Origin of the sequence: Actinoplanes sp. NPDC048988 (assembly GCF_043197815.1) — a bacterium.
Lineage (GTDB): Bacteria > Actinomycetota > Actinomycetes > Mycobacteriales > Micromonosporaceae > Actinoplanes.
Window position 1 is genome coordinate 1 of sequence record NZ_JBICTW010000031.1, and the last position, 51,271, is coordinate 51,271.

A 51,271-nucleotide genomic window follows, 5' to 3' on the forward strand; every position below is an offset into this window, starting at 1 on the left:
CCGGTTGACCCCTATCGACTACGAGACCATCATGACCCCACCGGCCAGTCAGGCCGCGTGACTTGATCTGTCACCTGCCGGTGCAGCAGACCCCATCCTCGTAGGCGAAGCCGTACACGTGCTCCATGCCCATGAGCGTCTTCGTCACCGATTCGCGGGTGGCGGTTATCAGCTGCCTGACGGCAGGGCCGATGGCTTGAGGCAGCGTGAAGTCGCAAAGCTCCTCCACGACGGCGACCGTGGTTCGGCCACGGGCGTTAAGCGTCGCGCGCACGACGACATGGTCGTACTCTAAGTCTAGTGGAACATCTCGGCTGCTCAGAAAGTCGGCCGCCGATGGGTCAATGAGCGCCAGCTTCTGCACTATCCCGGGAGCGTGCTCGAGAAACGCCTGCCGAGCTCCCGTGTTGCCCAGGTCTGCCATCGCGGCGTCGGTGAGCAGCCGCGTTACAGCATTGCCGCCGGTGTGTTCGCGTACTCGGCGCTCCACAACGGATGCCAGTCGCCGGGCCTCTACCAGCTGAAGGGCGAACCGGGGAGAGTCAAGCACGTCGTCTCGGTTGCTCTTCTCGGTATTGCACGCCCCGCAAATGGGTGCCAGATTCGAGAGGGCGTTCAGGTCAAAGTCGGCGGCGAGACCGTGTAGCTCGATTAGCTGCTGGAGGCGCGCAGGGGAGATCGTCCGCGGGATGATGTGGTCGATCTCCACATCGCGGTACTCCTGCGGCCGACGGCAGCAATAGCAGCGCAGTCCCCATGCCTGCAACAGCTTTAGCCGCAGTACGGCATCGTCACGACCGGTATAGCGGACCTCTGACGGTGAGTCGGCAGCCGTCATCGGTCGCTGTCCAGATGGCCGGTCGCTGGGTGAACTGACTCAGTCATGCGGGCTGCCGTCGTCTCCTCGGTTTCGGCCACGGTGCGATTGAGCGCGCAGCGGGCAAGCAGCGCGCCTCGCGGAGGCGGCTGGACGAGGCCTCGGCCAAACAGAAGTGGGCCCGCCAACCGTAAAGGCAGTTGGGATCCAGCACGGCGTCGGCACCGACCAGGCGCACTGATTGACGCAAACGCAGCCGGCGGTCTTCCTCCTCCTCGAGGAATGCCAACGAAAAGAACCGTCTCAGGTCGAGCCAGACATTATCGGCGTCCGCGACCACACTCACCGAGCCGGTGAAACGATCCCCGGCAACGAACACCAACCGGCGGACGTCCATATTCGCCATCGTAGTCGACATCACTGGGCCCCCACGCGGCGAAGGCGCATCACACGCAACCACATACCTCGGGTGCGAGACCGCCACCCACGAAGATCGAACCTCCGCTCCTCGGCCCAAGCGCACAGCCCGCGCCCAGGCCGACGCCTACCCGACGTGACGGACCTCGACAGTCCGCCGCGCGGTCGGCGCCAGATCCGGATACCGAACCGCACCGCGAATGCCGCACGGAAGGCGGCTCCGGCCCTTTGCTCGTCGGCGGCATTTACCCACGGTGTCTCGGTAGCGGAAGCCGCTATCCGCGACGTGCGCCCGCACCTGGCAACAATCGAGCGGCGCGGTACCCTTGATAACCGGAACTCCATTTCCCCGCTCAAGAAGTGCGTCGCAGGAAGAGCCGGGGGCCCACCCCATGCGTGGGAGGAGAGGGCGACAGCTGTTGAACGCTGCCCTCTTCAAGGAGAGCCTCCATGCGAATTGGTCTCGGCCTACCCATCAGCAACCCGCGTCTGCTCACCGACTGGGCGCGGCGCGGCGAGTCCTCCGGATTCGACACCCTCGCCCTGCTTGACAGGCTCGCCTACCACAACCCGGAACCGCTCACAGCACTGTCCGTGCTGGCAGGCGCGACGTCACGAGTCCGGCTGCAAACCGAAGTGCTGCTCGGCCCGCTGCGCTCCACCGCCCTGTTGGCTAAACAGATCGCTACTCTCGACCTCATGTCCGGCGGACGATTCACCCTCGGCATCGGCATCGGCGGCCGCGAGGATGACCACGCCGCCGCCGGAACGCCCATTAACGCCCGAGGCAGCCTCCTGGAAACCCAACTCACCGAGTTACGTCGCATTTGGCTCGGCCAGCCCTACCCGGACGCGGTCATCGGCCCGCTACCCGCCACCCCGGGCGGGCCTCAAATCCTCATCGGCGCGTTCGCGCCCGCCGCCCTACGACGAGTCGCCCGCCACGGTGACGGCTTCCTATGCGCAGCCCCGCTCGCCTGGGCCGACAAACTGGTAAGCATCGTCCACCGCGAATGGACCGCCGCCGAACGCAGCGGACAGCCCCGGCTGGTCTGTCAAGTCAACGTCGCCCTCGGCTCGGCCTTCGCACCAGCTCGTTCAGCTATTGCCGCCTATTACGGCCGCGATGACTGGGGTGTACCGATCGCTGACCCGGCTGAACTCGTCGACACCGTCGCCGCGTACCGCGCCTTCGGCGCCGACGAACTTGTCCTGTATTGCTACGCCGATGACCCAACCCAAGTGGACCACCTCGCCCAGGTACTGGGCCTCACCTAGCCTGACGACGGCGCCGGCGCGAGGCGGGGACGACCGCTTGGCGCCGGCGCCAAGCAGAACAACGTGATCAGATGCGCGCTCATCGGCAGAGTCGCTCGCTCTGGTCCGTCGCTCGATATTAGGTACCGGAGGCCATGTAGGCGGCGAGGATGTAGTTGGGGTGCCGGTCAAGGTTCTTGCGAGCCCGGTCGTAGCGCACGGGGGTCTTGGGATCGGCATGACGGGCGGCAATCTGCACGTCACGGAGGTTGACGCCGGCGTCGAGCATGGTGGTCACCAACGTGTGGCGCAGCATGTGCGGGTGCATCCTCGGCATTCGGATGCCGGCGGTGGCGGCGAGGTGCTTGAGCCTGCGGGTCGCGGCGTGCCGGTCCATGCCGGCGCCGATGGTGTTCGCAGGATCGGCCCGCTGAGGCGTTCCTCAACGGCCCCACCGCGGGTGGCAGCGGGACGAGTACGACCTTGCCGCCTTTGCCGTGCACGCGCAGCACGCGGTGGTTATCAGGGCCTCGAACTGCAGGTGTCCCAGGCCAAGGGTCGGTGGGGCGGCGGACGTAGTCGGCTGGGGAGTGTTCGAGGATGGCGTCGATGACGCAGACTCGGTAGAAGCCGACCACGACCGACAGTCGCCGGGAGACCGTCGAGGGCTGGTATTGGCGTACCTCTTGCAGCCAGCGCACATACCGCTCGACGTCGACCCGGCGGGCGGTCAGCGGGTTGAGGTCCTGGTTGGTTCACCAGCGGAGGAAGACGTGCAGGTCGGAGTCGGTGTGCACGCGGGTCTGGCCGCCGTAGCGGCCCAGGAAGGCGGACGCTGCGGCCCGCACGACGAGTTGATCGGAAGAGCAACATCGGGCGCGGAGGCGGGAAAGGCAGCCATACATCACCGTGCGTCATCACCAGCGATGAACGCCAGGACGCCCGGAGCGGCAGATCCGTGCGCTCGGCGAAGCGCGGACGGGCTCGCCAGTTTGGCCTGGAATCTGGTGGTCGTGCCGTGGGGCGGCTGCGATCATGACGCGGTGAGTCAGTACTTCGACGATGCGACGACCGGGCAGACTCTGTGGAATCCGGCTACGAGGGTGGCCCAGCTGTTCTTCCGGATGACCGAGGCGCTGGCGCCGACGGTTGAGTTGCCGTGCGGAGTCGTGGATCTGGGGGTCGACGAGTACGCGGTCGATCCGGCGGCATTTTCCCGTTTCGTGGACGCCCTGGTACGGCAATATCTGTCGTCGAACCACGCGATCTTCAAGGAGATGCTGGCCGGATATCTGCCGCCGGCGGTGGTGATGGTCGAGCGCAGCGGACGAACGGTTGCGGCGTTGACCACGCCGGTCGAGCGTTCGGCTGTGGCGATCTCGCTCAACGTCGATGCCTTCGACCCGGCTGCCGATCGGCGCGAGCTCATCCAGTTGGCAACTGCGGCATCGCGATCGATGCCAACAGCCTGAGGTCGTCGGCATCGGGCGCTCGTCCACGCGACCGCGCGGAACATCGACGTACGCAACTCGGCAAGAGCTGGCATCGGGCCGATACCGGCCGGTGTCACACCGCGTGACGGCTCACTGCCGGCCAGCGCGTGCGCTCGGCGGCAGGTGAGTGCACTCGATCTTGGATCCGAAAAGAGAACCGTCAGATCTCGAGGGCTGCAGGGAACGCTTGCCGAGCGATCATCCGTCCTCGGCGGGCGCGTTGCCGGTGCGCGCGTTACCCGCGGCAGATCCGGACGCTGAGGCGTTCGGATCGTCACGGACTGAAGTACTGCTCGGCCATATCACGGATAACCAGTGACCCCCACACCCGATCCACGGCTCCAACATGTTGCTCGTTGAACAGAACCGGAACCAAGCCGTCCAGATCAAGCGGCCTCACGCCCAGCACTTGGCCGCCCGTGGATGAGATCGCTTCGAAGCGGGACTTCGCCTGCTCGAGGATTCCGTGCCCGGCGATGGATTCGTACGTAGGCGGCACGTCGGCTGTCCAGTCCATCAGGCCGACCACCACTCCCACACGATCCTTGGCTCCGAAGGCAGGCACGGCCATGACGCGCCCGCACGCGAAGCCCCCATCGGACAGCGGCAGTGCCCAGAACTGGCCGGCCGCGAGGAACCGGTTCGACCGCGGAACGAACGGATAGCCCATCGCGCCATGCATCAGCCAATGCTGGCAAAGTCCTCGAGGCGTCGTCACCTCGACCCATGATCGAGTGCGCTCGCTCGCGCGCGACGCCTACCCAGCATGACGGCGCTCCCGGCTCCGCGCTCGGATGGCGGCTAGATGAGCGCACACGTGCAGTGCTTGGGCCTGAGCCTTTGAACTCAAACAGTATGCTGGAATCATGCTTGGGCCGCCTCCCGGCGAAAGGCGATCATGGCAACGACTGATGCCGATCAAGAAAGAAGTAGAACAGCCGTCGACTGGTCGATGTTCGTCAGCCTTGCCGGCGGAGTTACGACGGTCCTATCGTCGGTCACCAACGGCCCACCTCTACTGACGACCTTGAGTCTGGGCGGCGCCCTATTTTCGGCTCCCTTTTTGGTTTTCCGGCTTGCCGAAAAAGCAAGGGGGCGACACGCTTCACCGAGTCGGCTACCAATCTTGGTGACTGTATTCCTCTACACCGGCGTTCTTACCTTGCTCCTCGTGCCAACTACGCAAAGTTACGTCTTCTACGATATTTTGGGATTCAGCGGAGGGCCTCGGGTAGTCGGTGCAGATGTCGTCATCCCGCCAGGGCAGAGCTCCGATCGCGGAGATGATCCCAAACAGAGAATTCGTATTACGATTCAGAACCCGGACAAAAATGCGCAATACGCTAGCTTGCTGGAGCTGTCCGCGAATTGGTTGGAGGGGCCCGAATCCTGCAAGGCTCCCGGTAGGGACATAAACGTTAGGTACACGGTGCAAAGTGTGATCAATGAAACAGGAGGAGCATCAAATCGGATCTCCTTCAAGGGGGTGGCGGCAGAGAGTGTGGAGGCGGCGTCGGGAACCCCTTCCGCCCGCGGCCCCGACGTGCCTGTCGCGGGGACATTGAGCGCGTTCGGGAACCGATGCGACGACGGAATTCGTCGCACCCTAACGCTTCAACTCGGCATTCAGATCCCCTTAGCGGCCAACAGTTTTGCTGAAGTCGATCTAGATTTCCCGGCTACGTTGTCCGGGGCGACCATGAAGTTCCCTCTAGACTTCAGGGGTGCGGAGCTGGAAGTCTCGATAAAGCTTTCGTCCGGCCGGGAAAGAGTGATCCACAATTGAAGTAGCCTGTCGCCTCGATCATGGAACCACTGGCCATGGGGCACGTGTTCACATCGGCAGATCCCTCAGGTTGCGGACGTCGGTGATCGAGCAGGCACCGACGTTACTGAGCGGAACCGTCGAGCAGCCACCGGGTGATGGTAAGGCGCAGGAGCACGAGTGGGCCGGAGTAGGACTCGGTCGTGATGTCGAAGCCCCCGTACTTGCGGGCGAAGTTCGCGACAACTCGTGGATGATCAGGCACCTCGTCGAGGATGTCGGCGCTGGCCAACGCGACCAACGGCTCCCCACCGGATCCGTCGATGGCGAGGGAGACCTGGTCGTTCAGTCGCACGTTCGCGACCTTGCGGCTCGATGGGGAGCTGGCTACCCAGAGGTCGGCCTCGTCGTGCACGAACCAGACGGGGACCGTGTGCGGCGAACGGTCGAGCCGCACGGACGTGAACCATGCCGTCTGCGCGAGCGCAAGCCGCTGTCCTATTTCCCTATCGATCATGACAGCATCCTTCTTTCAAGGGATCGCCTGGGCTCGGGACGACGAGGTAGTCGTCCCTGGCCCAGGCGATCATGGCGTGAAGACTCCGCGCGGGTTGTTAGGCACGTGATCGTCACCGCGTGAATCGCGCGCCCTCACACACGTCTGAGCACCGGAAGGTGCCCCATGGAGGAGATCATTGACGAAGGTCGGATAAGTACGCGCCGGCCTCCGCTCTACCGTAAGGAACCCTTGACCAGGGCTAGGCACGCCGTAGGTGTGCGTGTGGCCGCTGCACAGCGGTGCCGGAGGGTGTCCGGTCAGAGGGTGGCCGCGTCGATCACGAACCGGTAGCGGACGTCGGACTTGAGGACGCGCTCGTAGGCGGTGTTGATCTCGGCTGCCGTGATGAGTTCGATCTCGGGTGCGATGGCGTGTTTCGCGCAGAAGTTCAGCGTTTCCTGGGTCTCGGCGATGCTGCCGATCGAGGACGCGGCGAAGGAGCGGCGGTTGCCCATGAGGGCGAACACCGAGACAGGCAGCGGCTGGGCGGGTGCGCCGAGGTTGACCAGGGTGCCGTCGAGGGCGAGCAGCGACAGGTACGCCTGCACGTCGATCGGTGCGCTGATGGTGTTGACGATGAGGTCGAAGTGGTTCGCCAGTGTCGGGAAGGTGCTCGCGTCGCTGGTGGCGTAGTAGTGGTCGGCGCCGAGGCGGATGCCGTCGTCCTTCTTGCCCAGCGTCTGCGACAGCACGGTTACCTCGGCGCCCATCGCGTGGGCGAACTTGACCGCCAGGTGGCCGAGGCCGCCCAGGCCGACGACGGCGACCTTCGTGCCGGAGCGGACGTACCAGTGGGCCAGGGGCGAGTAGGCGGTGACGCCGGCGCAGAGCAGCGGGGCCGCGGCCGCGAAGGGGATGCTCTCGGGAACGCTGAGCACGAAGTCCTCGACGACCACGATTTGGGTGGCGTAGCCGCCCTGCGTGGCGGTGCCGTCGCGGTCGATGCTGTTGTAGGTGAAGGTGGCGCCGTTCAGGCAGTAGTTCTCCAGACCGGCGAGGCAGTTGACGCACTCGCGGCAGGAGTTCACCATGCAGCCGACGCCGACCCGGTCGCCGACCTTGTGGCGGGAGACCTGGGAGCCGACCTGCGCGACGGTGCCGACGATTTCGTGGCCGGGACCAGCGGGTAGGAGGCCGGGCCCCAGTCGCCGCGGACGGTGCTGATGTCCGAGTGGCAGGTGCCCGAATAGGCGATGTTGATCAACACATCGTGCGGTCCGACCGGACGGCGTTCGATGGTGGTGGGGACGAAGGGGCCGGTGGGGGAAGTGGCGGCGTAAGCCCGTGCGGTGGTCATGACCCCAGAGAACAGCAGGACCGTCCGTGCTGGCAGAGCCGCTTGATGGGGGGCACTCGCAGTGGCCCCCTCAGCGGCGGGGACGCGCCTACAGTCGAAATCATGGACACCAGGAACGAGTTGCGCGAGTTCCTCGCCTCCCGCCGCGCGAGAATCCGCCCGCAGGACGCCGGGCTCCCCGCCGGCAGCGGCCGCGGGTTCCCGGGTTGCGCCGCGAAGAGCTGGCCGCCTTGGCCGGCGTGAGCGTCAGCTGGTACATCCGGCTCGAGCGCGGTGACGCGGTCGGCGCCTCCGACGCCGTGCTGAACGCGATCGCCAACACGCTCCAGCTGGACGAACTGGAACGCCAACATCTGTTCCACCTCACCCGCGGCAGCCGGCGCAGTGCGACCAAGACCCCGGCCCGGCGCCCTGCGACACCGGCGATCCGCGCGACGCTGCAGCTGGTCCTCGACCAGATGACCGATCTGTCGGCCATCGTGCAGAACGACCGGTCCGACATCGTGGCGATGAACCCGCTCGCGCGAGCCCTCTACTCGGGACTGCTGTCCGGCTCCGCCGGACCGTGGAACCACGCTCGCTACATTCATCTCGACCCGGGCGCGCCGGGACGAAACGGATCCACCACGAACTCGTCGGTGACATGGAACTGGTCTACGAGACCCTCGCCCTGCCGGGAGACCCCGGCCTCACCCTGTACATCAACGCGGCCGAACCCGCGACCCCCTCAGCGGACGCCCTGCGCCTACTCGCGGCATGGTCCACGCCGATGCAGGAACCCACTCCGCACCAGCAGAAAGAACACCAAGACTGATCATCCCGGGCACACCGCAGGCGGCTGACGGGAATTGCGTAAAACTGATGCGCGCTGAACGTATTTGTCGCCGCCGTAAAGCGGTGTCGGTTGTTGAGGTATGGCCACTTCCAGCGACAGGCCAACGCCCTCACATCGGCATGACAGGATGTCGGTCAGCCACTGTCGTTCACTGGCGTGACGGCGGGTCGGCCGAGGGCGGACAGCGGCACGCGAGCGCGCCGGTCGGAAGATGCGCTGTCGCTCGGACCGCGACCCTCTGTCAGCCGACGTCGGGCCTGCCTCCGGTGGGCCCCACACCGTCATCGGCAAACTGCCACCCACCAACCGGAGTTCTTCCAGGGCAGGAAGGCGACACCGCCGATCAGAATCGTGGCGAGTACGGCCAGCGCCGTCTTGACCGAGGTGGCCGCGGCCAGGGCCCCGGCCGCCGCGATGACGACCGGCTGCACGACCTTGTTCGCCACCGACCAGGACATCACCACCCGCGACATGTAGCCGTCGCCGGTGGCGTTCATCCGGTAGGTCGCGAAGGTCGGGCTGAACATGCCCGCGAAGAACACCATCAACGTCTCCGACGCCATCACCAGGAGCAGCCCGGCCCGCGACGCGGTGGCCAGCGGCATCAGGCCCATCCACAGGTTGCGGCCGACCCCGGCCGCCAGCAGCACCCGGTGCTCGCCGATCCGCCGCCGCAGCGGCTTCACCACCAGCGACCCGAGGACCCCGGCCACGCTCGCCACCCCGGCGATCAGCCCGTACTGCCAGGCCGGGAACCCCAGGTCCCGCAGGACCAGAACGGCCAGCAGGGGTACGGAGGCCAGCACGCATCCGCCGAAGATCATCGAGTTCCAGAACAGCGCCGCCAGGCCGCGATGCCCGAAGATGTGACGCCAGCCGCCGGCCAGATCCGGGAAACCCTTCTCCCGTACGGGCGGTGGCGGCTCCGGCACGCGCATCCCGCGCAGCAGCACCGCCGAGACGAGGAAACTGACCGCGTCCACCACCATCGTGGCCGTGGCGCCCAGCCACGAGATCAGCACCCCGCCGGCCGCCGGGCCGGCCGCGTTGGCCGTCCACAGTGTCGTCTCGAAGCGGCCGTTGGCCTCCGCCCGGTGCTCGGCCGGCACGAGGGTCCGCAACTGGGCCACCCCGGCCGCGTCGAAGGCCAGCCGGGCGACCATCTGCACCACCGCCACCACGCACAGGTGCCAGTAGGTCAGCGCGCCGAACAGGGCCGCCGCCGGCACCGATCCGACCGCCACCACCCGGACCAGATCGGCCGTGACCATCACCGGCAGCTTGCGCCGATGCTCGATCCAGGGTCCCAGCGGCAGGGCCGCCACGGCGCTGACCACACCGGCCAGGACGGTCAGCAGCGACACCTGGAAGTCCGACGCTCCCAGCACCAGCACCGCCACGACCGGCAGGGCCGTATATCCGAACGCGCTGCCGAACTCGCTCGCCCCGAAGGCCGCCCACCGCCGCCGGAAGTCCTGTCGCCACACTCTTTGCGATATTACGGTTCGTCGATATGGTCGGTCGCGTGAGACTCCGCATAGTCGCTGCCCTCGCGTCCCTGCTCGTCGTTCTCGCCCCGGCCGGGGTGGCCCGCGCGGCCGACGACCCCCTCCTCGACCAGCTCACGGCGATCCCCGGGCTGACCGTGGTGTCGCAGACACAGGGCACGGGCTACCGGTTCTTCGTGCTGACGTACCGCCAGCCGGCCGACCACCGCCACCCGAAGCAGGGCGGCTACGAGCAGCGGCTCACGCTGCTGCACCGCTCGGCCGACCGCCCGGTGGTGCTCTCCACCAGCGGGTACGGGCTGGCCGCCACCCCGCGGCCGTCGCAGACCGAGCCGACGGCGCTGCTGAACGCCAACCAGATCTCGGTCGAGCACCGCTTCTTCACGCCGTCGCGGCCGGCCCCGGCCGACTGGTCCGACCTGACCATCTGGCAGGAGGCGAGCGACGAGCACCGCATCGTGACCGCCTTCAAGAGCGTCTACGCCACCAAGTGGATCCAGACCGGCGGCAGCAAGGGCGGCATGACGTCGGTCTACCACCGGCGGTTCTACCCGCGGGACGTCGACGGCGTCGTCGCGTACGTGGCCCCGAACGACGTCGTCAATCCCGCCGACACGGCGTACGACAAGTTCTTCGACACCGTCGGTACGCCGTCGTGCCGCACCGCCCTGGACGAGGTGCAGGCCGAGGCGCTGCGCCGGCGGGACCGGCTGGTGGCCCGGCTGCAGGCCGACGCGGCCGAGAACGGATGGACGTTCGCCCGGACCATCGGCACGGCCGACCGCTCGTTCGAGATGACCGTGCTGGACTCGGTGTGGGCGTTCTGGCAGTACAGCACGGAGGCCGACTGCGCGGCCGTGCCGGCGGCCGGCACCGCGACGGACGAGCAGCTGTACGACTGGATCGACGGCGTGGCCGGCTGGAGCTTCTACACCGACCAGAGCCTCGAGTACTACTCCCCGTACTACTACCAGGCGGCCAGCCAGCTCGGCTGGCCGAGCCTGCGCTTCGACCACCTGCGCGGCCTGCGCAACTACCCGGGCCTGTACACCGCGAACTCCTCGCTGCCGCCGGAGCTGCGCCGCCCGCACAACCCGCTGCCGATGATCGACGTGGATCTGTGGGTACGCACGAGCGCGCAGCGCATGCTGTTCGTCTACGGCGAGAACGACCCATGGGGAGCGGAACGCTTCACCCCGAGCCGCCGCGACTCGGCCCTGTACGTGGCTCCCGGCGCCAACCACGGCGCCAACATCGCCCGGCTGAGGCCCGAGGACGCCGCCGCGGCCACCGCGACGCTGCGGCGCTGGGCCGGCGTGCCGGACACGGCCGCCACCAAGCAGCTGTCCGCCTCCTTGCCGCTGGACGACATGCTGCCGCCTAAGCGAGGCCGGTGACCGTACGGGTGGCCGTGTCATAGCTCCGGGCCGCCACGAACCACCCGCCGGCCCGGGGCGGGTCACCGAGCGCGGCCAGCACGGCCTCGTGCTGGGCGGAGCGCACGCGTAACGCCAGGCTGAGATGCGGCACCCACTCCCCCGGTGGCGGCCACGGGTCCGGCAGCGCCGCGCAGACCCGAGCTTGCACCTCGAGCAGCGCGGCCGTGGGCCGGACCTCCCAGACCACGGCCCGCCCGAGGAACCGCACGGCCCCCAGTTCGGCCGGCACCGGCAGCCCCGCCACCGCGAGCCCCTCGACCGAGGCCGCCGTGGCCAGGGTCAGATGCGGCCGGTTGGTCGCGTGCCCGTGGGTGGCCAGGCTCGGCAGCCCGGCGGCCACGAGCCGGGACCACATTTCCCGTACGGCGGACTCGAGCCCCGCGTCGGGCAACAGCTCAACAGTGTGCACACGTACCGGCGTACCCCCGAATTAATGGGACGACCCTCCGGCGCGCCTGGGCCTATAGTGGGCCGATGCCGCAGGGGAGGCCGACGCTGGCCGATGTCGCCCGGCGGGCCGGTGTGTCGAAAGCGGCCGTCTCGCGAGTGATAAACGATGCGCCGGGTGTCGCGCCCCGGACGCGTGAACACGTCCGGCAGGTCATCGCCGACTTGGGGTTCCGGCCCGATCCGGTGGCGCGGGCCCTCGCCTCCGGGCACGGCGAGGTGATCGAGCTGGTCGTCGTGGACGAGCCGTCGATCTTCGGGACCAGCCCGTACTACGGCCGGGTCACCGCCGGGATCCTGCAGGAGCTGGCCGGCGGGAACGCGCAGCTGCGGGTGCACGTGGTCGACGAGGCCGGTGCCCGGGCCCTGCTGTCGAGGATGGCCGACACGGTCACGCTCGGCGTGCTGCTCATCAACGTGCCGCCGCGGATCGCCGGTGAGTTCTACGCCCGCTGCGACCGGGTGGTGGCGATGAGCCCGTCGGCGCCCGGCGTCCCGTACATCGGCCTGGAGAACGCCGATGGCGCCCGCGCCGCCGTCATCCACCTGTACGAGAGCGGCCGCCGCCGGATCGCGGCCCTGCACGGGCAGGACGGCAACGCGTGCGCGGAGGGTCGCCGCGAGGGCCACCGCCGAGCCGTGCTGGAGCTGGGCCTGCCCGACATCTCAGCGACCGGCAAGTTCCGGCGCGAGGACGGCTACACGCTGACGCAACGCCTGCTGGCCGAGGAGCCCGGCCTGGACGCCATCTTCGTCGGCTGCGACCTGATGGCCACCGGCGCCATGCAGGCCCTGGCCGACGCGGGCCGGCGCATCCCCGACGACGTGGCCGTGGTCGGCTTCGACGACAGCGTCATAGCGGAGTGCGCCACCCCGCCGATGTCCTCGGTGCACCAGCCGGTCGAGGCGATGGCGGCCGCGGCAACCCGCGCGATGATCGGCCGTCAACTCGCTCCCCATTGGCGCTGCGTCTTTCCCGCCGACCTCCGCATCCGCCAGAGCTCCCACGCCGGGTCGCCCCACCGCGGCTCGCTTCCGAACCACCCGGCTCCGGCAACCTGACCACAGGTCTCCGCGAGGGACCGCCGACTGATCATTGCGTCCCGGCACAGGCAGTCTCCGGTAGATCTCCTGGGCGCTCTTGTGGGCGGCACGGCACGAGGGGTGTGCGTCCGCCGCCGTCGCCGCCCTCGATGTCGCCCCGGGCGTCGTCGAGGCTGTCGGCCGTACATCGAGCGCGGCGCCCAGCGCGGAGACCGCGTCGGAACGGGACCGATCCGCGCACGCGGCGCCGGCGAAGACCCCGGACGAGCCTCCGGCGCGAACCGACAAGAGCCGCACCGCGACGGGATCCACCGGCGCCGGCATGCGACCAGTACGAGCCGTTGAGACCCGCGCCAGCCGTTGAGACCAGCACCGATCCTCAACGCCGGCCGTGGGACCGGCGCCGGGACGGGATCAGCGGCGTGGGCGGGTGGGTAGCGTCAGGAACGCCAGGCCGGCGGTGAGGACGGCCAGGCCCGCCCAGGAGAGGGCGGGCAGGCGCTCGCCGAGGAGGGCGACGCCGAGCAGGGCCGCGACGGCCGCTTCGGCCAGGGACAGGACTGTGGCCGTGGTCGCGGTGGTGTGCCGCAGGCCGTAACCGAAGAGGCGGTAGGCCGCGTACGTCGGGACGAGCGCGAGGTACACCGCGACCGTGGCCCCGCGGGCGGAGAGCAGCCAGCCCGGATCGCCGGTGAGGACCACCGGCAGGACGAGCAGGCCGGCCAGGCCGAACATCGTGCCCATCACGGTTCCCGACGGGTGGCCGCGGGCGATGAGGTTGCCGCCGGCCATGGTGTACGCGGCGTACGACAGGCCGGCGGTCAGGGCCAGCGTCACGCCGAGGACGTCCACGCCGGCGCCGGCGCCGGCGAGTTCGGGGCCCAGGACGAGTACGGCGCAGCCGGCGATCGCCGCCACGGTGCCGGTCGTCCAGCGGCGGGCCGGGCGCCGGCCCTGGATGAGCCAGGAGAGCAGGCCGGCGAACACGGGGGCGCTGCCGAGCGTGATGACGGTGGCCACGGCCACGCCGGACCGGGCCACGGCCGGGTAGAAGCTGAGCGGATAGCCGGCCACCGTGACCGCACCCAGCAGGATCAGCGGCCACTCGCGCCGGGGAAGCACCCGGGCGAAGGCGCGGGAGCGCAGGAACAGGAGCAGGCCGCCGAGGAGAAGGCCGGCGGCGCCGATGGCGGCCGCCGGGGCGGCGGACGGGGCGAACGACGCCGCGGTGCCGGTGGTGCCCCAGAGCGTGGCGGCGGCGAGGACCGGGACCGGACCGGCCAGCGGGTTGACGTGGTGGGCGGGGTCAGCGGGACGCGTGGTGACAGACAAGGTCGTGAACTTCCGTGTCGAATTCCGGGTACGGGCTGGATTCGATACGGGCGCAGGGAACAAGAACCAGGGCCGACGGGGGCCGTGGAGCGGATCGTCAGCGGGTGCGCCCGGTTAGGGGCGGACCGGCGGGGAGACGACGTGCCAGTACTTGTTCACGCCGCGATGCTACCCCGTCACTCTCGCCAGAGCAGCCAGTACGTGGTCGCGCGCTCCCACGATGTGGTCGACGATCACCCGGGCGAGCGCCGTCGCGTCGCCGCCGCGCAGGGCCTCGACCATCTGCCGGTGCTCGCGGTCGATGCGCTGCAGGTCGTGGCCGGAGCGGACCCACTGGCGGCTGTACGGCTCGACGAGCTGCAGCAACTGGTCGATGAAGCGGATGGTCAGCGGCCGCTCGGACAGCCGGTAGACACGCGAGTGGAACTGGTAGTTGAGGGCCGCGCGCGCGGCCGCGTCGCCGCCCTTGTCGTGGATCTGCTCGGCCAGGCGGTGCAGGGCGTCGACGTCGCGCGGGCGGCAGCCCCGCACGATCTCCTCGGCGAGAGCGGGCTCCAACTGCAGGCGCAGGCCGAACAACTCGTCCACCTCGTCGGGGCTGAGCTCGGCGACCACCATGCCGCGGTGGGGCTGGTTCACCAGCAGCCCCTCGGCGGCGAGCATGTGCAGCGCCTCGCGCAGCGGGATGCGGCTCACGGCGAGGTCGGCGGCGATCTTCTCCTGGACGAGGCGCGTGCCGGGCAGGAACTCGCCGCGCCGCAGGGCGGAGCGCAGCCGCTCGGCGATCTGGTCGGCACTCACCGCGGCATCGTAGCGCGCATTTACTACAGGGGCTGCGACTGTATACATTCGCGGCGTGAATGTTGACGTCGCCATCATCGGGGGCGGGCTGCTCGGCCTCGCCACGGCCCGGGCCCTGCTGCGCGAGCGGCCGGATCTCAGCGTCACGGTCCTGGAGGCCGAGGACCGCTGGGGCGCCCACCAGTCCGGCCACAACAGCAACGTCATCCATTCCGGCCTCTACTACAAGCCCGGCGGGCTCAAGGCGCGGCTGGCCCGGGCCGGCGGCGAGGCGATGATCAGCTACTGCGAGGCGAACGGCGTCGCGGTCAAGCGCACCGGCAAGATCGTCGTGGCCACCACCGAACGCCAGCTGCCGCAGCTCGACATGCTGGCCGAGCGCGGGCGGGCCAACGGCGTGACCGTCGAGCACCTCGACCGGCGGGCCATCAACGAGCGGGAACCGAACATCGCGGGCGTGGGCGGGCTCTGGGTGGCCGAGACCGCGATGACCGACTTCGGGGCCGTCGCCCGCACGCTCGCCACGGAACTGACCGGGCTCGGCGCCGGCCTGCGCCTGCGTACACCCGCAAGCGTCTTCGAAGTCCGCGGCGACCGCACGGTCGTCAACGGCGAGGTGAGCGCCCGTGTGGTCGTCAACTGCGCCGGCCTGCACAGCGACAAGGTCGCCGAGGCGCTCGGCGAGAAACCGCCGGTGCGGATCATGCCGTTCCGCGGTGAGTACGCCGAGCTGCGGCCGGGTCTGCGCGGGCTCGTCACGAACCCGGTCTACCCGGTGCCGGACCCCGATCTGCCCTTCCTCGGTGTGCACATCACGCCGATGCTGGACGGCACCGTGCACATCGGGCCCAACGCGGTGCCCGCCCTCTCCCGCCACGGCTACCGGTGGCGCACCGTCGACCCCAGGATGGTGCGCGAGCTGCTCGCCGACCCGGCGCTGCGCGGGCTGGCCAGACGCTTCTGGCGGTACGGCGTCACCGAGATCAGCCGGTCGCTCGTCTGGCCGCTGTTCGTGCGCGAGGTGCGCAAGATGGCGCCCAGCGTCCACGGCCGTGACATGCGCCGGCACGGCAGCGGCGTCCGGGCCCAGGCCGTGACCCGTGACGGCGCCCTGGTCGACGACTTCGTCATCCAGCGGACCGAACGCGCGGTGCACGTCCTCAACGCCCCCTCCCCCGCCGCCACCTCCAGCCTGCTCATCGGCTGCCGCGTCGCCGGCGACGTCTTCGACCAGCTGGGCGACGGCGACGCCGCCCGGGCCGTCCTCAAGGCCGTTCCGTGAGGACAGCGCCTCGGGACCGGACGAGGGGCAGATAGACCTCGTCGACGATCTCGCGCAGCACCTCGTCGGGCGCGGTGGGGACGCCGCGCGTGACGAACTCGTTGCGCAGCAGATCGATCGCGACCGTGGCGACGCGCGGGTGGAGCGCTTCGGGGCGGGCCTCGCCCCGGGCCACCGCGCGGCCGAGGATGAGCAGCCACGTGGCGGCGGTGGGGTCGGCTGAGCGGTCCGGCAGCTGGGCCAACAGCTCCTGGGCGGAACCGGCGGCGGCCATCAGTTCGCGCAGGATCGCGCCGAGCGGCGAGCTCCAGTGCCGGTTGGCCAGCCGCAACGTCTCGAGCGCGTCCTCGCGGAGCGCGCCCGTGTCGGGCGGCTGAAAAGACCGGGCCAGCAGGCGGTACGCCGCGATACCGAGCGCCAGCCGGTCGGGCCACCGGCGGTAGAGGGTGTTCTTGTTGGTGCCGGCGCGCCGGGCCACCCGGTCCATCGTGAGCCCGGCGTAGCCCGACTCGACGAGTTCGTCGGCCGCCGCGCGCAGCAGGGCGTCCTCCAGCTCGGCGCCGCGACGCCGGGTCGCGGGCGGTGCGGGCCGTTTCGTCATGCCTCCAGCATCGGGTTGCCCCCGCGCCGCCGTCAAAATAGGGTACTGAACGTACCTAACGAGGAGGACGCTGATGCGCGGTCGCGGCATCACCTACGACACCGGATTCGTGCGGGACGGGCGTACCTCGCGGCCGGTCTTCGATCTGCGCCAGGTGGCGCGGGAACTCAGCATCATCAGGGCCGATCTGCACTGCACGGCGGTTCGGATCACCGGCGGCGACCCGGAGCGGATCGAGGCGGCGGCGGCGATCGCGCTGCGCGAAGGGCTGGAGGTGTGGTTCTCGCCGTACCCTCTGGAACTGAGCGAGAGGGCGATGCTGGCGCTGTTCGCCGACTGCGCGCGACGGGCGGCGGGACTGCACGGCGATGTCGTCTTCGTCGCCGGGGCGGAGCTGAGCCTGATGAACCCGGGGTTCCTGCCGGGCGGTGACGTCCGGGAACGGGTCGCGTCGCTGCGCCGGCCGGACGGCGTACGGGAAACGATCGACGGTCTGAGCGTACGGCTCAACGACTTCCTCGGGCGGGCCGCGCCGGCGGTGCGCGAGCATTTCCGCGGGCCGCTCACGTACGCGTCGGTGCCGCTGGAGCGCGTGGACTGGACGCCGTTCGACTTCGTGGCCGTGGATCTGTACCGCTCGGCGCGGGTGGCGGACCAGTTCGCCGAGGGGGTACGGACCCTGGTCGCCCAGGGCAAGCCGGTGGCGATCACCGAGTTCGGCTCGGCGACCTTCCGGGGTGCGGGCGACGTCGGAGCCGAAGCGCTCGACATCGTCGAGTACGACCCGGACGGCGGCCCGGCCCGGCTGACCGGCGACCACGAGCGGGACGAGGAGGGCCAGGCCGGCTACCTGCGGGAAACCCTCGAAGTCTTCGACGCCGAGGGCGTGGACAGCGCTTTCGTCTTCATCTTCGCGCTCGGCGACCACGTGCACCGGCCGGACGGCGACCCGCGCGACGACCTCGACCTGGCCAGCTACGGCGTCGTGAAGGTCTACGAGGACCGCACGGGCGAGACGTACCCGGACCTGCCGTGGGAGCCGAAGGCCGCCTTCCACGCGGTGGCCGATTTCTACGGCTGATCGCGCGGGCGCAGGGCCGGGGCGCTCGCGGCCACGAAAACGGCCAGCAGCACCGGGATTCCGAGCGCGACGGGCAGGGTGACCACGGTGGCGGCGGCGCCGATCAGGACCGGGCCGAGCAGGAAACCCAGGTAGCCGATGCTGACCACTGTCGACAGCGCCCGGCCGGCGCGCTCGGGATCCTGGTCGCCGGCGGCGGTGAACACCTGCGGCGCGATGCAGGACAGGCCCGCGCCGAGCAGCCCGAAACCCACCACGCCGGCGAGCGGCTGATTCACCAGCAGGGCGACGCCGAGGCCCACGGCGGCGAGCAGTCCGCTGACGCGGACGAGAAGAACCGGTCCGAGCGTACGGGTCAGCCGGTCACCGAAGACCCGGCCGGCGGTCATCATGACGGCGAAGGCGGCATAGCCGTACGCCGCGACGCCCGCACTGGTTCCGAGATTGTCCCGCAGGTAGACGGCGCTCCAGTCGGCGGCCGCGCCCTCACCGACGAGCGTGCACAGCACGAGAACACCGAGAAACATCAGCCGCAGCGACCGCCGCCCACCAGCCCGCGCCGAGGAGGAAGGCCCTGGCGGAGAAGAAGACGCCGGCGGAGAGAAAGACGCCGGTGGAGAGACGGCCGCCGGCGCGGCGGAAGCTGCCGATGAGGAGGAAGCTGCCGGTGAGGAGGAAGAGTTCGGCGCGGAGACGGACGCCGGCGCGGCGGAGAAAGCGGGCCGCGAAGGGAGCAACCAGGACGCCGACCAGACGGCCAGCGCGACAACGCCGGCCCCGACGGCCAGAAGGGTGAGACCCACACCGGCCCCGGACCGGGCGAACAGGCTGCCGATCATCGCGCCGAGGAAACCGCCGACGCTGTACACGGCGTGGAACGACGACATGATGGGGCGGCCGGCCGCGCGCTGGACCTCGATCGCGTGGGCGTTCATGGCGATGTTGAGCGTGCCGTGCGTCGCGCCGAACAGGAACAGCGCCGCACACAAGGCGGTCAGCCCACCGGCGAACCCGGGCGGCACGAGCAGAACACCCTCGAGGACCATCGCCGGTACGAGCACCCGGCCGCTGCCGAACCGGTCACTGAGCCGCCCGATCACCACCATCCCCGCGATGCAGCCGGCGGCGAACGCCAGCAGCGCCACGCCGAGCCGCCCGTCCCCGAGGCCGAGGTTGCTCTTGACCGCCGGAATGCGCGCCGTCCACACTCCGAGCGCCGTCCCGAAGCCGAGGAAGGCCAGCGACGCCGCCACCCGCCCCCGCCGCACACTTCGATCGACCAACGTCAGTTCCACAGTGACCACTCAAGGTCACATCGCCCCTTGAATCAAGCCCTTCAGGGCACGGGAGTGGGCTTGTCGGCGATCACCTCGTAGACCAGGTCGGTGGTGATGGGACCGATCTGGGCCAGGTCGTCGGTGATCTCCTCCAGGTCGCGCAGGCCGGTGGCGACGATCTCCATCATGTAGCAGGACTCGCCGGTCACCCGCAGGCAGCGCACGATCTGGGGGTGGCGCTCGAGAACCGTCGCGATCCGGGTGTCGAACAAGGGGCCGTCCATCCTCATCCGCACCACCGCGCGCAGCGGGTAGCCGACCGCCTCGGGGTCGACGTGGGCCGCGTACGCCGTGATGATCCGCTGGTCCTCCAGGGCGCGCAGGCGCGCGCGGGTCGCCGAGACGCTGAGCCGGATCTCGCCGGCCAGGTCACTGAGGGTTGCGCGGCCGTCGCGCTGCACGGCCTCGAGCAGCGCATGATCTGTTTCGTCCAGCTCTTTCAGAGCGCCGCCGTTCGTCACCCGGCGATGATGCCGCAGAACCGGCGGCGCGTCGGTAAATGTTCGGCAAATGTGCGGCGCGGGTGGGGCGGATCACGACACCTGAACCCGGCCGGGCCCGCCGCGTCTTCGACGACATGAAGATCGAATCGGACTTCCCCATCACGTCCGCGACATCGGCGCCGCCGTCATCCCGGCGTACGCGGCCCGGGCCGACCGCGCCGGGTTCGCCACGCTGGCCGGTAACTTCGACGCCGCGCGCAAGGCCTGGTCAAAGGCGGGCCGTGACGGATCGCCGCGGCTGATCGCCATCAACTACTTCGCCTTCGACGACCTCGAGCAGGGCCGGGCCGGCGTGGCCGACTACTACGGCACGGCGCCCGCCGCATACCGCGACATCGTCGTCGGCAGCATCGCCGCCGGCGCCCAGGCCGCCCGCGCCGCCGTCCGGGCCTTCGCCGATCTGGGCGCCGACGAGCTGGTCTTCCAGCCGTCCACGGCCGACCCGAACGGCGTCGAGCGGCTGGCCGCGGCCGTCCGCTAAGGCCCATCTGGCGGATCGCCTGGGTCGGAGGCGAGGTCAGGGGGATGGCTGGCGTCGGCCTCGAGGCGGCCGTATACCGGGGTCGTACGGGGGTGTTCCGCAGCCGCCGTCAGGCGCCGCCTGGACCATGCCGCAGCCCGGCGTGATCCATCAGATCGGCCCTGGTTCCATGGGGTGGCGCTCCTGCTCGCGGAGCGCCAGCCACCCCATGGCCCGCAGATATTGCGGCCGGGTGATCGCGCCGGACGCCAACTGGGCGGCCAGGGCGCCCTCGAGGCTCTCGGGCGAGCGCGAGGGCGAGGGCGAGGCCAGGGCCGGGGCCGGGCCCGAGGCCGGGGACGCGAACGGCGCGGAAGGCAGCGGCGGCGCCGAGGGCAGGACCCGGAACCAGGACACCATCACGCCGATCATCAGGGCCAGCAGGATGACCAGCACCGCGACCACCATCGTCGAACACCTCCGCCCTCCAGCCTGGTCGCGGACGGCGTACGCCGACAGGGTCCTTGGTCCCGCCCTCTCGGGGCAGATCGCCCCTGCCGCCCGCCGGCCGCACGGCCGACGATCAAGGGGACGGAAGGGAGAACGGCCATGAGGAATCCGGCAGTGGTCGTCGGCACGGACGGCACCGCCTGCGGCACCGCGGCGGTCGAGTGGGCGGCGGGCGAGGCCCGGCGGCGGGGCACGACGTTGCGGATCGTGCTCGCCTACGACTGGGATCTGCACGAGATCGGCGACGAGTACCTGAACGTGGCGCGCAACCTCGCCGAGACGACAGTGGCCGCCGCACACGCCCGGGCCCGCGCCGTCGAGCCGGGCATCACGATCGAAACCGAGGTTCTTGCGGGGTACGCCGTACCCCGGCTCCGGGAAGCTTCCGCGGGAGCCGCGCTCCTGGTGGTCGGCAGCCGCGGCCACGGCGGCTTCGCCGGGATGCTGCTCGGCTCGGTCGGGCGCAAGATGGCCCTTCAGGCGCCGTGCCCGGTGGTCGTGGTCCGGGGCCGTGACGCCCCCGCCGGCCCGGTGGTGACCGGCCTCGACGACTCCGACGCGATGCTGCCCACCGCCTTCGAGGCGGCCGCGGCCCGGGGGACGGGGCTGACCGTGGTCCGCGCCGTCCGCCCGGCGGTGCCGTTGTGGCTGGGGGTGCCGGCCACCGCCGTACCCCTGCCCGAGGACGACGACGCCGAGCGCGAACAGCTCGCCGCGCAGCTCGCCCCCTGGATCGAGAAGTACCCGGGGGTGCCGGTCACGACCGTGCTGTCGCACGACAGCCCGGCCGCCGCCCTCGTCGCCGCTTCGGCCAGGGCGCAGCTCGTCGTGGTCGGCAGCCACGGGCACAGCAACGTCAGCGGGGCCCTGCTCGGGTCCACCGGCCTGCAGTTGCTGCACCACGCGCACTGCCCGGTGCTGATCGACCGCTCGGCCGCCCCGATCTAGAGCTGCTGGAGCAGGGCCTCGGCCACGGCTTCGGACGACTGCGGGTTCTGGCCGGTGACCAGGTTGCGGTCGACCTCGACGTGCGAGGACCAGGGCGCGCCGGCCTCGACCTTGACGCCGGCGGAGTTGAGACGGTCCTCGAGCAGCCAGATCGCCTTGTCGGCGTTGCCGGCCTGGGTCTCCTCGGCGTTGGTGAAGGCGGTCACCCGGTAACCGGCGAACGCGTTGCGGCCGTCGCTGTCGACGGCGGCCAGCAGCGCGGCCGGGCCGTGGCAGACCACGCCGAGCGGGGTGCCGGCGCGCAGCGCCTCGGCCAGCAGCTCACCGGAGCGGGCGTCGACGGCCAGGTCCTCCATGGGGCCGTGGCCGCCGGGCACGTAGACCGCCGCGTAGTCGGCCAGGTTCACGTCGGCCAGCGCGATCGGGTGCTTGAACTCGTCGGCGGCGTCGAGCACCTCGCGGAACTTCGCGGCGTCCCCGGCCAGGCTGCCCTGGTCGACCGGCGACACCACACCGCCCGGCGTCGCGACGACGATCTCGTGACCCGCCTTCTTGAACTCCTGGTAGGGAACCGCGGCCTCCTCGGCCCAGAAGCCGGTCGGGTGCTTCGAGCCGTCCTTGAGCGTCCACGCGTCGGCGCCGGTCATGATGAACAAGATCTTCGACATGCCTCAACGCTAGGCCGGGCACCCATCGAGCGGCCAATAGTCCAAGGAATGCGTGCGATCGGTTTCCCGATGGCTCACAAACCCGGCTGGGCCGGCATCGCGATGTCGTCGACCTTGACGTTCACACCGGTCACGGTCAGGCCGAAGCCGGAGACCGCCGTCGACACCGCCGCCTGCACGGCCTTGATGACGTCGGCCACGACGGCGCCGGCCGCGATCACCAGCACGACGGTGACCTCGACGGTCGCACCCTTGACCGACGCGTGCACGCCGCGGGTGGCGTCGCCGACCTCGTCCAGGCCGATCCGGTCGAGCACCCGGTCGAAGAAGCGGGCCACGTCGCCGCCGAGGTCGGCCACGCCGGGCACCTCGCGGGCCGCGGCCGCCGCGATCTTCTCGACCACCTCACGGGAGACGCTGTTGACACCCGTCACGCCGTCGCTCATGACACTCCCCCACCGAAACGCCCAGCCGGAAACGCGGGCAGCGTATCAACGATCATGGAATGTCGTTGCTCTGCGGGGCGACGACCGGGGTCATCGCCCGCCATCCGTCGCCGTTGATCGCCCGAGCCCGGGCGGCCAGCCGTCGCAGCGCCTGGTCGGCGGCCTCGGTGCGCTCCGAGCCGCTGTAGCCGATGAAGGCGATCAGGCCAGGTTTCGGCTCCCAGGCGATCGCCGCGTTGCCGCCGAAGACCGAGGTGAGGTCACCGGTGGCGTAGAGATGGTCCTCGTACCCGCCGGCCGCGGCCACCCCGGTGAAGGTCAGGCCGCCGCCCAGGGCCTCCCGCTCGCCCACGTCGGCCGAGCCGTACCGGACCTCGTGGATCGACGCCGGGCGGTAGGTGCCGGAGGCGACGACGGACAGTCCCGGCGGCGGGCTGACGACCGGCCGCCCGCCGGAGAGCCGGACCCGGTCCGCGATCGCCCGCAGATCGGCCGCGGGCAGGTCCCCGCGGACCCGGACGTGCGCAGCGCCGAGCGCCTTGACGACCATCTGGCGGGTGGAGGCCGCCCCGGAAACGGGATAGGTGACCACCGCGCCGTCGTGGCCGAGCGAGCCGCCCGCGCGCCGGACCAGGACCGTCCACGGGCCGCCGGCGGCCGTGGTGTCGCGGCGTTCGAGACCGGTGCCCGCGGCGCAGGCGCCGTCGATCACGATGGCGACCGGCGAGGCGCCGGTGAGCGCGGCGGGCGCGCCGCGGGCCGGTACCCCCGTACAGGAAGAAGGGGTGAGGGTGACCGGAGCCGGCTGCTCGCCTCCGTCGCGGTTGAGGAACAGGAAGGCGACGGCCAGCGCGAGTACGCCGACGACCGCGACCGCCACGGGAAAACGCCGGGGCGGCTTGTCCGGCCCGAAGCTGACGATGTCGGTCACGCGGCTAAGTATCGTTCAACTTCGAATGGTGGCGGCTGTAGAAGAAGTACACGGCCGCACCGAGCAGGAACCAGATCACGAACCGGAGCCAGGTGACCGGGTCGAGGAACGTGATGAGCCAGATCGAGAAGAGCACGCCGACCGCCGGGACGACCGGCATGCCCGGCACCTTGAACGATCGCGGCAGATCGGGACGCCGGTAGCGGAGCACGATGATCGCCACGCAGACCACCACGAAGGCCAGCAGGATGCCGATGTTGGTGAGCTCGGCCGCCTCCCGGATCGGCAGGAAGCCCGCGATGATCGCCGAGGCGGCGCCGGCGATCCAGGTCACCCGGGTCGGCACGCGCCGGCGCGGATGCAGGCCGGCGAACCAGGCCGGCAGCAGGCCGTCGCGGCTCATCGAGTACCACACGCGGGTCACGCCGAGCATGAAGGTGAACATGACGGTGAGGATGCCGATGATGGCGCCGACCGCGATCACGTCGGCCAGCCCGGAGAGGCCGACCGCGGCGAACGCCGACGAGAAGCCGCTCTCGGGGTCGATGTCCCGGTAGTTCTGCATGCCGGTGAGCACGAGGGTGGCCAGCACGTACAGCACCATGGAGATGGCCAGCGAGTAGATGATCGCGCGGGGCAGGTGGCGCCGCGCGTCCTTGCTCTCCTCGGCCGCGGTGCTCATCGCGTCGTACCCGAACACCGCGAAGAAGACGGTGGCGGCGCCGGTGACCGCACCGCTCCAGCCGAACGGGAAGAACGGCGAGTAGTTGCCGGTGTTGATGTGGAAGAACCCGACGACCACCACCAGCAGGACCACGAAGATCTTGATGCCCACCACCACCGTCTCGGCCCGGGCCGCCGCCCGGATGCCCTGATTGAGGAGGTACGCGATCAGGAGGCACAGAATCATCGCGAAGAGGTCCACCACGTGCCCGTCGCCGCTGCCCGGGGCGCCGAGCATCCAGGCCGGCAGGTCGAGGCCGAGCTCGCCGACCAGGAACGAGAAGTAGCCGGAGATGCCGATGGCCACCACGGCCACGATCGCCGTGTACTCGAGCAGCAGATCCCATCCGATGAACCAGCCGACGATCTCACCCAGGACGACATAGCCGTACGTGTACGCGGAGCCGGCCTTCGGGATCATCCCGGCGAATTCGGCGTACGACAGGGCGGCCGCCGCCGAGGCGATGCCCGCGATGAGGAACGAGATCAGGACCGCCGGGCCGGCCGTCTCGTGCGCCACGGCCCCGGCCAGCGCGAAGATGCCGGCGCCGATGATGCCACCCACCCCGATGGCGGTGAGCTGCCACAACCCGAGCGAGCGCTGCAGGTCGGTGCCGCGCTCGTCGTCCATGTCCTCGACGGGCTTGCGCCGGAAGATGCCCTCCATTCCCTCACCTTGCATCAACACACGTAAATGCGCTAGACCTTCACAGATCGGCCACCCGACCTCCGCGCCCGATCCCTAGCGTTCCCGGCATGCGCGTCACGATGATCCTGCCCGCGTTGACCGAGGCCACCAGCCCGCTGTTCCGCCCGATCAAGTATTCGCTCTTCCCGCCGCTCGGGCTGGCCACGCTCGCGGCCCACCTCTCCCCCGACGACGAAGTGCGCATCCTCGACGAACACGTGTCCACGCTCGACGTGGACGACGACACCCCCGACCTCGTGGTCATCCAGGTCTACCTCACCTCGGCCCGGGCGAGGACACGTGGCCGGAGTTCCTGGCCGACTTCCGCCGGGGGGCTTTCGCGAGCAGATACACCTCTTCCCGCCGTACGCTCGTGGGCCTCCCGCCGATCCGCCGGGACCTGATCCAGCGGCACCGCTACCTCGTACCGAACTCGATCGTGGTGACCCGGGGCTGCCCGCACCACTGCGACTTCTGCTACAAGGACGCGTTCTTCACCGGCGGCAAGTCGTTCTACACGCAGCTGGTCGACGACGCGCTGGCCGAGATCGACCGCCTGCCCGGCAAGCACCTGTACTTCCTCGACGACCACCTGTTCGGCAACAAGCGGTTCGCCACGGCCCTGTTCGACGGCATGCGCGGCATGGGCCGCGTGTGGCAGGCGGCGAGCACGGTCGACGCCGTACTCGCCCCCGGCCTGCTCGAAAAGGCGGCCGACGCCGGCCTGCGCAGCATGTTCGTCGGCCTGGAGACCATCAACGCGGCGAACCTGCCCGCCCAGCGCAAACGCCAGAACGTGGGCCGCGACTACAGCGCCGTCGTCCGCCGCCTCCACGACAGCGGCGTCATGATCAACGCCAGCTTCGTCTTCGGCATGGACGACGACACCCCCGACGTCTTCGACCGCACGGTGGCGTGGGGCGTCGACCACGGCCTGGAGACCGCGACGTTCCACATCATGACGCCGTATCCGGGCACGGCCCTGTACAAGCGCATGGAGCCCCGCCTGCTGCACCGCGACTGGGACCGCTACGACACCCGGCACGTGGTCTACGAGCCCCGGGGCATGACCGCCACCCAGCTCGAGGAGGGTCACTGGCGCGCCTACCGCGACTTCTACCGCTGGCGCTCGATCTGGCGCGGCGCCGCCGGAAAGCCACCCCGCTCCCGCCTGCGCCACCTGGCCTACGCCGGCGGCTGGAAGAAGTTCGAACCCCTCTGGGACGCCCTGATCAGATCCGGTCAGGTGCTGCGAGCCCTCCCCCTACTCGAACACGCCCTTTCCTGGCGCGGCCAGTCCCCGCCCATCCCGAAGATCCGAACTCAGGAGTCCCGTACGCATGCCCAGCATGCCAGAGCCGAACAGCTCCGCCAGCGAATCCTCCCCCGGGCCCGTTGACGACCAGCGCCGCTCAAACGAGGCCCGCTCCGCGCTCCTCAGCGAAGCGGCAGAGACGTTCTTCGCGGAACAGCTTCACAAGCTGGGCCTTTCTCACGATCAGGTAGAGGCCCAGAAGGAAGCGGAACTCAAGACGTCTCTGGCGGTAATCGATGACGCGCTACAGCATCCCGATTCCTTCGGCACGATCACCGTCGACATCACACCCCAGACCACCCGAATCGATCTGCCCGGCACCGGCATCGACACGCTGGCAAAAGGGCTCGGGGTAGTCGGAATTGCGGCCTTTGCAATATTGTTCGCGGCCTACTACCAGTTCTATTCCACCGTCGGGGTCAGGCCGGAGGACATCGGCGTGAGTTACACCTACGTCGTGACGCGGTCCTTCGGCATGGCCTTCGTGTTGATCGCCGCAGTCGCATACGCTGAATACCCCCTCGTGATGAATGCAACGATGATCCGCCGATCAGCCGCAAGGCGATCGCCGCCATCCTGCTCGGATTCGCGACGAGGCTGACCACCTATGCCCATGACCAGGGAGAAAAGTCAGAAGAGGGGAAGAGGTAAGCCCCCCAAAACCTTTTTCCCAAGTCCGGCGTCATTTGTGCGTTAGACCTCGGACGCAATGCGTCGACCGCGTACGTACTCACCACGGGACTGAATCCCGGAGATTCCGGGCGGTGGGAACTCGTCTATCTGCCGGTTCTCATGATTGCGGTCTCGGCCACATCGCAGGAGGGCTGCCGGGGGCCGCTGGTCGCCGGCCACTGGAGGGGGTAGAGGCCCGGACGGGCTGCGCGCGGTGTGGTTGGTCATGGTTTCGGCGTACCGGGCACGGGCGGGACCTATCGTTCTGCGGGTGACACTGCAACAAGGCGCCCGTTCGGGGACCGAGACGCTGGCCCGTGTGATTACCGAAGTCTTCGCCCCGGCGGTGCTGGTCACCGCCCTTCTGCTGGTGGTGGGCGGGTGGTGGGGTGTGCCGGCGGCCGTCTTCACGGCGGGCATTCCCATGGCGTACGTCTTCCGGGGCGTGCGACGCGGCGACTGGGCCGACCATCACATCCCCGAGCGCGCCCACCGCCGCGCGCCCCTGCTGTTCGGGGTGGGCTCGGTGGCCGTCGGGCTGACCGCGCTGATTCTGCTCGGGGCGCCCCGGTCGCTGCTCGCGCTGATGATCGCCGGCGTGGCCGGCCTGCTGGTCTTCGGTGCCGTCACCGCGTTCTGGAAGATGTCCATCCACGCCGGTGTCGCCGCCGGCACGGTCGCCGTCCTGGTCGTCGTGTACGGGCCGTGGGCGCTGCTCAGCGCCCTGCTGCTGCCCCTGATCGGCTGGTCCCGCGTGCGGCTCACCGCGCACACGCCGGCCCAGGTCGTCGCCGGGACGCTCACCGGCGCGCTGATTGCCGGCATCGTCTTCCCCGCGCTGCGCTGATCGACGGGGGACAATCAGGTCATGACGTATCCTCCGCCGCTGTATCACGGGGACAAGGGCGAGGTCAGCGCGACCTACCGCCCGGACGGCACCGCCCCGGAGCTCGTCTATCCGACGAACGGCACCCGCGTGCACTATCTGTCCACCGGTGCCTCGACCAACGGCCTGTTCGGCCTCTACCGCTGGGAGTGCGGTCCCGGCGTCACCGGCCCCGACCCGCATTTCCATCACACGCTGGCCGAGAGTTTCTACATTCTCAACGGCGTCATGAGCATCTACAACGGCGAACGCTGGATCGAGGCGTCGCCGGGCGACTACGTGCACGTGCCACCGGGCGGCGTGCACGCCTTCAAGAACCGTTCCGGCGCCCCGGTCTCGATGCTGCTGCACTTCTCACCGGGCGCGCCCCGGGAGGGCTACTTCGAGGGGCTGGCCCATCTGGACGAGATGAGCGACGAGGAGAAGGCAGCCTTCTATCTGGAGCACGACAACATCTGGCTGTGATCCGTCACGCGGGCCGGGGCGCGATCGCCGTCCCGGCCCGTGACCGAAATCCGCGGCGACGGCCTGACAGCCGGTCAGTCGTCGTCCCCGTCGTCGCCGTCGTCATCGTCGTCGTCCCCGTCGCCGCCGGGGCAGCCGGAGAGGGTGAGCACCGTGGCGACGCCGCCCGCCGCGAGCAGCACCCGCCCGAAGAAGGCGCGCCGGCCGATCCGTTCCTCATCGTCCATACCGGCATTCTGGCAAGCCGGGCGGCCGGCCGGAACCCACCGGCAGCGAGAAGCGCCGGTACGCTCCCGGCGTGCCATGGTCGATCTCGGTCATGCCGGGCGGGGTCAGCGCAGCAGGGACGGCATCGCCTCCTGGAGCATCGGGCGCCATTCGGGCAGCGGGGCCACGCCGGTCTCGGCCCAGCGGGCGTGGCCGAGGACGCTGTAGGACGGGCGCTTGGCCGGGCGGACGAAGCGGTCGCTCGTCGTCGGCCGTACGCGGGAAGGGTCGTGACCGGCCTCGGCGAAGACCGCCTGAGCCAGCCCGAACCAGGTGGTCGAGCCGGCCGCCGTGCCGTGGTAGACGCCGGGCGCCGCCGGCGACCGGCCCAGGGCGACCAACTGCCGGGCCAGGGCGTACGACCAGGTGGGCGGCCCGGTCTGGTCGTCCACCACGTCGACGGTGTCGCGTTCGCGGGCCAGGCGCAGCATCGTCCGCACGAAGTTGTTGCCGTGTTCGCCGTAGAGCCAGGCCGTGCGCACGACGGAGCCGCCGGCGGCCAGGACCGCCCGCTCCCCCACGGCCTTGCTCCGGCCGTAGGCGTTCACCGGGGCCGCACCGGCGTCCTCGGGGTACGGCGAGGTGGCCGTACCGTCGAAGACGTAGTCGGTCGAGACGTGGATGAGGCGCTTGCCGGCGGCCGCGGCCAGCACCGCTACCGCGTGCCCGTTGACCGCGGTGGCCGCCTCCTCGTTCGCCTCCGCGCCGTCGACGTCGGTCCAGGCGGCGGCGTTGAGGACCACGTCAGCGCCCTCGACCGCCTGGCGCACGGCCGCCTCGTCGGCGATGTCGAGCGAAGCCCGGGTCGCGGCGACGACCTCCGTCTGACCGGATTCGCGCAGAGCGAGGACCAGGTCGCGGCCGAGCATGCCGCCGGCGCCGGTGACGAGCCAGCGCATCAGAGGCCGGCCCGGGCCTTGAGCGGCTCCCACCACTCGCGGTTCGACCGGTACCACTCGACCGTCGCGGCCAGGCCGGCCTCGAGGGTGACCGCCGGCGCGTACCCCAGCTCCTCGGAGATTTTGGTGATGTCGAGCGAGTAGCGGCGGTCGTGGCCCTTGCGGTCCTCGACCGGGCGGACCATGTCCCACCCGGCGCCGCAGGCGTCCAGCAGCATCTGCGTCAGCGAACGGTTGGACAGCTCGGTGCCGCCGCCGATGTTGTAGACCTCGCCCGCGCGGCCCTTGGTCAGGGCGAGCTGGATGCCGCGGACATGGTCGGAGACGTGCAGCCAGTCCCGGACGTTGCCGCCGTCGCCGTACAGGGGAACCTGCTTGCCGTCGAGCAGATTCGTGACGAACAGCGGGATGACCTTTTCCGGGAACTGGTAGTGGCCGTAGTTGTTGGAGCAGCGGGTCACCACCACGTCCATGCCGTGCGTGCGGTGGGCGGCCAGGGCCATCAGGTCGGAGCCGGCCTTGGAGGCGGCGTACGGCGAGTTCGGCGCCAGCGGCCAGGTCTCGGTCCACGAGCCCTCGTCGATCGACCCGTACACCTCGTCGGTCGAAACGTGCAGGAACCGCCCGACTCCGGCATGCCGGGCCTCGTCGAGCAGCACCTGCGTGCCCAGCACGTTGGTGGTGACGAACGGCGTGGCGCTCTGAATCGAGCGGTCCACATGGGACTCGGCCGCGAAATGGACGATCGCGTCGTGTCCGGGCAGAAGTTCGCGAAGCAGCGCGGCGTCGCCGATATCGCCCTGGACGAAGCGGAGTCGCTCATGCGACACCGGCAGATTGGCCCGATTGCCCGAATAGGACAGGAGGTCGAGCACGGTGACGTCGGCGTATTCGTCCTGAAGGACGGCGCGGACGTACTCCGATCCGATGAAACCGGCACCACCGGTCACGAAAATGTGCACGGCTGGCGAGTGTAGACGTGCGCCGCACTCTGCGTAACCTGCGCGGGTGCGAGGAATTCTGCTCGCCGGGGGAACCGGCTCACGTCTCTGGCCCATCACCATGGCCATGTCCAAGCAGCTCATGCCGATCTTCGACAAACCCATGATCTACTACCCGCTGACCACCCTGGTGTCGGCCGGGATCCGGGAGATCATGATCATCACGACGCCCGAGGACCAGCCGCACTTCGAGCGGTTGCTCGGCGACGGCTCCCAGTTCGGCCTGTCGCTGACGTACGCGGTGCAGCCGCGCCCCGAGGGCATCGCGCAGGCCTTCCGCATCGGGGCCGACTTCGTCGGCGACGAACCGGTGGCGCTGATCCTGGGCGACAACATCTTCCACGGCGTCGGCCTCGGCCGTCAGCTCACCCGCTTCGCCGAGCCCGCGGGTGGCCGCGTCTTCGCCTATCCGGTGGCCGACCCGGAGCGCTACGGCGTCGTCGAGTTCGACGAGGCGGGCAAGGTCCTCTCGATCGAGGAGAAACCCGAGAAACCCAAGTCCACGTACGTCGTACCCGGGCTCTACTTCTACGACGCCGACGTGGTGCGCATCGCCGAGAAGCTCGAGCCCAGCGCGCGCGGCGAACTCGAGATCACCGCCGTCAACGAGGAGTACCTGCGCCAGGGCCGGCTGGACGTCACAGTGCTCGACCGGGGCACCGTCTGGCTCGACACCGGCACCTTCCAGTCGATGGTCCAGGCCTCGGAGTACGTACGGGTCATCGAGGAGCGGCAGGGCCTGAAAATCGGCTGCGTCGAGGAGGCCGCGTGGCGGCTGGGTTTCATCGGCGACACCCGGTTGCGTGAGCTGGCCCAGCCGCTTCTCAAGAGCGGCTACGGCCAGTATCTTGAACGCCTGCTGGACATGGGAGGTCCCCGGTGAAGATCCGCCCCTTGAGCATCGAGGGCGCGTGGGAGGTCACCCCCGTGCAGCACGGCGACGACCGTGGCACGTTCCTCGAGTGGTACCGCTTCGACCGCCTGGCCGAGGCCGTGGGTCACGCGCTGGATCTGAGGCAGGCCAACCTCTCCACCTCGGCGCGCGACGTCGTGCGCGGCGTCCACTTCGCCGACGTGCCACCGGGGCAGGCGAAATACCTGACGTGCGTGTCGGGCTCGGTCCTGGACGTGGTGGTCGACCTGCGGGTCGGCTCGCCCACCTTCGGCGCCTGGGAGGCCGTGCCGCTCGACGACGTCGAGCGCCGCGCGGTCTATCTGGCCGAGGGTCTGGGCCACGCGTTCTGCGCGCTGACCGACGACGCGACAGTCGCCTACCTGTGCTCGGCCACCTACCGTCCCGGCCACGAGCACGGCGTGCACCCGCTCGACGACGAGCTCGGCATCGACTGGCCGGCCGGCACGCCGCTGCTCTCGCCGAAGGACGCGGCGGCGCCGACGCTGGCCGAGGCACGGGCGGCGGGGCTGCTGCCGCGATACGACGAGTGCCGGGAATTCACCGCAACCCTGCGTCGGGTTCAAGACATTCAACCATCCCCGCCGGACGATTGACCGGGGGCCATGCGGTTGGTATGTGGCGCGCATTTCCGCGGCGGTGTGCGGCGATGCACGACGAGAACCGAAGATAGTCCGATGTGACCACTTTGGACCGCGTTTCTTCGGCACCCTCATCCGAACCGTCATCGGACTCACACGGAAAGGCGTAGCGCGAACGGCCGTCCGTTCGAAATTCTTTCTCGTGTGTGTCCGGCGGGTAACCCGCAGCGCCGCGTGTCCGGCATGTCCGATACGTCGAGGCCCGGACCATGGATAGATGAAAGTCGATGACGGAGGCACGGAGTGCAGACAGTCGATTCAGTGTCGACCCTTGACCTCAGTGACAGAGTTCCGCAGCTCAACGGCCGTCCCCGAGCGGGCCGGGCCCGCAGCGGGTGGCAGAACAAGTACGTGCTGGCCCTCTACCTCATCGACTTCGCCGTGGGACTGGCCGCCGCGAACTCGGCGTTGCTGCTGCGCTTCGGCACGCCGAACCGCGACCCCTTCGCCACCGGCTATTTTCTATTGACATTTCTCATTCCTGTGGCGTGGCTGGCCTGCCTCACGCTCAACCGGGCGTATGAGCCACGTCACCTGTTCGTCGGCACCGACGAGTACGCCCGGGTATTTCGTTCCGGATTGGCGCTGACCGCGGTCCTGGCCATTGTTTCGTTCTCCTTCGACCTGCGTTTGGCCCGCGGTTACGTCATTATCGCGATGCCCCTGGCGGTGGCCGTCAGCCTCGCCTGCCGATTCGCGCTGCGGCAGCTCCTGCACCGCACCTGGGCCCGCGGCCGGCACCTGCACCGGGTCATCCTGGTCGGCCACGAGCGGGCGGTCGCCGACATGGCCCGCCGGCTGGGCCGAGAGCGCCACCACGGCCTCGACGTCATCGGGGCCTGCCTGCCCCCCGGCCCGAGCCGCGGCGGCTTCGTGCTCGGTCTCCCACCCGTCTACGGCACCTTCGACGGCGTGGCCGCCGCGGTCGCCCGCTCCGACGCGGACACCGTGGTCGTCCTCTCCTGCCCCGAGATCGACGGCCCGGCCCTGCGGCGCCTGGCCTGGCAGCTCGAACGCGACGACGTCGACCTCATCGTGGCCAGCACCCTGGTCGACGTGGCGGGCGACCGCACGACGATCCGCCCGGTCGACGGCCTGCCGATGCTGCACGTCGAACACCCGCGGCTCAAGGGCAGCGCCCGGCTCGTCAAGGCCGCCTTCGACCGCGTCGGCGCCTTCGTGCTGCTGCTGCTCGCCTCCCCGGTGCTGGCCGTGGTGGCGGCCATGGTGGCGTTCGACCCCCGCGGGCGCGGGCCGGCCATCTTCCGCCAGGAGCGCGTCGGCAAGGACGGTCAGCTGTTCACCCTGTACAAGTTCCGCACCATGGTGGTGAACGCCGAGGCCCGCCTCATCGAGCTGCGCAACCTCAACGACACCGACGGCGAGCTCTTCAAGATGCGCAAGGACCCGCGGATCACCCCGATCGGCCGGTGGCTGCGCCGCTTCTCCATCGACGAGCTGCCCCAGCTGTTCAACGTCCTCAAGGGCGACATGTCGCTGGTCGGCCCCCGCCCGCCGCTCGCCCGTGAGGTGGCCGGCTACCCGTCCGACATGCTGCGCCGGCTCGTGGTCAAGCCCGGCCTGACCGGCCTGTGGCAGGTCTCCGGCCGCTCCGACCTGTCCTGGGAGGAGTCGATCCGGCTCGACCTCACGTACGTCGAGAACTGGTCCCTCTCCATGGACCTGGCCATCCTGGCCCGCACGGTCAGCGCCGTGGCCCGCAGCTCAGGCGCGTACTGAGGACGACAGAGAAAAGCGGCCCGGTCCCCCTCGCGGGGGCCGGGCCGTTTTCCCTTGCCAGTCAGGCGGGCGTGCCGACCGCCGTGTCCCGGGCGTCGGTCGGGCGCAGCCGGACCGGCGCGGCCAGGTGTGCGAGCAGCACGTCGGCGATGCGGTCGCCGGCGTGGCCGTCCCAGAGGGCCGGGGCCCTCTTGGCCGGCGGGTCGGCCAGGACCCGGCGGGCCGTGGCCACGATGAGCTCCGGATCGCGGCCCACGAGGATGTTCGTGCCCTCGGTCAGGGTGATCGGGCGCTCGGTCGAGTCGCGCGTGGTCAGGCAGGGCACGCCGAGCGCCGTGGTCTCCTCCTGGATGCCGCCGGAGTCGGTCAGCACCAGGCGGGCCGACGCCTGCAGGGCGATGAAGTCGAGGTAGCCGGCCGGCGGGATCAGCCGGATGCCCTCGGGCAGGCCGGCCGTCTCGAGGCGGGCGGCCGTGCGCGGGTGCACCGGCAGGATCACCGGCAGTTCCCTGGCCACCTCGCCGAAGGCGCCCAGCAGCGCGCCCAGGATCTCGGGCGAGTCCACGTTGGCCGGCCGGTGCAGGGTCGCCAGCGCGTACCCGCCCGGGGTGAGCCCGTGCCGGTGCAGCGCGTCCGAGCCGAGCGCCCGGTCCAGGTTCGCGTGCAACGTGTCGATCATGACGTTGCCGGCGAGGTGGATCTGGTCGGAGTGGTAGCCCTCGGCCCGCAGGTTGTCGACGCCGTCCGGCGACGGGGCGAAAAGCAGGTCGCTGAGCCGGTCGGTGGCCAGCCGGTTGACCTCCTCCGGCATGCTCCAGTCGCGGCTGCGCAGGCCCGCCTCGACGTGGGCCACGGTGATGCCGGCCTTGGCCGCCACCAGCGCGCAGGCCAGCGTCGAGGTGACGTCGCCGACCACCACCACCGCGTCCGGCTCGAGCTCGTCGACCAGCGGCTCGAAGGCGAGCATCACCCGGGCCGTCTGCTCGGCGTGGCTGCCCGAACCGGTGCCGAGGTGGCGGTCCGGCTTGCGCAGCCCCAGATCGGTGAAGAACACGTCGTTCATCGCGGCGTCGTAGTGCTGGCCGGTGTGCACCAGCACCACCTCGGCGCCGCGCGCCTCGAGCGCGTCCATCACCGGCTTGACCTTCATGAAGTTGGGCCGGGCCCCGGCCACACAGATGATCCGCGGCATCAGATCACCTCGACCGTGTCACCGGACAGCCGGCGGCGGGTGTCGAGCAGGCACGAGGCCTCGCGGCCGATCATGTCGTAGTCGAACTCGTCGTGGTCGGCCAGCAGCACCACCGCGTCGGCCGCCCGCACCTCCTCGGCGTCGGCCGTGACCATGGTGAGGTCGTCGGCGCCGTGCACGGCCTCGACCACGTGCGGGTCGGCCACCCGGACCTCCGCCCCCATCTGGCGCAGCAGCTGCACGACGCGGACCGCGGGCGATTCCCGGGCGTCGCCGGTGTTCTTCTTGTACGCCAGGCCCAGCAGCAGGATCCGGCTGCCGGAGACCGAGCGCTGGCGGCGGTTGAGCGCCTCCATGAGCCGGCGCACCACGTAGTCGGGCATGTGGTTGTTGATGTCGTTGGCCAGGTCGACGAAGCGGAAGCTCTGGCCCAGGGCCCGCTGCACCCGCCACGACAGGTAGGACGGGTCGATCGGCAGGCAGTGACCGCCGACGCCGGGGCCCGGCGTGAACCGCATGAAGCCGAACGGCTTGGTCGAGGCCGCGTCGATCGCCTGCCACACGTCGATGCCGAGGTCGTGCGAGATCATCGCGATCTCGTTCACCAGCGCGATGTTCACGTGCCGGAACGTGTTCTCGATGAGCTTGGCCAGCTCGGCCTCGCGCATCGAGGAGACGGTCACGGTGGTCTCCACGACGCTGTCGTAGAACTCCTTGACCCGCTTGAGCGACGCCTCGTCGAGGCCGGAGACGACCTTCGGCGTGTTGACCAGGTTCCAGTTCTGGTTGCCCGGGTCGATCCGCTCGGGGCTGAAGCCGAGCTGGAAGTCGGTGCCGGCGGTCAGGCCGGACTCCTTCTCCAGGATCGGCAGGACGACCTCCTCGGTCGTGCCCGGGTAGGTGGTCGACTCCAGCACGACCAGCGCTCCGGGGCGCAGGTGCCCGCCGAGCATCTCGGAGCAGGCTTCGACGTACGACAGGTCGGGCGCACCGTCGCGCAGCGGCGTCGGCACCGTGATGACCGCGATGTCGAAGCCGGCGCAGTCGGCCGGATCGGTGCTGGGCCGGTACTTCCCGCCGGCCAGCACGGCTCGCAGCCGCTCGGCCGGGATGTCCTCGACGTACGACTCCCCCTCGACGAGACGGCCGACGCGGACGGTGTCGACGTCGAAGCCGACGACCTCGTGACCGACCTCGGCCGCGCGGACGGCCAGCGGCAGTCCCACGTAGCCCTGACCGGCGATGACAACTCGCATGGTGCTTTCCCCTTCAGTTGCGCTCGGCGGCCGGCGTACGCGCGGTCCGTACCCACTCGCGGGCGACGAGCCCGACGAAGGCCACGTTGGTGGTCAGGTAGCGGCGGCCGAGACGGCGCGGCTCCTGCAGTGCCCGGTAAAGCCATTCGCAGCCCACCCGTTGCCAGGCGGCCGGCGCGCGCTTGACCACACCGGCCAGCACGTCGAAGGAGCCGCCGACGCCGTGCACGACCTTGGCGCCGGTGCGGGCGCCGTGGGTGGCGACGAAGACCTCCTTCTTGGGTGAGGTCATGCCGAGGAAGAGCAGGTCGGCCCCGCTGGCCTTGATGCCGTCGGCCACCGCCTCCGACTCCTCGGCGGCGTAATAGCCGTCGCGGTAGCCGGCGATCTTCAGTTTCGGGTGCTGCTTGCGGATCCGCTCGACCATGGTCTCGAGGACGTCGGGCTTGGCGCCGAGGAAGTAGACCGAGTGGCCGCGCAGCTCCGCCATGTACATGAGCCGCTGGAACAGGTCGATGCCGGCGACCCGCTCGGGCAGCGGCCGGCGCAGCACCTTGCTGGCCCAGACCACCGACTGGCCGTCGGCGACGATGAGACCGCAGCCGGTCACCGCGTCGCGCAGGGCCTCGTCGCCGCGCATCTTGACGATTTTGGCGGCGTTGACGACGCCGACCTCCAGCAGTTCGCCCTTGCCGACCGAGTCGAGGCAGCGCTGGACGGTCTCCTCCAGGGTGAGCGCGTCCAGCGGCATGCCGAACAGGTCGCGGCGCGCCTCGGAGCTGGTGGCCGTGGTGCTCATCGCGCGATCCCTTCCGCCGGAACCTCCACGGAGGCGAGCCAGGCGAAGTAGAGCCAGCCGAACTCGTACGGCCGGCACTCGCGGTCGAGCGAGAGCGGCTTGTAGACCCGGTCGATGACCGAGAGCTTCAGACCCGACTTGGCCCGGGTCGTGACCGTGTGGGCCGCGCGCACGATTTTGCGCGGATCGCCACGGAAGACCTTCCGGACCGTAAGGCCCTCGTCGTCGAGCAGCATCGGGTTCTCCGTGTCGCCGAGCTCGGCCGGGCCGAGCAGCCACAGCAGGCCCTTGCGGATCGGCTCGTCGAAGTCGCTGATGCCGCCGGCCGCCTCGGCCAGGTCGAGCAGCGCCATCGGGCCCATCGCGTGCTGGTGGACGGTGTAGACCGGGTAGCCCTCGACGACCTCGCCGGTGCGGGCGTCGTAGTGCCACCACCACTGGCCGTCCGGGCCCTGGAGGCGGCAGATCTGGTCGGCCGTGGTGCGGGCCGCCCGCAGGGCCTCGGCGTCGCCGCCGTCGGCCGAGTGGTGCAGCCGGGCCAGCGCCTGGATCGGGTAGACCTGGTCGGCGAAGCAGGCGACGTGGTCGCGGTAGGGCTTGACGAGGCCGGGGCCGGTCGCGTGCGGGAACAGCGGGCTGCCGGGCCGGACGCTGTCGAGAAGCCGCCGGCGGGCCTGCGCGAGGTGGTCCTCCACATCGGCCTGCTTGCGGGCGGTGGCGAGCGCGGCGACGACCCAGGACGCCTCCACCACGTACTCGGCGGCGGTGCGCCGGTCGAAGGCCCGCAGCCGCTCCAGCGCCTCGGGCAGCCGCGGGTGCCCGATCTGGGCGGCGGCCCAGGCGACGAGCGCGATGTCGCCGAGGTTGGTGCTCGTCGCCTGCCGGTCGACGAGCAGCGCCACGTACTTCTCCAGGTCGTGGCCGCCGAGCAGGGCGGGTACCTGGTCGGCCGGGAGCCAGGCGACGCCGAGCGCCACGATCGCGGCGTAGCGCAGGCTCGTTCCGGACAAATGCGCACTCACCGCGCCATTTTCGGCGGTGAATACTCGAGTGAACGCGAACTCGTCCGTTTCGGTGCGGTACATCGTGGGCAATCCGCGCGACGCGAGCGCGAGAAGCCGATTGGTCAGGTCGATCGTCTCGCCGTCGAGGTGGACGTATCTCGCTGGTGCTGACGTCATGGCGTCCTTCCGGAGGCAGGGCGACCGGCGGGCTGGAACAGGGTGCCCGCCAACGTTTTTTGCGTGGCCGACGCTGAGGCTACTGAGGACGATCCACCCACGGGAAGGTATGACGGGTTGCTGACTCGCCGTTACGGGCGATTCGCGCGGAGGCTTCCGTTTACTCCGACCGTACGGCAGACGCCTCTTTCAGAATGGTCACTACGGATTCGACGTTTCGGACCGCGCTCTCACACCTTCGGACGATGGCCGAGACAGCGAAAGAGGGCCCGCCGTACGGCGGGCCCTCCTCGTCGAACGAAGTTCAGCGAACCTACCGCCGGGGGACCGTCATCGTCGACGGCGCGGACACCCCGACGTGGCCGGAGGAGTCGGTGACCACGGCCCGCAGGGTCACCTTACGGCCGGCGTACCGAGCCGGGGGTGTCCACGAGAACGCGTACGGGGAAACGGATGTGGTCCCCACCTTGACCCCGTCGGCCAGGAGCGTCACCGACCGTACCCCGAAGTCGTCGGTGGCCCGCACCAGCGGGTGCGCGGCGTCGACGATCGCGGCCGCCGGGCGGGCGTCGGCCACCTTGCCCACACCCGTCGGCAGACGGCGCGGCTTGGGAGTACTCACCGTGCCGGCGTCGGTCAGGACCACACCACCGGTGACCCGGCTGTCCTTCACGAAACCGTCGGCTCCGTAGGTGAACTTCACGGGTCCGGTGACGACCGTCCGGCTCACGTAGCCGTGGTTGCGGATACCGCTACGGACCGTGTTCTCCGGGGCGCCGTCCTTTCCGCGCGCTCCGTCGAAGAGGACGCCGCCGGTGACGACGCTGCCGGTGACGGTGAGTTCGCTCTCGACCGTCGACGGGCCGGATCCCTGAATCACTCCGGTTTTGACGACTCCCCAGCCGCCGCCCTTGACGACGCTGTTGCTCAGGCGACCGGCCGCGCCGAAATAGGCGACACCGGCCTCGGCCTCCACTTTGCCCGGTGTGACCGTGACGCCGGAGATGTCGACGAACATCTCATTGGTGTCGGTCGAGCCGAGCGACTGCCGCGACACCGTGATGACGTTGCCGCCGCCGTCGCGCAGGTACGGCTGGTCGCCGGCCAGGGTCGTCAGCGACTGGTCGGGCTCGATGACCACCTTGTCGGCGCCGGCTCCCTTGATTTTGAGCGGCTTGGTGATGGTGAGACCGTTCTTCGCCCCGGCCTGCACCGGGTTGGAGGCGTGGTTCACCGGGGTCGACGACTCCTGGTAGGTGCCTGGGCAGACAACGACGGTGTCCCACGGCGACGCGTGGTCGACGGCCGTCTGGACCGACGTGAACTGCGCGTTCGGGCACTGCTGGCGGTCGTCGTCGACGGTCCAGACGGTGCCGCTGTCCTTCAGCGCGACGTTGCCGGGCGAGTTGTCGTACGCGGCCAGGGTGGCCGCCGGCGTCGTACCACCGAGGTTGTAGCGCCCGTAGCCGGCGCCGTTCGCCTTGCTGACACCGTCCGAGAGGATCTGCGCGCCGGAGGCGCTCTCCTGGAAGCGCACGTCGGCCAGCTGAATCGAGCCCGATGTGGGCATCGCGCCGGTGCCGAAGCGCAGCTCCAGCGAGGCCAGCGAGCCCACGTCGAGGCCCTGCCGGGCGAACTCGCTCAGCGGCACCCGGATCTGGTCGAGCACGATGTGCGTGTTCGGGGTGTTCGTACCGGTCGACATGTGCAGGGCGTTGCCCCAGCGCGGGTCGCCGGCCGCGACGACGGCCTCACGGCCGGCCGTGTCCTTCAGCGCGATGACGAAGTTCTGGGTGGTCGAGGCCGGGTCGTACGAGGTGGGCTTCTCGTTGGGCCACACCGGGCCGGCGGCGGTGCCGTTCACCGTCGTGTCACGAGTGTTGTCACCGCGGTTGTCCGCGCCCGGGTTGCGGGTGTCGAAGAAGTTCACCGCGGCGTCGAGCGCCAGCGCCTCCAGGCCCTTCATGTTCTTCGAGGCGGCCGGGATCCGCGCGGTCAGCTTGGCGGCCGAGCCCTGCTCCCAGGCGAGGGTGAGCTGACGGCCGTACGAGTGGTTGATCGGCGCGTTCTCCCGGGTGCCGTTCTGGCCGCCGAGCGCGGTCGCGGCCGGCAGCGGGCACTGCTTGGCGGCCGGCGGCAGGCCGGTCTTGCCGAGCTGGGCCGGCGCGAAGTCCTGCGGCTCCGGGTTGCACCAGTCGAAGCCCTGCGAGGTCGCCGCCGGCTTGGTGGTCACACCGGCCGCTTGGGCGTACGGGTCGGCGAAGCCCTGCCCGGCCAGGGAACCGCCGAGCGCGTTGAGCGTCAGCGGATTCTCCGTCTCGGGACGGATCAGGTCGACCCGGGAGCCGGCGCCGGCGAAATAGGTGGTGTTGACCCGCTCCTCGCACGGGATCGCGGTCCCCGACGGGCTGGTGGGGCAGGCGCCGGCCGGCACCTGGAGCTTCGACGAGGTGTTCGACAGCTCGCCGGTCATGTACGGCTCGAAGGCGCCCTCGCCGCCGATGTAGCGCCGGAAGAACGCGGCCATCGTGGCCAGGCCGAGCTTCTCCTGGTCGCCCATCCGCGCCGGGTCACCCGAGATTTTGGTGTTCTTCGCGGGGTTGAGCGGGTCGGAGTTGTCGATCGCGTAGTTCCGGGCCGGGTCGGTGTAGCTGCCGGCGCCGCTGAGCCGCAGGTTCTTCGGGTGGATGTTGTTGGTCGCGAACGGGGCCGAGTTGCCGCACGCGGCGTCGTTGTTCGCCTGCCCGTCGGCGCCGCCGTCGGCGTACCAGACCGAGTTGTACCAGTTGTGGATGGCGCCGAGCTGCTGCACCTGGATCCGCGGGAACGGGTCGCCGGGGTTGACGTACTGGGAACGCTCGAACTCCCGCGCGCCCATCAGGTTGGAGACGTCGCCGTCGCACATCGGCAGGATCGTCATGAACGGCAGGCCGTACGGCGCCTTGCGCTCGTAGTCGGTCGGCGCCAGCGAGATGACGCCGTTGATCGGGTAGCGCGGCCCGTCCGTACGGATGCGGTTGTAGTCGAGGAAGTTGGTGACCGCGTCGCCGCCGCGCGAGTGGCCCATCAGGCCGATGCGGGTCAGGTCGAGGTGACCGGCCAGCGCCTTGCCGACAGTGGTGTGCTCGTCGACCGGCAGGCCCTTGGCCTTGTTGGCGGCGGTGATGGCGTCGAGGGCGGCCGACAGGAGCATGCGGCGGTTGTGCATGCCTTTGCCCTTGTTGTTGTCCTGCCGCATCATCAGCTGGTCCTGCGAGATGGAGAACGTGGTGTAGCCCCACGTGGCCAGGTTCTCGGCCAGGTAAGCGTAGCCGCTCTCGTTGTGCTTGTACTGCGCGCACGTCGCTGTGGCGGAGTCCTGACCGGAGTCGCAGGAGCCGTGGTTGCCGTGCACCAGCACGATCAGCGGGGACGGCTGGGTGCGCTTCTTCCAGTCGGGCATGGAGAGCTGGCCGCGAATCTCGACGTCCATCGGCGCCTGCGACGTGCCCGCCGTGGGCGCCGCGCCGTCGGAGTTGGGCTCCTGGATGGTCGCGAGGCCGAACTTGGCCTCCTGGATGACCTGGTGACCGTACGGTCCGCGGGCTGTCGGATCGGGTAGGGAAGCGGGTTTGGGGGTCGTCGCCGCGCCGGCCGGGGCGGCCAGCCCGGCCAGCGAGACCACGACCGGCAGAGCGATCCCGAAAACGCGCCTAAGTGTTCCGTGCACGCATTTCTCCCCAGAAAGGAGTGAAAGAAATTACGAGCGGAACGCTAAGAGTAAGACGTTTCTCAGCTGTTTCTTACTCAATTCGAAGGTGGGAATGGCAAGGTGGCCGGGCGGACCAGCGCGGTGACCGCGCGACGGCTCCGCTGATGGCCCAGCGCAGCTCGGGACGCCTCCCGGAGGAAAACGGCCGACCAGTACAGCGCGGCCGCCGGCGCGGAATGCCGCATTCGGTAGAGCCTGACCCGGTTGACCGTCAGCAGGCTCCACAAGGCCGGCGACACCCGCGACTCGCCTCCGATATGGACAACCTCGGCATCGGCCACCAACTCGGTCACGAAACCACGATCCCGGGCGCGCAGGGCGAATTCGGTTTCCTCGGAATAGAGGAAGAACCGCTCCTCCCACGGACCGCAGGCCTCGAGGCAGGCGCGCGACATCAGCATCACGGCGCCGGTCGCCCAGTCGGCCGTGCCGTCGGTGAAGTACGCCTCGCGGTCGAGCACCGTCTCGCCCAGCGCCGGGAAACGGCCCGCCCGCTGGCCCAGCACGGCCTCGCCCAGGGCGCGGCGCACGGTCGGCTCGCGGCGCAGCGAGTACGCCACGTGGCCGTCCTCGCCGAGGATGCGCGGCACCGCGATGCCGACGTCGGGCTTGGCCAGCCGGGCCGCGAGCCTGGCGACCGACCCGGGCGTGAGACGGACGTCGGGGTTGAGGATGAGGACGGCGTCGTACGGATCGGCGACGCGCAGCGCCGCGTTGAAGGCGGCCGCGTATCCGGCGTTGCGTCCCGTCTGCTCGATGTGGCAATTCGGCACGAGCTCACGGGCGATCGCGACACAGTCGTCGGCCGAGTTGTTGTCGGCCACGTAGAGGCCCCAGTCGAGGCCGCTCAGACCCTCGTCGAGGGAGCGCAGCAGGCCCGGCAGCACCGCGGCGCTGTTGTAGGTGACTACTACTACCGCGACTCTCATGCTGTCCTGCTGCTTTCGTCTCGGAGCCAGGTGGTGAAGTCGCCGGCGCGCACCGCCCGCTTGGCGCGGCGCCGGGTGACGAGCGTGACGGCCAGGAAAACGGCCAGTTTGGGCGCGGCCAAGGGATTCGCCCGGACGATCCCGATCAGATCGGCTTTGGTGGTACGGGCCTCGTCCACCGCGTCCGGCAGGGCCTGCTGGAGTTGCGTGGTGGCGGTGACCGACCGGACCCGCCGGCGGATCAGGTCGCCCAGGGTGCGCGGCGGATGCACGACGACCCTCGAGCCGGGCACGATCCGGCGCTCGGCGGCGGTGAACGCGACCGAGGCGGCCAGGTCGTCGCCCATCACGTCGGGCACCGTCCGCAGCCGCTCGCGGGCCTCGCCGGTCACCGCGATGACGCCCCGGCCGAACAGGCCCTCGCGCACCACCGGAAGCCGCTGCCAGACGTCGTAGTACCACCGCACCGGCCAGGACGACCGGTCGGTGGGCACGACCCGCTCGGGCGCGGCCGCCAGCACGCCCGGCTCGCGCAGCGCCTCGGCCAGCCGGCGGATGTCGTCGGCGGTCATCTCCACGTCGGCGTCGAGGTAGACCACCTCACTGCCGGTGGCGCGGTCGTCACCGGCCCGCATCGCGGCGTACTTGCCCGGCTGCGGAAGGTCGACCACCTCGACGGGCGGGCCGAAGGCCCCGGCCACCGCCGCGGTGTCGTCGGTGCACCCGTTGGGCACCACCACCACCTGCATCTCGCCGGGCCGCGCGCCGGACACGAGCGACCGCAACAGCCGGCCGATGACGGGCGCCTCGTTGTGCGCCGGGACAACCACGCTGATCACGCTGGCAGTATTCCGGGGCCGGTCGATCGGCACCACCCTGTGTCGGATCCCCGCCCAAGGACACGCCGGACGGTCACCGTGGACGGACCGTCGGCTGTTCAGCCTCGACCGGACGGCCGACTGCCGCCGACCCCCGGTTATGCGAAAGGGTGGTGGAGCAATCTGGCAATGGAAAGGCAGGGCAATTCGTGTACGTCTCGGTACGCGACCGGCCGGGGGCCCAGCCGGGCCGCACCGCCGGACGGGTGGCGACGACCGTGGTGCTCCTCGGCGTGGTCAGCATGTTCACGGACGTCTCCTCGGAGATGGTCGCCGCGGTTCTGCCGCTCTACCTGACCACCCAGGTCGGCCTCGGCTACCTGGCGTACGGCTTCGTGGACGGCCTCTACCAGGGCGTGAGCGCCGTCGTCCGGATCGGCGGCGGCTACGCGGCCGACCGCAACGGGCACCCCAAATGGATCGCTGTCCTCGGCTACGGCGTCTCCGCCCTGAGCCGCGTCGCCCTGCTCCCGGCGCACGGATTCGCCACCATCGTCTCGGTCATCTCGGCCGACCGGCTCGGCAAGGGCCTGCGCACGGCGCCCCGCGACGCGCTCATCGCCGCCTCGAGCGACCCGGCGCAGCTCGGCCGGGCGTTCGGCGTGCACCGCACGCTCGACACCATCGGCGCCGTGCTCGGCCCCCTGGTGGCTTTCGCCCTGCTCGCCATGGTTCCGGGCAGTTACGACTCGGTCTTCGTCGTCTCCTTCGCCTTCGCCATCGTCGGCCTGGCCATCCTGCTGCTGTTCGTGCCGAACATGCGCACTCACGCCGCCGCGGCCCGCACCGGCCTGCGCGTGGTCTTCCGCGAGCTGGCCGGCAGGGGCCTGCGCAAGCCGCTGATCGCCACCGCGATCCTGGGTGTGCTCACGGTCGGCGACGGCTTCCTCTACCTCGCCATCCAGCAGCGCGACGACCTCACCGCGAGCCTGTTCCCGCTGCTGTACGTCGGCACGAACGTCGCCTACCTGGCGTTCGCGCTGCCGCTGGGCCGCCTGGCCGACCGGATCGGCCGGGCCCGGGTCTTCGTCGGCGGTCACGTCGCGCTGCTCGCGGCCTACCTCGCGGCCGGCGGCCAGTTCGGCGGCATCGCCACCACCGTTCTGGTCCTGCTGCTGCTCGGCACGTACTACGCGGCCACCGACGGCGTGCTGCCGGCTCTGGTCAGCCGCCTGGTCAGCGAACAGACCCGGGGCAGCGGCATCGCGGCCGCACAGACCGTCGTCGCCCTCTCCCGCTTCGTCTCGGCCCTCGCCTTCGGCAGCCTGTGGGTACTGGTCGGCCGCGGCAACGCGCTGCTGATCGTCGGCGTGCTGCTGGCCGCCGCCCTCCCGGCCGCCTGGATGCTGCTGCGGCCCAGTGAGGCCACGGCGTGAACACTCGCGTCAGGGTGGCCGTGCTGGCCGGCATCGTCGTGCTCGCCCTCGCCGCGGCCGGTGTCTACGTGTTCCGGGTCCAGCGTGAGCAGGCGTCGGAGGCCAAGGCGGCCCCGGCCGTGCCGGTCTCCGACCTCACCACGGCCATGGCCGGGCCGCATCTGCTGTTCCGCAACACGGCCCTGGGCAACGGGTACGGCAAGCTGGCGGTGGTGCCGCTCAGCGATCCCGGCGGTCCGCGCGCGCTCACCGGCGTGTCCTGCGAGCGGGCCTACTCGGCGGCGGGGCGCTCGGTGTGCCTGTCGGCCCGGCGCGGCATCACGAACACGTACAAGGCGCAGGTTCTCGACGACGACTGGAAGGACGCCGGCGACCTGCCGCTGACCGGTCTGCCCAGCCGCGTCCGGCTCTCCCGCGACGGCACGCTGGCCGTCACCACCACCTTCGTCTACGGCGACTCCTACGCCACCGTCGGCCAGTTCTCGACGCGCACGCTGGTCACCCGCATCGGCGACAAGAAGTCGGCCGACCTCGAGAACTTCACGTTGTACGTGGACGGCAAGCGGATCACGGCGGCCGACCGCAACCTGTGGGGCGTGACGTTCGCCGACGACGACGCCTTCTACGCGACCGCCGCCTCCGGCGGCAAGACGTGGCTGGTCAAGGGGAGCCTGTCCGGGCAACGGCTCGATTCCCTCCGTACGGACGTGGAATGCCCCTCGCTCTCCCCCGACCGCACCCGGATCGCCTTCAAGAAGCACGGCGACCTGCCGAACGGCGAGTGGCGGCTGGCCGTCTACGACCTGCGGACCGGCCAGGAGACCGTGCTGGCCGAGACGCGCAGCGTCGACGACCAGGCCGAGTGGCTCGACGACGGCACCGTCCTGTACGGCCTGCCGCGGACCAACGACAGCGGCGCGGCGACCAGCGACGTATGGGCCGTGCCGGCGGACGGATCGGGCAAGCCTCGCGTACTGGTGCAGGATGCCTGGTCACCGGCGGTGATTCGCCAATGAGTGACACATTGACCACCCCATTTGATCACCGTCCGAGGCTAGGGTTCCGCGAGACGCGTACCGCATCGATGAGGGAGCACGATGACCACCGACCCTGGCAGTCACCTCCGCGAGCCGAAGCGGGGCCTGATCATTCTGGCCGGCGCCCTCGCCGTCGCGGTGGTGACCGCGCTCGTCGTGATCGGCACCCGGCCTGAGCCGCCGCAGACCACCGGCGTCGCCGGCGGGCAGTCCCCCGCCACCGGCCCGGTGACCGCGCCGTCCACGGTGCCGTCGACCCCGCCGTCGACCGCGCCCAGTTCCCTGCCACCGTCGCCGAGCAAGTCCGTACCGCCCTCGAGCGCCGCGGCCAGCAGCAAGGCGGCACCCGCCCCGACGTCGGCGAAGCCGGCGGCGCCGCCCGCCGCGCGTTCGTCGGCCTTCCCCAACGCCGGAAACACCGGCGTCCGGCCGGGAGTGAAACTCAAGGCCCGGGGCGACATCACGGTGACCAAGAACGGCACGGTCCTCAACGCGCTCGACGTCACCGGCGTCATCACGGTCCAGGCCAGCAACGTCGTCATCTCGAACACCCGGGTGACGAACAGCGCCAAGGCCGACTGGGGCATCGTGCAGACCGCCGGCGCCAGCAACCTGGTGGTGATGGACAGCGAGATCCGCGGCAACGGCACCGACAGCATGCACCAGGGCATCTACAACATCGGCGGGCACATCACGGTGAAACGTACCGAGATCTCGCGCATCGCCGACGGCGTCGCCACCAACCGCGGCCTCATCGAGGACTGCTACCTGCACTCGCCCCAGGTGTTCGACGGCGACCACGTCGACATGATCCAGTCGACCGAGGGGCCGCCGTCCGGCGCCTCCCTGACGATCCGGCACAACACGATCATCAACGACGAGCTGCAGACGTCGGCCATCGCGCTGTTCCAGGACTTCGGCGTGGCCCGCAACGCCCTGATCGTCGACAACTACCTGGCCGGCGGCGCCTACACGGTGTACGGCGGCGAGGGCGACCACGGCCAGTCCAGCAACATCCGGATCGAGAACAACACGTTCGGCAAGGACGTCTTCCCGAAGGCCGGCCAGTACGGCCCGATCGCGCACTTCGACGCGGGCGGCCCCGGCAACACCTTCACCGGCAACGTCTTCGCCGACACCAAGACCCCGGTCTCCCTGTCATGAGGCGGTTTCCGTGACCACATCCACGCTCGAGGGCAGCCGCGGCGACCTCATCGTCTACTTCTCCGGCAGCCGCTGGGACGGCCCACCCGGCCACGACCGCAACATGGCCTCGGCCCTGAGCCGGTTCAACCCGGTCCTCTTCGTGGAACCCCCGGTCTCGGCGCTGACCTCCTTGAAACGGCCGGAGCTGGGCAGCCTGATGGACGGCCCGCGCCTGCGCGTCCTCTCACCGCGCCTGGCCCACCTGGTGACCCCGGTCGTGCCCGGCCACAGCCGCCCCGGCCTGCACCGCCTCGTGCCGCCGATGGTTCGGCGAGCGGTCTCTCGCGCTATCGAAGAGCTCTACCCTTCGGCTGGGCCGCTCGCCGCTGTGGTCTCCTCCCGCGTCGAGGACCCCGGCTTCGACATGCCCGCGCGGCGCCGCGTCTTCTACGCCACCGACGACCTCGTGGCCGGCGCCGGCATGCTGGGCCTGCCCCGCGAGCGGCTGCTCCGCGAGGAGGCACGCTCGCTGCGCCGGGCCGACGCGGTCGCGGTGGTCTCGGAGTCCCTGCAGAAGAGGTACGCCGGTGACGGCTTCCCCTCCGAGTTCGTGCCCAACGGCTGCCGCCCCGACCTGTACGCCTCGGTCGACGAGGCGCCACTGCCCACCGACGTCACTCTGGAAGGCCCGATCGCGGGCCTGCTGGGCCACGTCAACGACCGCATCGACCTGTCCCTGCTCGAAGCGGTCGCCGACACCGGCGTCTCGCTGCTCATCGTCGGCCCGGTCGCGCCCGGCTACCAGGCCGACCGTTTCACCGCGCTCACCCAGCGCGCGAACGTCTGCTGGACCGGCCCGAAACCGCACACCGACATGCCGTCGTACCTGCGCCTGATCGACGTGGGCCTCACCCCGTACGCCGACAACGAGTTCAACCGGGCCAGCTTCCCCTTGAAGACCCTGGAATATCTGGCCGCCGGCCGCGGCGGTGTGGCCACTCCCCTGCCCGCGGTGACGTGGCTCGGCACCGACCTGGTCACCCTGGCGTCGACCCCTTCGGCCTTCGCCGCGGCCGTGCGGGCGGAGCTCGCGGTGCCCCGTACCCCCGCACTGGCCGAAGCCCGCCGAGCGTTCGCCCAGAAGCACAGCTGGGACCGCCGCGCCGCCCAACTGGCCGACCTCCTCCACCTGGACGCTTCATGAAAATCCTCGTCTACGCCCACCGCCTGGAGGTCGGCGGCACCCAGGTCAACGCCATCGAGCTGGCCGCGTCCCTGCGCGACAACCACGGCTACGACCCGGTCCTGTTCGCCACCCCCGGCCCGATGGAGTCCCTGGCCTCGTCGTTGCGGCTGCGCTACATTCCCGCGCCGGAACCGGGCTCCCACCCGTCACCGGCCCGCATGCGCGCCCTGCGCGCCGCGGTCCGCGACGAGAAACCGGATCTCATCCACGCCTGGGACTGGACGCAGACCCTGGACGCCTTCTACGGCGTCCACCTGCCCACCGGCCTCCCGCTGCTGTCCACCGTGATGTCGATGGCCGTGCCCCGCCTGATCCCCCGGGCCGTCCGCACCACCTTCGGCACGTACGAACTCCTCGACCAGGCCCGAGCCGCCGGCCGCGACCGCCTGGGCCTGCTCCTCCCCCCGGTCGACGTCCACCAGAACGCCCCCGACCCCACCCTCGGCAAACAGTTCCGCGCCACCCATGGCCTGGCCCCCGACGACATCCTGGTGGTGACGGTCTCCCGCCTGGTCGAACACCTGAAGCTGGAAAGCCTGCGCCGCACGGTGGAAGCCATGACGACCCTGGGCGCCGAGATCCCCACCCTGCGCCTGGTCATCGTCGGCGACGGCACCGCCCGCCCCGCCATCGAGGCGCAATCCGCCACCGTCAACGAAGCCCTGGGCCGCCCGGCCATCGTCCTGACCGGCGCCATGTCCGACCCCCGCCCCGCCTACGCCGCCGCCGACGTGGTGGTAGGCATGGGCGGCTCGTCGCTGCGATCCTTGGCCTTCGCCAAGCCCACAGTCGTCGTAGGCGAACAAGGCTTCGCCGCGGCCTTCACCCCTTCCACGGCCGACCGTTTCCTCTACACCGGCATGTACGGCCTGGGCGACGGCGACGAGGGCAACCGCACCCTCATAGCCGAGATCCGCGAGCTGGCCACCGCCCCCTCGACCGCCGCCACCGAACTGGGCGACTTCTCCCGCGACTTCATCCTCCGCAACTACTCCCTGGAGTCCGTCACCGCAAACCTGGACACCCTCTGCCGCGAAACGCTCACCGACCACTCCCCCATACGCCGCCGAGCCACCGACGGCCTCCGCACCGCCGCCGTCCGCACCGCCGGCGCCGCCCGCGACCTACTCCCCTCCCGCTAACCCGCCAGGCACAGACCTTCCACCCGGCGCGGCCCTCTCATCTGTGCGGGGCTCGCCCTAACCTCCGCCCCTTCCGCCGGTCCCGCCCTTTACCCGCCGGGCCTCCGCTCTTTTCACCCGCCGGGCCTCCGCTCTCTCCTCTCCACCCGCGCCAGGCCGCCGCCGGGCGCCGTCTCGGCGGGGATCGGGTCGCTAGGAGCGCGTCTCTCCGGTTCGTTCCCCCGCAACAGGCCCACTGTCGGCGTTTGACACCGACTCCCGGCTAGCGCTGGGGTGCCCGGGCCAGGAGAGAGAAGGCGTTCGGGAGACGACCGCGGAAGGCGGCGGCGTCCACCTCACCCATGCGCCAGAACGGTTCCGGGTATTCGGCCAGGTGGCGAACTTCGAAGCCCGCGTCGACGACGGCGGTGACTGTGCGGCCCAGGTTCCACTGCCACATGACGGCCCCGTGGGCGGGAAAGCTGAAGTCGTCGCAGACGAACGAGCGGCCGAAGTAGTCACGGTCGGACCGGATGCGCGGCTTGTCGAGGTCCCAGGTCCACAGTTCGGTGGCGGGGTGACCCTCGTACAGGAACAGGTGGCCTCCGGGCCGCACCAGGCGTGCCATCTCGGCGGCCCAGGCGTCGATGTCCGGCATCCAGATCAGCGCGCCCTTGCCGGTGTAGACCAGGTCGGCGCAGCCGTCGCGCAACGGCACCCCGGGAACCGCACCCATGACGTAACGGCAGGCGACACCGAGCCGAGCGGCGCGGCCCTGCGCCTCGCTCACGGCCACTTCGCTGTAGTCGACCCCGATCACCGCCCGGGCACCGGCCCGTACGAGCGCGATGTCGTCCTCCCCGTTGCCGCTCTGCGGGTGCACCACCAGCGGCCGCGCCGCCAGAATCCCGCGCAGCAGCTCATATTCCTCGGCCACCAGCGTGTCGTCGGCCGGCAGCCCACCGAAGTACTGAAGCTGCTCCCGATAAGCCTGGTTCCAGGCGGCACGGTTACCGACCGACCGAGCATCCATGCCCCCACCCTCCCGGCCCCGCACCCACCGGGTCAACCGCATTCGTCGGCGTGCCCAGCCGGACACCACCGACGTCACACCCCCGCCGCCGGTCCGACAGCAAGCCCGGTTCGCCGAAACCGCAGTGGACCCCCGACATCACGCCATTGAGCTCGCCGCCCCGATCCCGACCGACTTCGCAGAGACACCACCGGCGCCCCACACCCACCAACCCGCGCAACCGGCCTGGAATTGCCGCCCGGCCCCCCCACCCAGCCCGGCCGGCCCGACAGACCCGCCCACCCGAACCCCCACGCGGCAGCGAACCCCGCCCCACACCCAGGCGCAAGGTGAAAGCC

At 70.2% G+C, this 51,271-nt stretch carries 52 protein-coding genes and 2 pseudogenes; 25 read left to right on the plus strand and 29 right to left on the minus strand.

What is annotated here, in order from left to right:
• Window positions 1-70: 70 nt before the first annotated feature.
• Window positions 71-709 carry a hypothetical protein gene (locus ACGFJ7_RS45975; protein WP_392648763.1) on the minus strand — a complete coding sequence of 213 codons (639 nt, stop codon included), beginning with the start codon at window positions 707-709 and terminating at the stop codon, window positions 71-73.
• A 172-nt stretch (window positions 710-881) separates the two neighbouring features.
• On the minus strand, window positions 882-1,214 hold the full coding sequence (locus tag ACGFJ7_RS45980) for a hypothetical protein (RefSeq protein WP_360257981.1): 333 nt from the start codon (window positions 1,212-1,214) through the stop codon (window positions 882-884).
• Between the two features lie 470 nt (window positions 1,215-1,684).
• Here ACGFJ7_RS45980 and ACGFJ7_RS45985 point away from each other — a divergent pair, with 470 nt between their 5' ends.
• A complete protein-coding gene (locus tag ACGFJ7_RS45985; protein WP_360257978.1) occupies window positions 1,685-2,512 on the plus strand; it encodes an LLM class flavin-dependent oxidoreductase in 828 nt (275 codons plus the stop codon).
• 118 nt (window positions 2,513-2,630) lie between these two features.
• Here the strand turns inward: ACGFJ7_RS45985 and ACGFJ7_RS45990 are convergent, their stop codons facing one another.
• A complete protein-coding gene (locus ACGFJ7_RS45990) occupies window positions 2,631-2,888 on the minus strand; it encodes a tyrosine-type recombinase/integrase (RefSeq protein WP_392648767.1) in 258 nt (85 codons plus the stop codon).
• Between the two features lie 646 nt (window positions 2,889-3,534).
• Between ACGFJ7_RS45990 and ACGFJ7_RS45995 the strand changes: the two genes are divergently transcribed.
• Window positions 3,535-3,963, plus strand: coding sequence for a DUF6086 family protein (locus ACGFJ7_RS45995; protein WP_360257973.1), 429 nt, complete (start codon window positions 3,535-3,537; stop codon window positions 3,961-3,963).
• Between the two features lie 295 nt (window positions 3,964-4,258).
• Here the strand turns inward: ACGFJ7_RS45995 and ACGFJ7_RS46000 are convergent, their stop codons facing one another.
• A complete protein-coding gene (locus ACGFJ7_RS46000) occupies window positions 4,259-4,666 on the minus strand; it encodes a hypothetical protein (RefSeq protein WP_360257971.1) in 408 nt (135 codons plus the stop codon).
• Between the two features lie 216 nt (window positions 4,667-4,882).
• Here ACGFJ7_RS46000 and ACGFJ7_RS46005 point away from each other — a divergent pair, with 216 nt between their 5' ends.
• The gene (locus ACGFJ7_RS46005; protein WP_392648771.1) at window positions 4,883-5,770 is read left to right on the plus strand and encodes a hypothetical protein; all 888 of its coding nucleotides are present in this window, start codon (window positions 4,883-4,885) and stop codon (window positions 5,768-5,770) included.
• 103 nt (window positions 5,771-5,873) lie between these two features.
• On the opposite strand, the gene ACGFJ7_RS46010 is transcribed toward ACGFJ7_RS46005, so the two are convergent.
• A complete protein-coding gene (locus ACGFJ7_RS46010) occupies window positions 5,874-6,266 on the minus strand; it encodes a pyridoxamine 5'-phosphate oxidase family protein (RefSeq protein ID WP_392648774.1) in 393 nt (130 codons plus the stop codon).
• 299 nt (window positions 6,267-6,565) lie between these two features.
• A pseudogene (locus ACGFJ7_RS46015) lies at window positions 6,566-7,605 on the minus strand (NAD(P)-dependent alcohol dehydrogenase).
• A 102-nt stretch (window positions 7,606-7,707) separates the two neighbouring features.
• Here ACGFJ7_RS46015 and ACGFJ7_RS46020 point away from each other — a divergent pair.
• The 3 genes and pseudogenes from ACGFJ7_RS46020 to ACGFJ7_RS46030 all read left to right on the plus strand — a co-directional run bounded on the left by ACGFJ7_RS46020 (window position 7,708) and on the right by ACGFJ7_RS46030 (window position 8,419).
• The gene (locus ACGFJ7_RS46020; RefSeq protein ID WP_360257964.1) at window positions 7,708-7,848 is read left to right on the plus strand and encodes a hypothetical protein; all 141 of its coding nucleotides are present in this window, start codon (window positions 7,708-7,710) and stop codon (window positions 7,846-7,848) included.
• Window positions 7,845-8,125: pseudogene (locus ACGFJ7_RS46025) on the plus strand (transcriptional regulator); the annotation flags it as partial. The gene ACGFJ7_RS46020 and the pseudogene ACGFJ7_RS46025, both read left to right, overlap by 4 nt.
• A 45-nt stretch (window positions 8,126-8,170) precedes the next feature.
• Window positions 8,171-8,419, plus strand: coding sequence for a hypothetical protein (locus ACGFJ7_RS46030; RefSeq protein ID WP_392648844.1), 249 nt, complete (start codon window positions 8,171-8,173; stop codon window positions 8,417-8,419).
• 302 nt (window positions 8,420-8,721) lie between these two features.
• Here the strand turns inward: ACGFJ7_RS46030 and ACGFJ7_RS46035 are convergent, their stop codons facing one another.
• Window positions 8,722-9,927: an MFS transporter gene (locus tag ACGFJ7_RS46035; RefSeq protein WP_392648777.1), complete on the minus strand. Its 1,206-nt coding sequence runs from the start codon at window positions 9,925-9,927 to the stop codon at window positions 8,722-8,724.
• Window positions 9,928-9,965: 38 nt separating this feature from the next.
• Here ACGFJ7_RS46035 and ACGFJ7_RS46040 point away from each other — a divergent pair, with 38 nt between their 5' ends.
• Complete coding sequence (locus ACGFJ7_RS46040) at window positions 9,966-11,345, plus strand: S28 family serine protease (RefSeq protein ID WP_360257957.1); 1,380 nt, start codon at window positions 9,966-9,968, stop codon at window positions 11,343-11,345.
• Here ACGFJ7_RS46040 and ACGFJ7_RS46045 read toward each other — a convergent pair.
• Entirely contained in the window at window positions 11,329-11,796 is a 468-nt protein-coding gene (locus ACGFJ7_RS46045; protein ID WP_392648781.1) for a 2'-5' RNA ligase family protein, read from the minus strand. The genes ACGFJ7_RS46040 and ACGFJ7_RS46045 overlap by 17 nt on opposite strands.
• Window positions 11,797-11,861: 65 nt before the next feature.
• Here ACGFJ7_RS46045 and ACGFJ7_RS46050 point away from each other — a divergent pair, with 65 nt between their 5' ends.
• Window positions 11,862-12,896: a LacI family DNA-binding transcriptional regulator gene (locus tag ACGFJ7_RS46050; RefSeq protein WP_392648783.1), complete on the plus strand. Its 1,035-nt coding sequence runs from the start codon at window positions 11,862-11,864 to the stop codon at window positions 12,894-12,896.
• 396 nt (window positions 12,897-13,292) lie between these two features.
• Here the strand turns inward: ACGFJ7_RS46050 and ACGFJ7_RS46055 are convergent, their stop codons facing one another.
• Window positions 13,293-14,210, minus strand: a complete 918-nt coding sequence (locus tag ACGFJ7_RS46055; RefSeq protein ID WP_392648786.1) for a DMT family transporter — start codon at window positions 14,208-14,210, stop codon at window positions 13,293-13,295.
• Between the two features lie 168 nt (window positions 14,211-14,378).
• Window positions 14,379-15,011, minus strand: coding sequence for a GntR family transcriptional regulator (locus ACGFJ7_RS46060; RefSeq protein ID WP_392648789.1), 633 nt, complete (start codon window positions 15,009-15,011; stop codon window positions 14,379-14,381).
• A 55-nt stretch (window positions 15,012-15,066) separates the two neighbouring features.
• On the opposite strand from ACGFJ7_RS46060, the gene lhgO reads away from it, so the two are divergent.
• On the plus strand, window positions 15,067-16,293 hold the full coding sequence (gene lhgO / locus ACGFJ7_RS46065) for an L-2-hydroxyglutarate oxidase (RefSeq protein WP_392648792.1): 1,227 nt from the start codon (window positions 15,067-15,069) through the stop codon (window positions 16,291-16,293).
• On the opposite strand, the gene ACGFJ7_RS46070 is transcribed toward lhgO, so the two are convergent.
• Window positions 16,277-16,894: a TetR/AcrR family transcriptional regulator gene (locus ACGFJ7_RS46070; RefSeq protein WP_360257941.1), complete on the minus strand. Its 618-nt coding sequence runs from the start codon at window positions 16,892-16,894 to the stop codon at window positions 16,277-16,279. The genes lhgO and ACGFJ7_RS46070 overlap by 17 nt on opposite strands.
• A gap of 73 nt (window positions 16,895-16,967) precedes the next feature.
• On the opposite strand from ACGFJ7_RS46070, the gene ACGFJ7_RS46075 reads away from it, so the two are divergent.
• Window positions 16,968-17,975 carry a hypothetical protein gene (locus ACGFJ7_RS46075; protein WP_392648796.1) on the plus strand — a complete coding sequence of 336 codons (1,008 nt, stop codon included), beginning with the start codon at window positions 16,968-16,970 and terminating at the stop codon, window positions 17,973-17,975.
• Here the strand turns inward: ACGFJ7_RS46075 and ACGFJ7_RS46080 are convergent.
• Together ACGFJ7_RS46080 and ACGFJ7_RS46085 are read right to left on the minus strand one after the other, a co-directional pair.
• Complete coding sequence (locus ACGFJ7_RS46080; RefSeq protein WP_392648799.1) at window positions 17,966-19,270, minus strand: MFS transporter; 1,305 nt, start codon at window positions 19,268-19,270, stop codon at window positions 17,966-17,968. The genes ACGFJ7_RS46075 and ACGFJ7_RS46080 overlap by 10 nt on opposite strands.
• Window positions 19,271-19,311: 41 nt before the next feature.
• The gene (locus ACGFJ7_RS46085) at window positions 19,312-19,773 is read right to left on the minus strand and encodes an Lrp/AsnC family transcriptional regulator (RefSeq protein ID WP_360257934.1); all 462 of its coding nucleotides are present in this window, start codon (window positions 19,771-19,773) and stop codon (window positions 19,312-19,314) included.
• 334 nt (window positions 19,774-20,107) lie between these two features.
• Between ACGFJ7_RS46085 and ACGFJ7_RS46090 the strand changes: the two genes are divergently transcribed.
• The gene (locus ACGFJ7_RS46090; RefSeq protein WP_392648802.1) at window positions 20,108-20,296 is read left to right on the plus strand and encodes a hypothetical protein; all 189 of its coding nucleotides are present in this window, start codon (window positions 20,108-20,110) and stop codon (window positions 20,294-20,296) included.
• Between the two features lie 150 nt (window positions 20,297-20,446).
• On the opposite strand, the gene ACGFJ7_RS46095 is transcribed toward ACGFJ7_RS46090, so the two are convergent.
• Window positions 20,447-20,743 carry a hypothetical protein gene (locus ACGFJ7_RS46095; protein WP_392648805.1) on the minus strand — a complete coding sequence of 99 codons (297 nt, stop codon included), beginning with the start codon at window positions 20,741-20,743 and terminating at the stop codon, window positions 20,447-20,449.
• A 141-nt stretch (window positions 20,744-20,884) separates the two neighbouring features.
• On the opposite strand from ACGFJ7_RS46095, the gene ACGFJ7_RS46100 reads away from it, so the two are divergent.
• A complete protein-coding gene (locus tag ACGFJ7_RS46100) occupies window positions 20,885-21,733 on the plus strand; it encodes a universal stress protein (protein WP_360257924.1) in 849 nt (282 codons plus the stop codon).
• On the opposite strand, the gene ACGFJ7_RS46105 is transcribed toward ACGFJ7_RS46100, so the two are convergent.
• From ACGFJ7_RS46105 to ACGFJ7_RS46120, 4 genes are all read right to left on the minus strand, one after another.
• Window positions 21,730-22,401, minus strand: coding sequence for a type 1 glutamine amidotransferase domain-containing protein (locus tag ACGFJ7_RS46105; RefSeq protein WP_360257921.1), 672 nt, complete (start codon window positions 22,399-22,401; stop codon window positions 21,730-21,732). The two genes, ACGFJ7_RS46100 and ACGFJ7_RS46105, sit on opposite strands and share 4 nt — an antisense overlap.
• Before the next feature lie 74 nt (window positions 22,402-22,475).
• On the minus strand, window positions 22,476-22,847 hold the full coding sequence (locus ACGFJ7_RS46110) for an Asp23/Gls24 family envelope stress response protein (protein ID WP_360257919.1): 372 nt from the start codon (window positions 22,845-22,847) through the stop codon (window positions 22,476-22,478).
• A 52-nt stretch (window positions 22,848-22,899) separates the two neighbouring features.
• Window positions 22,900-23,778, minus strand: coding sequence for a hypothetical protein (locus ACGFJ7_RS46115; RefSeq protein WP_392648810.1), 879 nt, complete (start codon window positions 23,776-23,778; stop codon window positions 22,900-22,902).
• A 4-nt stretch (window positions 23,779-23,782) separates the two neighbouring features.
• A complete protein-coding gene (locus tag ACGFJ7_RS46120; RefSeq protein WP_360257914.1) occupies window positions 23,783-25,168 on the minus strand; it encodes an amino acid permease in 1,386 nt (461 codons plus the stop codon).
• 89 nt (window positions 25,169-25,257) lie between these two features.
• Between ACGFJ7_RS46120 and ACGFJ7_RS46125 the strand changes: the two genes are divergently transcribed.
• The 5 genes from ACGFJ7_RS46125 to ACGFJ7_RS46145 all read left to right on the plus strand — a co-directional run bounded on the left by ACGFJ7_RS46125 (window position 25,258) and on the right by ACGFJ7_RS46145 (window position 28,527).
• On the plus strand, window positions 25,258-25,593 hold the full coding sequence (locus ACGFJ7_RS46125) for a hypothetical protein (RefSeq protein ID WP_392648812.1): 336 nt from the start codon (window positions 25,258-25,260) through the stop codon (window positions 25,591-25,593).
• Window positions 25,563-26,588 (plus strand): B12-binding domain-containing radical SAM protein, encoded by a 1,026-nt coding sequence (locus ACGFJ7_RS46130; RefSeq protein ID WP_392648815.1) that lies wholly within the window; start codon window positions 25,563-25,565, stop codon window positions 26,586-26,588. Before ACGFJ7_RS46125 ends, ACGFJ7_RS46130 begins: the two co-directional genes overlap by 31 nt.
• On the plus strand, window positions 26,539-27,105 hold the full coding sequence (locus ACGFJ7_RS46135) for a hypothetical protein (RefSeq protein ID WP_392648818.1): 567 nt from the start codon (window positions 26,539-26,541) through the stop codon (window positions 27,103-27,105). The genes ACGFJ7_RS46130 and ACGFJ7_RS46135 overlap by 50 nt, the downstream gene beginning before the upstream one ends.
• 390 nt (window positions 27,106-27,495) lie before the next feature.
• Window positions 27,496-28,023, plus strand: a complete 528-nt coding sequence (locus ACGFJ7_RS46140) for a phosphoesterase PA-phosphatase (protein ID WP_360257907.1) — start codon at window positions 27,496-27,498, stop codon at window positions 28,021-28,023.
• 21 nt (window positions 28,024-28,044) lie between these two features.
• Complete coding sequence (locus ACGFJ7_RS46145; RefSeq protein ID WP_360257904.1) at window positions 28,045-28,527, plus strand: cupin domain-containing protein; 483 nt, start codon at window positions 28,045-28,047, stop codon at window positions 28,525-28,527.
• A 74-nt stretch (window positions 28,528-28,601) separates the two neighbouring features.
• On the opposite strand, the gene ACGFJ7_RS46150 is transcribed toward ACGFJ7_RS46145, so the two are convergent.
• From ACGFJ7_RS46150 to rfbB, 3 genes are all read right to left on the minus strand, one after another.
• On the minus strand, window positions 28,602-28,754 hold the full coding sequence (locus ACGFJ7_RS46150) for a hypothetical protein (protein ID WP_360257902.1): 153 nt from the start codon (window positions 28,752-28,754) through the stop codon (window positions 28,602-28,604).
• 105 nt (window positions 28,755-28,859) lie between these two features.
• The gene (gene rfbD, locus ACGFJ7_RS46155) at window positions 28,860-29,693 is read right to left on the minus strand and encodes a dTDP-4-dehydrorhamnose reductase (protein ID WP_392648822.1); all 834 of its coding nucleotides are present in this window, start codon (window positions 29,691-29,693) and stop codon (window positions 28,860-28,862) included.
• On the minus strand, window positions 29,693-30,655 hold the full coding sequence (gene rfbB / locus ACGFJ7_RS46160; protein WP_360257898.1) for a dTDP-glucose 4,6-dehydratase: 963 nt from the start codon (window positions 30,653-30,655) through the stop codon (window positions 29,693-29,695). Before rfbB ends, rfbD begins: the two co-directional genes overlap by 1 nt.
• A 46-nt stretch (window positions 30,656-30,701) precedes the next feature.
• On the opposite strand from rfbB, the gene rfbA reads away from it, so the two are divergent.
• From rfbA to ACGFJ7_RS46175, 3 genes are all read left to right on the plus strand, one after another.
• On the plus strand, window positions 30,702-31,577 hold the full coding sequence (rfbA, locus tag ACGFJ7_RS46165; RefSeq protein WP_360257896.1) for a glucose-1-phosphate thymidylyltransferase RfbA: 876 nt from the start codon (window positions 30,702-30,704) through the stop codon (window positions 31,575-31,577).
• Window positions 31,574-32,203, plus strand: a complete 630-nt coding sequence (locus tag ACGFJ7_RS46170) for a dTDP-4-dehydrorhamnose 3,5-epimerase family protein (protein WP_360257893.1) — start codon at window positions 31,574-31,576, stop codon at window positions 32,201-32,203. The genes rfbA and ACGFJ7_RS46170 overlap by 4 nt, the downstream gene beginning before the upstream one ends.
• A gap of 306 nt (window positions 32,204-32,509) precedes the next feature.
• Window positions 32,510-33,988 carry a sugar transferase gene (locus tag ACGFJ7_RS46175; protein ID WP_360257891.1) on the plus strand — a complete coding sequence of 493 codons (1,479 nt, stop codon included), beginning with the start codon at window positions 32,510-32,512 and terminating at the stop codon, window positions 33,986-33,988.
• 61 nt (window positions 33,989-34,049) lie between these two features.
• On the opposite strand, the gene wecB is transcribed toward ACGFJ7_RS46175, so the two are convergent.
• The 7 genes from wecB to ACGFJ7_RS46210 all read right to left on the minus strand — a co-directional run bounded on the left by wecB (window position 34,050) and on the right by ACGFJ7_RS46210 (window position 43,935).
• A complete protein-coding gene (wecB, locus tag ACGFJ7_RS46180) occupies window positions 34,050-35,180 on the minus strand; it encodes a non-hydrolyzing UDP-N-acetylglucosamine 2-epimerase (protein ID WP_360257889.1) in 1,131 nt (376 codons plus the stop codon).
• Window positions 35,180-36,436 (minus strand): nucleotide sugar dehydrogenase, encoded by a 1,257-nt coding sequence (locus ACGFJ7_RS46185; protein WP_360257887.1) that lies wholly within the window; start codon window positions 36,434-36,436, stop codon window positions 35,180-35,182. The genes wecB and ACGFJ7_RS46185 overlap by 1 nt, the downstream gene beginning before the upstream one ends.
• Window positions 36,437-36,449: 13 nt before the next feature.
• The gene (locus ACGFJ7_RS46190) at window positions 36,450-37,235 is read right to left on the minus strand and encodes a WecB/TagA/CpsF family glycosyltransferase (protein WP_360257885.1); all 786 of its coding nucleotides are present in this window, start codon (window positions 37,233-37,235) and stop codon (window positions 36,450-36,452) included.
• Complete coding sequence (locus ACGFJ7_RS46195; protein WP_360257882.1) at window positions 37,232-38,416, minus strand: hypothetical protein; 1,185 nt, start codon at window positions 38,414-38,416, stop codon at window positions 37,232-37,234. The genes ACGFJ7_RS46190 and ACGFJ7_RS46195 overlap by 4 nt, the downstream gene beginning before the upstream one ends.
• Before the next feature lie 313 nt (window positions 38,417-38,729).
• Complete coding sequence (locus tag ACGFJ7_RS46200; RefSeq protein WP_392648826.1) at window positions 38,730-42,125, minus strand: Ig-like domain-containing protein; 3,396 nt, start codon at window positions 42,123-42,125, stop codon at window positions 38,730-38,732.
• A 77-nt stretch (window positions 42,126-42,202) separates the two neighbouring features.
• A complete protein-coding gene (locus tag ACGFJ7_RS46205; protein WP_360257878.1) occupies window positions 42,203-43,096 on the minus strand; it encodes a glycosyltransferase family 2 protein in 894 nt (297 codons plus the stop codon).
• Window positions 43,093-43,935, minus strand: coding sequence for a glycosyltransferase (locus ACGFJ7_RS46210; protein ID WP_392648829.1), 843 nt, complete (start codon window positions 43,933-43,935; stop codon window positions 43,093-43,095). Before ACGFJ7_RS46210 ends, ACGFJ7_RS46205 begins: the two co-directional genes overlap by 4 nt.
• Before the next feature lie 188 nt (window positions 43,936-44,123).
• On the opposite strand from ACGFJ7_RS46210, the gene ACGFJ7_RS46215 reads away from it, so the two are divergent.
• From ACGFJ7_RS46215 to ACGFJ7_RS46235, 5 genes are all read left to right on the plus strand, one after another.
• Entirely contained in the window at window positions 44,124-45,350 is a 1,227-nt protein-coding gene (locus ACGFJ7_RS46215) for an MFS transporter (protein ID WP_360257873.1), read from the plus strand.
• The gene (locus tag ACGFJ7_RS46220; protein WP_392648832.1) at window positions 45,347-46,366 is read left to right on the plus strand and encodes a hypothetical protein; all 1,020 of its coding nucleotides are present in this window, start codon (window positions 45,347-45,349) and stop codon (window positions 46,364-46,366) included. Before ACGFJ7_RS46215 ends, ACGFJ7_RS46220 begins: the two co-directional genes overlap by 4 nt.
• Window positions 46,367-46,447: 81 nt before the next feature.
• Window positions 46,448-47,551, plus strand: a complete 1,104-nt coding sequence (locus tag ACGFJ7_RS46225) for a hypothetical protein (protein ID WP_392648835.1) — start codon at window positions 46,448-46,450, stop codon at window positions 47,549-47,551.
• 10 nt (window positions 47,552-47,561) lie between these two features.
• Window positions 47,562-48,737, plus strand: coding sequence for a glycosyltransferase (locus tag ACGFJ7_RS46230; protein WP_392648838.1), 1,176 nt, complete (start codon window positions 47,562-47,564; stop codon window positions 48,735-48,737).
• Window positions 48,734-49,921, plus strand: coding sequence for a glycosyltransferase family 4 protein (locus ACGFJ7_RS46235; protein ID WP_392648840.1), 1,188 nt, complete (start codon window positions 48,734-48,736; stop codon window positions 49,919-49,921). The genes ACGFJ7_RS46230 and ACGFJ7_RS46235 overlap by 4 nt, the downstream gene beginning before the upstream one ends.
• Window positions 49,922-50,183: 262 nt before the next feature.
• Here the strand turns inward: ACGFJ7_RS46235 and ACGFJ7_RS46240 are convergent, their stop codons facing one another.
• A complete protein-coding gene (locus tag ACGFJ7_RS46240; protein ID WP_392648843.1) occupies window positions 50,184-50,933 on the minus strand; it encodes a class I SAM-dependent methyltransferase in 750 nt (249 codons plus the stop codon).
• Window positions 50,934-51,271 lie beyond the last annotated feature (338 nt).

What these genes read in the sequence shown, in the direction of transcription:
- ACGFJ7_RS45980 (WP_360257981.1), bottom strand. Translation starts at nt 1,214, where the DNA reads ATGGACGTCCGCCGGTTGGTGTTCGTTGCCGGGGATCGTTTCACCGGC.
- ACGFJ7_RS45985 (WP_360257978.1), top strand. Translation starts at nt 1,685, where the DNA reads ATGCGAATTGGTCTCGGCCTACCCATCAGCAACCCGCGTCTGCTCACC.
- ACGFJ7_RS45990 (WP_392648767.1), bottom strand. Translation starts at nt 2,888, where the DNA reads ATGGACCGGCACGCCGCGACCCGCAGGCTCAAGCACCTCGCCGCCACC.
- ACGFJ7_RS46000 (WP_360257971.1), bottom strand. Translation starts at nt 4,666, where the DNA reads ATGCATGGCGCGATGGGCTATCCGTTCGTTCCGCGGTCGAACCGGTTC.
- ACGFJ7_RS46005 (WP_392648771.1), top strand. Translation starts at nt 4,883, where the DNA reads ATGGCAACGACTGATGCCGATCAAGAAAGAAGTAGAACAGCCGTCGAC.
- ACGFJ7_RS46010 (WP_392648774.1), bottom strand. Translation starts at nt 6,266, where the DNA reads ATGATCGATAGGGAAATAGGACAGCGGCTTGCGCTCGCGCAGACGGCA.
- ACGFJ7_RS46020 (WP_360257964.1), top strand. Translation starts at nt 7,708, where the DNA reads ATGGACACCAGGAACGAGTTGCGCGAGTTCCTCGCCTCCCGCCGCGCG.
- ACGFJ7_RS46050 (WP_392648783.1), top strand. Translation starts at nt 11,862, where the DNA reads ATGCCGCAGGGGAGGCCGACGCTGGCCGATGTCGCCCGGCGGGCCGGT.
- ACGFJ7_RS46070 (WP_360257941.1), bottom strand. Translation starts at nt 16,894, where the DNA reads ATGACGAAACGGCCCGCACCGCCCGCGACCCGGCGTCGCGGCGCCGAG.
- ACGFJ7_RS46075 (WP_392648796.1), top strand. Translation starts at nt 16,968, where the DNA reads ATGCGCGGTCGCGGCATCACCTACGACACCGGATTCGTGCGGGACGGG.
- ACGFJ7_RS46095 (WP_392648805.1), bottom strand. Translation starts at nt 20,743, where the DNA reads ATGGTGGTCGCGGTGCTGGTCATCCTGCTGGCCCTGATGATCGGCGTG.
- ACGFJ7_RS46100 (WP_360257924.1), top strand. Translation starts at nt 20,885, where the DNA reads ATGAGGAATCCGGCAGTGGTCGTCGGCACGGACGGCACCGCCTGCGGC.
- ACGFJ7_RS46105 (WP_360257921.1), bottom strand. Translation starts at nt 22,401, where the DNA reads ATGTCGAAGATCTTGTTCATCATGACCGGCGCCGACGCGTGGACGCTC.
- ACGFJ7_RS46110 (WP_360257919.1), bottom strand. Translation starts at nt 22,847, where the DNA reads ATGAGCGACGGCGTGACGGGTGTCAACAGCGTCTCCCGTGAGGTGGTC.
- ACGFJ7_RS46120 (WP_360257914.1), bottom strand. Translation starts at nt 25,168, where the DNA reads ATGGAGGGCATCTTCCGGCGCAAGCCCGTCGAGGACATGGACGACGAG.
- ACGFJ7_RS46125 (WP_392648812.1), top strand. Translation starts at nt 25,258, where the DNA reads ATGCGCGTCACGATGATCCTGCCCGCGTTGACCGAGGCCACCAGCCCG.
- ACGFJ7_RS46135 (WP_392648818.1), top strand. Translation starts at nt 26,539, where the DNA reads ATGCCAGAGCCGAACAGCTCCGCCAGCGAATCCTCCCCCGGGCCCGTT.
- ACGFJ7_RS46145 (WP_360257904.1), top strand. Translation starts at nt 28,045, where the DNA reads ATGACGTATCCTCCGCCGCTGTATCACGGGGACAAGGGCGAGGTCAGC.
- ACGFJ7_RS46150 (WP_360257902.1), bottom strand. Translation starts at nt 28,754, where the DNA reads ATGGACGATGAGGAACGGATCGGCCGGCGCGCCTTCTTCGGGCGGGTG.
- rfbD (WP_392648822.1), bottom strand. Translation starts at nt 29,693, where the DNA reads ATGCGCTGGCTCGTCACCGGCGCCGGCGGCATGCTCGGCCGCGACCTG.
- wecB (WP_360257889.1), bottom strand. Translation starts at nt 35,180, where the DNA reads ATGCCGCGGATCATCTGTGTGGCCGGGGCCCGGCCCAACTTCATGAAG.
- ACGFJ7_RS46185 (WP_360257887.1), bottom strand. Translation starts at nt 36,436, where the DNA reads ATGCGAGTTGTCATCGCCGGTCAGGGCTACGTGGGACTGCCGCTGGCC.
- ACGFJ7_RS46190 (WP_360257885.1), bottom strand. Translation starts at nt 37,235, where the DNA reads ATGAGCACCACGGCCACCAGCTCCGAGGCGCGCCGCGACCTGTTCGGC.
- ACGFJ7_RS46195 (WP_360257882.1), bottom strand. Translation starts at nt 38,416, where the DNA reads ATGACGTCAGCACCAGCGAGATACGTCCACCTCGACGGCGAGACGATC.
- ACGFJ7_RS46205 (WP_360257878.1), bottom strand. Translation starts at nt 43,096, where the DNA reads ATGAGAGTCGCGGTAGTAGTAGTCACCTACAACAGCGCCGCGGTGCTG.
- ACGFJ7_RS46225 (WP_392648835.1), top strand. Translation starts at nt 46,448, where the DNA reads ATGACCACCGACCCTGGCAGTCACCTCCGCGAGCCGAAGCGGGGCCTG.
- ACGFJ7_RS46235 (WP_392648840.1), top strand. Translation starts at nt 48,734, where the DNA reads ATGAAAATCCTCGTCTACGCCCACCGCCTGGAGGTCGGCGGCACCCAG.
- ACGFJ7_RS46240 (WP_392648843.1), bottom strand. Translation starts at nt 50,933, where the DNA reads ATGGATGCTCGGTCGGTCGGTAACCGTGCCGCCTGGAACCAGGCTTAT.